Source organism: Streptomyces sp. MAI_2237 (assembly GCF_054189285.1).
The window spans coordinates 1,308,395-1,364,253 of sequence record NZ_JAJPGQ010000009.1; the positions used below are offsets into that span (position 1 = coordinate 1,308,395).

Here is a 55,859-nt window from a genome sequence, read left to right on the forward strand (position 1 = left end):
GGTAGGCGGCGGGGTCGGTGACCAGTTCGCTCAGAGCCGGGAAGCGTCCGGCGCGGGTGTTGCCGATGACGGCCTCGCCCAGCGCCCGCAGCACGCTCGACTCGCGGCGCAGCGAGCGGTGCGGGGTGTCGTGGCCCTCCTCGTAGAGCAGGGGTACGGCGATGCCGACGCCGGGGCCGAGGCTGTCGAGGAGGCGCTTGGCGCAGCCCTGCCGCATGCGGATGTCGGGGTTGCAGATGAGGACGGCGTCGCACTCCCCCGCCGCCGCCAGCGCCGCGTTGATCCCGGCCGCGTACCCAGCGTTGCGGCCGGTCTCGACGACCGTGGCGTCCGGGGCCAGGGTGCGCAGCACCTCCACGGTGTCGTCGGCGGAGTCGTTGTCGGCGACGACCAGCCGGTGGTCGAGGCCGGCCATGCCGTCGGGCAGCGCGGCGAGGAACCCGGGCAGCACGCCGGCGCTGTTCCAGGTGACGACGATGACGGCGACGGTGCTCATCGGGACTCCGCGAGTTGGGGGAGCTTGACTTCGGACGTCGTACGAGGGGCGGGGACGGCGGCAGCGGCGGCCTCGCGGCGGATGAAGCCCAGGTAGCTGCCGCCCGCGCCCAGGGTCAGGAAGAACATCCCGGCGTACATGGGGAAGCTGAGCGCGTCGAAGGTGGCGCTGATGACCAGGGCGACCAGGGCCGAGGCGAGGAAGGCCTGCCCGAGCTCCCGGTCCGTCTCCGTGCGGGCCAGGCGCCGTACGGCACCGCCCTGGTGGATGCCGGTGACGAACAGGGCGAGCAGCGCGACCATCCCCAGGACGCCCGTCTCGGCCAGCGTCAGCATGTACTGGTTGTCGGTGAAGAAGTACAGGTCCGGGGTGAACGTGCCGAACCCCCGCCCGAACCAGGGGTGTTCCTCCAGGTAGGGCACGATCGCGCTGTACTTCACGGTGCGGGCCTGGGTGCTGCTGTCGGAGTTGGACAGGAAGCTGGCGAACAGGTTGGTGATGGTGCCGATCAGGCCCGGGATGATCACCTTGAAGCCGGCCACGGAACCCAGGATCAGCCCGATCGCGGCCCAGCGGCGCTGCGGCTTCCAGCGGGGCACCATCACGAGGATCACGATGAAGGCGCCGATGATGGAGGTCCTGGACACCGTCAGCGGAAGGGCGCCTCCCATGATCGCGACGGGGGCCCAGCGGCGCAGCGCGCCCGCGTGCCGGCGCACCGGGTCGAAGGCCTGGTGGACGGCGAAGGGGAGCAGGATGGCCAGCATCCCGCCGAACTCCAGCGGATGGGCGGTGGTGGAGCGCGGCCGGGTGAACGAGCCGCGGTCCATGGCGCTGATCCCGGCGGTGCTGGAGTGCAGGCCCGGGATGTGGATGGAGTCGGCGATGTTCGTGGCGGCGAAGAAGTCGTAGTAGCCGATCAGGGCGACGACGGTGCCCAGGACGACGAGCCGGCGCATCAGCGTCTCCAGCCGGCTGCGCTCCTGGATGCCGGCCGAGCTGAGCACGACCAGCGCCACCCACACCCCCAGCCCGATGAGCCCGCGGTCGGCGCCGAGGACCTCTTCGTGCGAGCTGTCCCGGGTGGCGTCGGCGAGGTAGGCCAGCAGCACGGCGGCGGCCAGCAGGCACATCACCACGCGCGGAAGTCTGGTGCCCTCGGCCGGCAGGATCCGGCCGCCCAGCCAGGTCGCGAGGTACCAGAGAAGTCCCAGCAGGGCGAAGACGTTGGCGGGTGTGCCGACGCCGCCCAGCGCGGGCAGGGTGAGGTTGGACGGCACGAAGAAGGCCAGCACGAGATAGCCGGTGAGGACCGTGGTGGCGTCCAGCCGGCGCACGAGCAGGCCCTTGGGCCGCTCGGGCGGCTGGGCACGGTGGCGCCGGGGCACGTATCCGGCCAGGGCGCGCCCGCGTCGGCGGACCACCGCGACGCCCTCGGCGAGGATGGACAGCAGGAACGCCGCGACCATGCCGACGATGACGACCGACGCGATGCCCTGGTAGCGGCCCTTGGACTGCGACACCGGGGTCTGCGGCAGGACGACCGGCGCGGACTGCACCGCGTACCCGGCCGGCACCTTGGACGCGGCCTGCAGGGCCTTGAGCTGCTCGCCGGTGAACCGGGTGAGCGTGGTGGTCTCCCGGAGCACCTTCTCCCGGTCGGTGCCGGTGACGCTCAGGGTGAGCAGCGGGCTGTCGGCCTGCGGTGCGAAGCCGACCGTGTACTGGTCGGTGACGCCGCGGGAGCGCAGTTCCTTGGCCGAGTCGCTCGACTGGAGCGTCCTGATCAGCACGTCGGCGGTGACGACCAGTGAACCGCCCGCGTTCGACAGGGGGTTGCCGAACGTCGGCGCGAGATCGGCGATCGCGGTGGAGTCCAGGAGCGTGACGGAGCTCTGCGACTCGTAGGAGACCGGGATGGTCCGGTACAGGTAGCCGCCGGCGAGGACGCTGAGCAGGGTGAGGGGCACCATGAAGTACCAGCGCCTGCGCATGATCGCCAAAAGGTCGGCAAGGCTCATGAGAACTCCCTTTTGGTGGCGAACCGCCCGTGCGCCTGCGAGGATCGGTGCCGACGGAAGGAATCCCCGTGTCGCCTCGTGACGTCGCCGAAGCGCTGCTCCGCCGCTGGTACGTGCTGCTGCTCGCGCTCCTGCTGACGGCCGCCGGAGCCTACAAGGTGCTGCACCCGGCCCCGCGCTGGCTGAGTTCGGCGGTGGTCGTGCTCAAGCCGCCGGTGACCGGGTCCCAGCCGAACCAGCTGACCAACCTCCAGCCGCCGCTCGCCACCCTGTCGTACGGCGTCATCCAGCAGCTGGAGTCGCCCGCCGGGCGCAGGGAGCTTGCGGCCGCCGGCGTGCACGGGACGTACCAGCTGATCCCGCGCAACAGCGGCACCAGCGCGACGCCGCGCTATCTGATCCCCTCGGTGCAGGTGCAGGCGCGCCGCGGTGACGCCGTCGAGGCCGGCACGGCGGTCCAGCGGGTCATCGAGGTGTACTCCCGGCATGTGGCGGCCATGCAGGAGAAGCAGGGCGTGGCCCCTGAAGCGCGGATCACGGCGTCCGTGCTGGTCGCCCCGAGTGCCGCCCCGGTGCAGGGCAACAGGTCCCGCGCCCTGGCGGGTACGGCGCTGCTGGGCGCGACCGCCGGGCTGCTGGGCGCGCTGTGGCTCGACCGGTTCGCGCTGCGCCGCAGGCGGCACGAGGCGGAGGCGGCGGGCACGGTCCGCCGCGCCGACGAGGTCGTGATGGCGGGCTGAGCTGAGCTGATCGCGCATCAGATGCCGCGGCGCTTCCAGGACTCCCACCACAGCCACTCCCGTCCGCGCTCGGCCACGGCCGACCACACCAGCGGCTGCAGGTACGGCATGGCCGTCGGCCCGATCCGTCTGCGCAGCCGCAGCGCGCGGTACTCGGGCAGCTTCCGGTAGCCGGGCAGGCACTGCTCGGCGAACGCGACGCACTCGTCGACCGGTACGACGGCGGTGCGGCCCCGGTCGTAGGCGCGGTAGGCGCGGCGCAGGGCGTAGCGGGCGAGGCGGGTGTGGACCTGGTCGGCGAGGCGGTCGGCGTGCGGCAGCCTGTCGGCGCACTTGATGAGCACCGAGTCGAAGGCCACCAGGCGCTGGCGCAGGTCGTCGAGCTGGCCGCCGAAGTCGACGGTGGACATGTTGTTGCCGTGGACGCGGTAGAAGGCCTGGTCGGCGCCGCGGACGTAGCCGACGTCGGCGTGTGCGGCCAGCCGCATCCACATCTCGATGTCGCCGGCGTGCGGCAGGGCGGGGTCGTAGCCGCCGACCTTCCGCTGGAGCCCGGTGCGCACGACGACCTCCGGCGAGGTGATGCAGCCGGTGCCCTCGCGGAAGCGGCGCTCCAGCCACCACTGGCCGGGGTAGACGACCGAACCGGTGCCGCGCGTGCGGGCCTTGGGCAGCGGGCCGCCGTGCTGGAAGCGCAGGGGCCGGCCGTAGGCGAACCCGGCCTCGGGGTGGGCGTCCAGGAGCCGGGCGGCCCGCACGAGCGCGCCCGGGACCAGCCGGTCGTCGGCGGACAGCAGGGCCACGTAGTCGCCGTCGGCCCACTCCAGGAGGCCCTCGTTGTAGGTGGCGATGTGGCCCTTGTTGGTCTCGTGGACGTGGACCTCGATCCGTGGGTCGGCGGCGGCGAGCTTGTGCGCCACCTCCGCCGAGTCGTCGGGCGAGGCGTCGTCGATGATGAGGACGCGGACGTCAACGCCGTCCTGCTCGTCCAGGACGCTGCTCACGCAGTCGGCGAGGAAGTGCCCGTACTTGTAGCAGGGGATCACAACACTGACGCTGCTCATCGGTGGGGAAGCCAATCCCCGTCGGTGGTCCGCGCCGTGCTGGCGCGGACCACCGACGGTGTGTGGGGACGGGTCGGTGCTGGTTCCGTCAGTTCTTCTTCTTCTTGAACGTGGTCTTGCCGGTCAGCGTCCAGCTGTGGGACTTCACCGTGTGGTGGTGCTTGTCCCGGGCCGTGACGGTGACCTTGAACCGGGTGCCGTCGGGCAGCGGCGAGGACAGGTGCACGGACACCTTGTGCGTCGACCGGTTGTAGGAGACGACGGCCGTGACGTGGAGCTTCCGGGCGGCCTTGGAGCCGCTCAGCACGGTCACGGTCGCGTTCACGGTCGCCACCGGGGCCTTCTTCTGCACGGCCATGACGAGGGCGTGCGCCGCGTCCGCGGTGTGCGCCACCGAGGACGCGGTCACCTCCGAGGCGGCTGTCTCCGACGCCAGGGACGCGGTCGGGTTGTCCGCGGTGAAGACCGGGCCCACCCAGTAGTTCGAGGAGCCGTAGGAACCGTTGGGGAAGGCCGAGGTGCTGCCGTACTTGTAGAGCCCGTTGTGGTGGGTGGTGGTGTCGGCCGTGGCCGTGAGCGGATAGGACTTGTGGGCCGCCGCGAAGTAGCCGCCGTCCACCGCGTAGTTGCCGTTCGGCGCGTGGTAGGAGACGACGTACCCGGTGTCCGCGGTGATGGCCACCGGAGTGGCGAAGGTCAGCGTCTGCCAGCCGGAGGCGGTCTCGTTGGTGAAGGTGCCGCTGGCGAGCAGGGTTCCGTCGTCGGTCCACAGGCTGCCGGTGTGGGTGCCCGTGTTGCCGGTGCCCTTGTAGAAGGTGACCCCGGTGACCCAGCCGGCCGCGGAGGACGTGAACCGGGTGCCCAGCTCGACGGAGTTGGGGTCGACGGTCATGTCGGGGGTGGCCGGGACCGCGGAGGAACTCCACAGCGTGCAGGGGCAGGTGACCGCGGGCGGCGTGGAACTGGTGGTGAACGACCAGGTCACCGGGTCCGCCATGGCGTTGCCCCACACGTCGGAGGCCTGGACGGACGCGGTGTACGCGGTGTGCAGGTCCAGTTCCGTCGACGGGGTGAAGGTCGCCTTGTTGGAGGCGGGGAAGGTGACGGCTCCCGGCACGGCGGTGCCGTTCGGGTCCTTCAGGGTGAACGTCACGCTGTCGGTGTCGACGGCCGAGCTGAAGGTGGCCGACACCGGTGCCGTGATCGAGGCGTCGGTCGCCCCGGAGGTCGGCGAGGTGGAGGTGACGGTCGGCGGCGTGGTGCTGGCCGTCGAGGTGTCCAGGACCACGTCGACCCAGTAGTTGCTGCCGGAGGTCTGCGAGGACGGGAAGGCGCTGCTGGAGCCGTAGTGGTAGACGCCGTTGCCGCCGTCGGTGCCGGACTTCAGGGCCGTCAGCGGGGCCAGTCCGGCGTCGCCGGAGGCGAAGGTGGTGTCGTAGGAGTAGCCGCCGTTGGGTGCGAAGTACGAGGCGACGTACGTGGTGTTGGCCTTGACGGTGACCGGGGTGGAGAAGTTCAGCTGCTGCCAGCCGGAGGCCGTCTCGCCCGTGAAGGTGCCGGTCGCCAGGCGGGTGCCGGACGCCGTCCACAGGTTGCCGATGTGGGTGCCGGTGTTGACCGGCGACTTGTAGAAGCGGACCCCGGTGATGGAACCGGCCACCGTGGTACGGAACTTGACGCCGAGCTCCACCGAGCCGCCGTCGCCGCCGTTGACGGTGCCGGGCACGGCGGAGGCCGGCCAGATGGTGCAGGGGCATGCCTGGGGGCCGACGGTCAGCGGGACGGTGGTGACGGCGCCCATGTTGACGCTGTCGTCGACCGCGCGGACCTTGACGGACGCCGGACCAGGAGTGGTCGGGGTCCAGCTGAAGCTCCAGGACGTCAGGCCGGTCGCGGCCTTCCAGGTGGTGCCGCCGTCCGTGGACACCTCCACGCGGGCCACGACGCCGCCGGAGTCACTGGCGGTGCCCTTGAAGGTCACCGGCTTCAGCGCGGGCACGGTGACCCCGGAGGACGGGCTGGTCACGGTGACGGACGGGCCGGTGGTGTCGGTGGAGGCCGTGCCGGCGACGAGGTTGCTCTGCCGGGTCAGCGGCTGGACGCCCATGTCGGCGAGGATGTTGACCGTCGCCTGCTGCATCCGGGAGTCCTCGGTCACCACGGTGTCGGCGGGGTTGTAGGTGGGGACGTTGGTCAGGCCCCACGACCACTGCACGGTCCCCGCGCCGAACACCAGCGCCCCGGAGTCCTGGTCGCGGAACTCGACGAGGTTGTGCGTCGCGGTGCCGTTGCCGTAGAGGTTGCCCCAGTCCTGGCGGAGCTTGCCGTCGTTGATGTCGACGGTCGTGGACGACACGTCGATCGCGCCGGCGGGCCGGGTGCTGTTGTCGAGGTCGCTGTCCCACTCGTAGCCGAGGGTGCCCGTCGGGAAGGTGGCGGTCTGGCCGGAGGTGAGGTTCGCGACGGAGGTGTTGCGCCAGATGCGGTTCTTGCCGTACGAGCCGGGGACGGTGATGGCGTCCGCGCGGTAGCCGTTCACCGTGAACATGGAGCCGGTGAGGATGTTCGGCGGCTGGTAGGTCTGGCCGTAGTTGGTGCTGGCCGGGTCCATCCAGGTGCCGGTCCAGACGCCGCTGGGATCGGCGATCCCGTTGTTCTGCGCCATCTTGGTCATCTTGTAGCAGACCAGGGTGCGGTCGGCCGTGCTCGTGCCGTCGATGCTCGGCGCGAGCCGCGTCTTCCAGAACACCTCGTTGCCGCTGAAGAAGGCCTCCCGCACACCGGCCTTGCGGGCCGCCAGGACGTTGGAGTACTGGCTCTGCGTCCAGTACTCGTCATGTCCGGACGACAGATACACCTTGTGCTTCTTCAGCAGGGTGGCGCCGCCCGAGGACGACACCTGCACCCCGGAGGTGTAGCTGACGTCGTAGCCGTTGCGCTCCAGCCAGGACAGCATCATGTACTCGGAGCCGTAGATGCCGTTGTCGCCGCCGATGTCCAGCGGACGGTTGTAGCTGACCTCGTAGGCGCGGCCGTCGGGCGCGGGCCCGGTGCCGCCGTACAGGTCCTGGCCGCCGTAGTCGTTGTACGCCTGCCAGGTCTGGTCACTGGTCTGCACGACGATGTCGGAGGTGCTGGCGTCGTTGCGCACCACGAACGGGTACGGCATCAGGCCGTCGCCGTCGGTCTGCGTGATGTTGGCGATGTACAGGCCGGACACGGCGTCGCTGGGCACGGTCCAGGTGGCCGTCACCGGCCAGTTGCCGCAGTCGACCAGGCCGGTGCTGGCCTTGGTGGTGCAACCAGCCGCCTTGGAGGTGTAGTTGGCCGGGTAGGTCTGTGCGGCCTGGGCCGCGGTCGACATCTGGCGGGCGCCGTCGCCGCCGTACCAGCCCAGCCGGTAGATCTGGATGTTGTACGACACCGGCGACTGGACCTTGAACTGGACGGTGTCGCCCGCCTGGACGCTCTCCTTGGTGGTGAAGCCCTTGATGTCACCGTAGGCGTTGGGCGAGAACCAGTCGGTCTTGGGGCTGCCCGGCTTGGAGTTCTCGCAGACGACGGCGTTGGAGCCCGACCCGCACGGGTCGGATGCCGCCTGGGCGGAACCGGCCAGCGGGAGCACCGCCAGTATCAATGCCGCTACGACGGAGAGGCGACCGCCTCTGATCCGTCTGCTCCATCTTTTCATGCGTACCTCTCAGCGGTGCTGTGCAGGACCGACCCGCGGGCCGGCGGTAAGGCGTGGGGGGCGGTCAGATGCCCAGGGCGTCGGCGAGCGCGTCGACGACCCGCTGCTGCTGCTCGGGCGTGATCTGCGGGTAGAGCGGCAGCGAGAGGATGCGGTCCGCTGCCTGCTCCGCGTTCGGGAAGTCGCCCCGGCGGTGGCCGAGATGGCGGTACGCGGGCGTGAGGTGGACCGGGGCGGGGTAGTGCACGCCCGCGCCGATGCCCTCCGCGTTGAGCTTGCCGACGACGTCGTCCCGGTCGGCGCCGACGACCTGGACGACGTACAGGTGCCAGACGTGGACGTTGCCCGGCGCGGTCACCGGCAGGACGACGCGGCCGGCGTCGGCCAGGTGGGCGAGCAGCGCATCGTAGCGGGCGGCGGCCGCCCGGCGGGCCGCGTTGCCGTCGGCCAGCCGGGCCAGCTTGGCGCGCAGGACGACGGCCTGCAGCCCGTCCAGGCGACTGTTGAACCCGGGGACGTCGTGGCGGTACTTGGCGACTCCGCCGTGGTTGGCGATCGCCCGCACCAGGTCGGCGCGTTCCTCGTCGTCGGTGAGCACGGCGCCCGCGTCACCGTAGGCGCCGAGGTTCTTGCCGGGGTAGAAGCTGGTGGCCGCGATGCCGCCGCTGCCCGGCGCACGGCCGTCGCGGGTGGCGCCCTGGCACTGGGCGGCGTCCTCCACCACCCGTACCGAATCCGGCAGTTGGGAGGTCAGGGCCGTCACGTCGGCCATCTGGCCGTACAGGTGCACGGGGACGACCGCGCGAGTGGCAGGCCCGACCGCGTCCAACGCCGCCTGCGGGTCGAGGAGGTGGCTGCCGGGCAGGCAGTCGGCCAGGACCGGGCGGGCGCCGATCCTCGCCACGGCGCCGGCGGTGGCGATGAAGGTGTTGGCGGGCACCACGACCTCGTCGCCGGGGCCGACTCCGCTCGCGCGCAGGGCGAGTTCGACGGCGTCCGTGCCGTTGGCGACGCCCACGCAGTGCGTGACGCCGCCGAACTCGGCGTACTCGCGCTCGAATCGGCGGACCTCCTCGCCGCCGACGAACGCGGTGTTCGCCAGGACCCGGTCGAATCCGGCCCGTACCTCGTCGGCGACCTCCTCATGGGCCGCCTTGAGGTCGACAAGCGGAATCTGGTTCATGTCAGCGGTCCCCCCACTGTCGCTACTGCCAGTTCGTCGAGCGCGGGCGCGTCCGCCGCGCGCAGCCGCCGGGCCGGGCTCCCCACCCAGACCTCGCCCGGCGGAACGTCGCCGAGCACGGCACTGCCCATCCCGATCAGCGACCAGGCGCCGACCGTCGTACCCTCCCTGACCAGCGCGCCGGAGCCCACGTAGGCCCCCCGCTCCAGCCGCGCCCCGCCGCCCAGGCGCACCCCGGAGGCGAGCGTCGCGAAGTCCTCGACCACGTCGTCGTGCGTGAGGACGACCTGCGGCATCACGGCGACGTGCGCGCCCACCCGGACGGCGGCGGTCAGCGCGCAGTGCGCGAGCAGCACCGAGCCGGGGCCGACCCCGGACGAGCGGGCCACCGACGCCGTCGGGTGGATCACGGTGGCGTAGCGGTCCGCGGGCAGGGCGAGCCTGCGGACCAGGCGGGCGCGGGCCGCGTAGTCCCGGGGGTTGCCGACGCAGACCACGGCCCGGGCGGCGGGCAGCCGGTGGATGAGGTCGCAGCCGCCGAGGACGGGGACGCCGTCCACCTCGGTGCCGTGCAGGGCCGCGTTGTCGTCCAGGTGGCCGAGCAGCTCGAAGCCGCCCGCGTCCCGTACGGCCTGTGCGGTCTCCCGGGCGAAGCCGCCCGCGCCGATGATGACAAGTCCGGTCATCTTCGCGCCTGTTCGCGCAGGACGGCCACGACGCGGTCCTGCTGGTCCTCGGTCATGGTGTGGAACAGGGGCAGGATCAGCGAGTCGCCGGTGAGGCGTTCGGTGACCGGCAGCGGTGCGCTCGGGTGGTCCGCGTAGGCGGGTTCGAGGTGTGCTGCCATGATCCCGCGCCGGGCGGAGACGCCGGCGGCGGCGAGCGCGGCGAGCAGGTCGTCCCGACTGACGGGGAAGTCCTCTTCCAGCAGCACCCAGTAGGACTGGAAGTTGCTCTGCCCGTGCTCGGGGTCGCGTACGGGGGTGAGCCCGGGGACGTCGTGCAGCAACGCGTCGTAGCGGGCGGCCAGTTCGCGGCGGCGGGCGATCATCGCGTCGAGCTTGCCGAGCTGGACCAGGCCGACGGCGGCCTGGATGTCGGTCATCCGGTAGTTGAAGCCGACCTCCAGGTAGCTCTCCAGGACCGGCTTGTCGCTCGCGTGGCGCTGGGCCGCCGAGGCGTTCATGCCGTGCTCGCGCAGCCGGCGCAGCCGGGCCGCCCAGTCGGCGTCGTCGGTGGTGATCATGCCGCCCTCGCCGGTGGTGACCACCTTGCGCGGGTGGAAGGACCAGGCGGCGAGCAGCGCGCCGTGCCCGACGGGCTTGCCGCCGACCGTGGAGCCGATGGCGCAGGCCGCGTCCTCGACCAGGGGCAGGTCCCACTCGGCGCAGGCGGCGCGCAGGGCGTGCACGTCGGCCGGCACACCGCCCTGGTGGACGGCGAGGACAGCCCGGGTGCGCGCGGTGCGCACCGCGTCCACGGTGGCCGGGGTCAGGTTGCCGGTGGCGAGGTCGACGTCGGCGAACACCGGCTCGGCGCCGACGTACCGTACGGCGTTCGCGGTGGCGATGAACGACAGCGAGGGGATGACGACCTCGTCGCCGGGGCCGAGGCCGAGCGCGACGAGGCAGAGGTGCAGGGCGGTCGTGCAGGAGCTGACGGCGATGCCGTGCTCGGCGCCCACCCGCTCCGCGAAGGCCCGCTCGAACTCGGCGACGCGGGGGCCTTGTGCGACCCACCCGGACAGCACGGCGTCGGAGGCCGCCTTGGCCTCCTCCTCGCCGAGCCAGGGGATCATCACCGGGATGCGGTCGGTGCTCACTGGGCGGCCTCCCGCTCCGCGCGCCACCACTCGACCAGGTCCCTCAGGCCCGTACGCAGGTCGATCCGCGCGGTGAACCCGAGGCGTTCGGCGGCGTGCGTGGTGTCGGCGAGGCGCCGGACCACGCCGTTGACCGCGCGGGCGGGCCCGTGCTCGGGCTCCAGGCCGTGGGCGCCCATCGCCTCCAGCAGTCCTTCGGCGAGTTCCTTGAGCGAAGTCTCCGTGCCGCTGGCGATGTTGAAGACCTCGTCGGTGAGATCCGACTCCGCCGCGAGGACGTTGGCGCGCGCGATGTCGCGGACGTCGACGAAGTCCATGGTCTGCGTGCCGTCGCCCAGGATCAACGGCGGCTCGCCCGCCTCGATGCGCTCCATCCAGCGGATGAGGACCTCGGTGTACAGGCCGTGGATGTCCATGCGAGGGCCGTAGACGTTGAAGTAGCGCAGGGCCACGTAGTCCAGGCCGTACATGGCGTGGAAGCTGCGCAGCATGCCCTCGTTGAAGGCCTTGGCGGCGCCGTAGAAGGTGTCGTTGTTGTACGGGTGGTGGCGCTCGGTCGTCGGGAACTGCTCGGCCATGCCGTACACCGAGGCCGAGGAGGAGGCGACGACCTTGCCGACGCCGGCCTCGGCCGCCGCCTCCAGGACGTTGAACGTGCCGTCGACGAGTACCTCGTTGGCGAGCCGGGGCTCCTCCGCGCACTGGGTGATGCGGATCGCGGCCAGATGGAAGACCAGGTCGGCGCCCTCGGTGACCTTCCGTACCGTCTCCACGTCGCGGACGTCGCCCTCGACGACCTCCACGACGCCGCTGGGCAGGGCCTTGGCGAGGTTGGCCCGCCGTCCGCGCACGAAGTTGTCGAGTACGACGATCTCGCGGGCGCCGCCCTCGGCCAGGAGGTCGACCAGGTTGGAGCCGATGGTGCCCGCTCCCCCAGTGACCAGGATCTTCTTGCCTCGTACGCTGCTCAAGTGCTGTTACCTCTCAGCGAATTGGGTTCCGTCAACGCCCGGCGCGCAGGCCGACGACCGCGCCCTTGAACTCGAGGCTCCGGGACGCGGCCTCGAGAATGTCCAGGACCCTCAGGCCGGCCCGGCCGTCGGTGAGCGGCGCCCGGCGCGCCCTGATGGCGTCGCCGAACTCGTCGACCATGCTGCGCAGCGCTTCCTTCTCGCCGATCGCGGGCGCGACCATGTCGCCGGAGCGGTACGAGACGAGCATCTCCCGGCGCTCGTCGGCGCCGATCTCCTGCGGTGCGGCCATCTCCACGCCGCGGTCGTAGACGGCCACCCGCTGCAGCGGGTTGAGGTCGTCCCAGAGCAGGGTGCGCTTGGAGCCGCCGACCATGGTGGTGCGCACCTTGGTCGGGGAGAGCCAGTTGACGTGCACGTGGGCGATGGCCCCGGTGCTGAGCGTGAGCGTCAGATAGGCGACGCAGGCCTGTCCGGCGCCGATCGGGTCGGCGCCGTGGGCGGCGACGGCGACCGGCTCGACGCCCGCGGGCAGGATGAAGTCCAGGATGGACAGGTCGTGCGGCGCCAGGTCCCACAGCACGTCGATGTCCTTCTGCACGAGCCCGAGGTTGATGCGGACGGAGTCGACGAAGTGGATCTCGCCGAGGTCGCCGCCGTGGACCATCTCGCGGATACGGCCCACCGCGGGCGTGTAGCAGTAGGTGTGGTCGCACATCAGGGTCAGGCCGCGTTCCTCGGCCTCGGTCACCAGGCGCAACCCGTCGGCGTAGGTGGCCGCGAGCGGCTTCTCCACGAGGACGTGCTTTCCGGCGCGCAGGGCGGCCAGGGCGATGTCGAGATGGGTGCCGGCGGGCGTGGCCACGGCGACGGCGGCCACCTCGGGGTCGGCAAGGACGGCCGCGTAGTCCGCGGTGGCCTCGACCGTCGAGTAACCGCCGAGGACCCGGCGGGCCCGCTCCACGTCGAGGTCGCACAGCCACCGCAGCCGGAACCGCTCGCTGGCCTGGAAGTTGCGTACGAGGTTGGGGCCCCAGTAGCCGGCACCGACGACGGCGACCCCCAACGGCTCCTGCGTCACTGTCTTCCTCTTCCTGTGGTCCTTCAGTGGGCGGTCCATCAGTAGGCCCCCGTTCCCCGCACCACCGCGGACCCGGTGCGCGCCAGGATCGACAGGTCCAGACCCATCGACCAGTTGTCCACGTATCCGAGATCGAGCCGGACGGCCTCGTCCCAGGGCAGGTCGGAACGGCCGCTGACCTGCCACAGACCGGTGAGGCCGGGCTTGACCAGCAGCCGCCGCTTGATGTCCGAGGTGTACTCCTCGACCTCCTCGGGCAGCGGCGGGCGGGGGCCGACGAGCGACATCTGGCCCCGCACGACGTTGATGAGCTGCGGGAGTTCGTCGATCGAGCTGTGCCGCAGGAAGGAGCCGACCCGGGTGATCCGGGGGTCCTTCTTCACCTTGAACAGCAGGCCGTCGCTGTTCTGGTTGAGGTGCTCCAGTTCCGCGCGCAGGGCCTCGGAGTCGGAGCGCATCGTGCGGAACTTGAACATGGTGAACTGATCGCCGTACCGGCCGACCCGCTGCTGCCGGAAGAGCGCGGGGCCGGGGCTGTCCAGCCGGACGACCAGGGCGATCAGCAGCATGGGCAGGGCGAGGAACAGCAGCAGCGTGGCCGCGAGGGAACGATCCAGCAGTTCCTTGGGCAGCCGGGCGACCCGGGAGAGGTTCGGGGGCTTGATCCGCATCAGCGGCACCCCGTTGGTGGGCCGCACGGCCAGGCGGGCGGCGGACACGTCGGTCAGCACCGGGGCGAGGAGGAAGTCGACGCCCTGCACGGCCGCGGTCCAGGAGATCCGGCGCAGGACGGAGGCGTCGAGCTCGGGGGCGGGCAGCACCACCACGGTGCTGATGCCCAGGGCGCGCACGACGTCGTTCATGTCGCCGACCCCGCCGAGCGCGGGGACCCCCAGCCTGCGGACCTGCGAGGCGTTCTCCGGGTCGGTCAGACAGACCCCGGCGGCCTGGAGCCGCGGGGTGCCGCCGCGCCGCAGGACGGCGATCAGCTCGGCGACCGCGTGGGCCGGTCCGACCAGGAGCGTCGCGCTTCCGTCGGGACTGCGCGCCCATCGCCGGTGCAGTCGGCGGCGCAGCCAGTACCGGCCCGCGAGGGCGAACACGGCAGCCGGCGCGGCCGCCATGATCATGTCATGGAGGAGTCCCGCGTCGTGCCGGAACAACCCGTACGCGAGCGCGGCCAGGGCCGGCAGCGCGACGGCCCCGCGGAGCACCCGTCGGTACTCCTCGGCGCCCAGGCCGAGCACCCCGCGGTCGTAGGACCGGTGGGCGAGCATGGCCACGATCCAGGTCGGCGGCAGCACCAGGGCGACCGCCCACCGGCCGTAGGCCGCGTGGACCAGGAAGGCCGCGGCTGCGGCTGCGAAGCCGTCCGCGGCCAGGAGAAGAATCCGGTACTTCTGTTCCCCACGTCTTCGGCGAGCTGGTGGACGTCTGTGATCCACACCAACTTGCTCATGCGTGACCTCAATGGTCATGCGCCCCCCACCACATGCGCGGTACCCCTGACCGAAGCGCCCTCGAAGAGAGGGCGCTGGAAAGCGATGGGAGCTTCGGCGGTTCCCCAACCGCCTCATGCACCCAGCATGCTGGCTACTGTTTGATCAAAATGTGTCACTCAGCCGTACCGTGACATGCAGTCAAGAACAAGTTCCCCACCCAAACCGGTCCGGCGGCCATCAATCTAGACCACGCGGCGCACTGTCGGGAACAGTTGGACGAAACACATGTCGCAATAGTGACACCGGCGGCATACTGCCCGCGTGACGAGCATCGTGATCCCGGCCCACAACGAGGCGCCTGTCATCGGCAGACTCCTCGACGCACTGTTGGCCGGTTCCCTCTCCGACGACGACCCGGACATCGTGGTCGTGTGCAACGGCTGCACGGACGACACCGCGAGCGTCGCGGCCGCCCGGGGCCCCCGGGTGCGGGTGGTGGAGATCCCCGTGCCGTCCAAGCACGCCGCCCTGCGCGCAGGTGACGACCACGCGCGCGGCTTCCCGCGCGTCTACGTGGACGCCGACGTCGTGATCACCGGCGCCGACGTGCGGACACTGACCGAGCCGCTGGAGGACGAGACCTCGGGCATCCTCGCGACCGCTCCAGAACGGCGCATTCCGCTCGCCGGCTGCGCCTGGCGGGTGCGCGCCTACTACCGGGTGTGGCAGCGACTGCCCGCCGTCCGCGAAGGGTTGTTCGGGCGGGGCGTGATCGCCGTCTCCAAGGCCGGGCACGCGCGGATCGCCGCGCTGCCCCCGCTGATGGCGGACGACCTGGCCGCGTCCCTGGCGTTCAGCGCGCCGGAACGGCGGGTGGTCGACGCCGCCGGTGTGGTGATCCGGCCGCCGCGCACCTGGCCGGATCTGATCAGACGGCGGATCCGGGCGGCGGTCTCCACCGCCCAGGTGGAGCAGCATCAGGGACCGCAGGAGGCCTCGGCGCGCACGAGCAAGGCGGACCTGAAGGCCATCGTCCGCGAGAAACCGGGGCTCCTGCCGAGCGTCGTGGTCTTCGTCGCGGCGGCGCTCACCGCCCGGCGGGCGTCCCGAAAGGCCATCCACGCCCAGGACTTCGGCACCTGGCTGCGGGACGAGAGCAGCCGGCAGAACTGATCGCACGACCGTCGTACCAGGAGCCAGCACTTGTACCTCACCGATCGCTCCGCGCCCCCGAAGGCGGGCGCCGCCGACCAGGGCCGAAGACGCGGACCGGTGTCCAAAGTCGCCCCGGTCGTCCTCGTCCTGGGCACGGTCAGCCTGATCACCGACATCTCCTCGGAGATGGTCACCGCCGTCCTGCCGCTGTACCTCGTCACCACGCTCGGCTTCAGCCCGCTCGGCTTCGGCACCCTCGACGGCGTGTACAACGGCGTCAGCGCACTGGTCCAGCTCACCGGCGGGCACCTCGCCGACCGGGTGCGCAACCACAAGCTGATGGCGGGGCTCGGCTACGGCCTGTCCGCACTGTGCAAGCCGCTGCTGCTGCTCGCCGGCAGCGTCGGCGCGCTCGGCACGGTCCTCGCCCTGGACCGGACCGGCAAGGGCCTGCGCACCGCTCCGCGCGACGCGATGATCTCCCTGTCCACGCCCGCCGAAAGACAGGGCCGGGCCTTCGGCGTGCACCGGGCGATGGACACCACCGGCGCGCTGCTCGGCCCGCTGACCGCCTTCCTCATCCTGCGCGCGGCGGCCGACGGTTACGACGCCGTGTTCGGCGTGAGCGCGTGTGTCGCCGTCCTCGGCGTGCTGGTGCTGGTGCTGTTCGTGCCGGGCAGACGGCGCACGCCGGACACCCCGGGGGCATCGGGAGCGACCCTTGACGAGGCGCCCGGCGGCCGACAACCCGTCCGCGTCCGCGAGGCGTTGGCGCTGCTGCGGCTGCCGCGGCTGCGGGCGCTCGCCGGGTGCGCGGCCCTGCTCGGTCTGACCACCGTCAGCGACGCGTTCGTCTATCTGCTGCTGCAACGGCGCGCGGGCATCGCCGAGGAGTGGTTCCCGCTGCTGCCGCTCGGCACCGCCGCCGTCTTCCTGCTGCTGGCCGTGCCCGTCGGCGCGCTGGCCGACCGGATCGGGCGCCGCACCGTGTTCCTCGCCGGGCACGCGGTCCTGCTCACCGGCTACGCCCTGCTGCTCTGGGCGCCGGCCACACCGGCCCTTCCCTTCCTGGTCCTCGCCCTGCACGGCGTGTTCTACGCGGCCACCGACGGCGTGCTCCCGGCCGCGCTGGCCGGTGTCGTGCCGGACCATCTGCGGGCCAGCGGCCTGGCCATCGTCGGCACCAGCCAGGCGCTGGCCAGATTCTGCTGCTCCCTCGCCTTCGGCGCCGCCTGGACGCTGTGGGGACCCGGCCCGGCGCTGGCCGGCTCGGCGGCCGGCCTGCTGTGCTGCGCCACCGTCGCGGGCGTCGTGCTGCGACCGGCCGACGAGGCCCGATGACCACCTCAGCGAACCGAACCACGGGGATCCACATGACATCGACGCGCCGCCGCCTGCTCGTACTCGTCGCGGCGGTCCTGGTGCTCGCGGGCGTGGGCACCGGCGTGGTGCTGCACGCCGCCGCCCGCGCGGACCGCCAGAACCAGCCACAGGCGGGCGGACCCGCGGTGGCCGACGGCACGTTGACGCTCCATCAGAAGAAACGGCTGGTTTTCGTCAACGGCGCCGCCGGCCCGCGTCGCACCGCGGTCGCCTCCGTCGCCTCCGCCGATCCCCGGGGCCGGCGCACCGCCTCGGACCTGAAGTGCGCGCGCTTCTACGCGGCGGCCGGCACCGGCGTCTGCCTCCAGTCCACGACCGGCGTCCTCAAGCAGAGCAACCGGGCCCTGCTGCTCGACGCGAACCTGCACACCCGGCACACCTTCGCGCTCGCGGGCACCCCGAGCCGGGCCCGGGTCTCGCCCAGTGGCCGCTTCGCGGCCTGGACCGTGTTCGTCTCCGGCGAGTCCTATTCCTCGGCGTTCTTCTCCACCCGCACCTCGGTCCTGGACACCCGCACCATGAAGCTGACCCCGAGCCTGGAGACGTTCTCCGTCGTCAAGGACGGCAAGCCCTACCACGCCTCGGACATCAACTTCTGGGGTGTCACCTTCGCCGCCGACGACGACACCTTCTACGCCACCCTCAACACCGGCAACAAGACGTATCTGGTGCGGGGTTCGCTGTCCCGGCGGACGGTGACGACGCTGGTCGAGAACGTGGAGTGCCCTTCGCTCTCCCCCGACGGCACCCGCGTCGCCTTCAAGAAGCGGATCCTGTCGCGGACCGACCTGTGGCACGAGTACGTCCTCGACCTCAGGACGCTCAAGGAGACACCGCTGGCCGAGCGCCACAGCGTCGACGACCAGGCCACCTGGCTCGACGACCGCACCGTCGCCTACGCCCTGCCCACCGACGGCAAGGTCGGCACCAGCGACCTGTGGAGCGTGCCCGCGGACGGCACGGGCACGCCCCGTCTCCTCATCGCGGGGGCCTCCTCCCCCGCACCGCTGTAGCCCCGGGCGCGGTCAGGACAGGCGGAGCTCCAGGACGGTCACCGACAGCGGCGGCACGACACTGGTGAAGGACGCGGCCGCGCCGGAGACGGTGCTCGTCCTCGGGACCAGGGTGTCGGGGGCGGTCAGGGTGTTGGTGGCCGTGCGCGAGGCACCCGTGAGGACCGTCGCGATGGCCCGGCTCCTGACCCCCTTGGCCAGTCCCTTCAGTTCGACCGGCACTTTCAGCTTCTCCGCACCGGAGTTGACGACCGCGAGGTAGACGCGGTCACCGGAGCGGGTGGCCACGGTGGCGAGGCCCGGCAGTGCCCGCGCGGTGGCCGGCAGCACCGACTTCCCGAGCCTGCTCGTCAGCATCTGCTGTGCCCAGTAGCTGGGCGACACATAGCTGTCGAGGTTGTCGTAGGCGATCAGGTTGGTGGCCCACACGTTGTTCTTGACGTGTGAGAAGAGCGGCGCGTAGCACTCCATGAGGACCTGGTCGGAGTTGCGGATCAGTCCGGCCAGCCAGGCGGCGTCGCCGAGCGCCGCGTTGAGGTCGGGAGTGGGGCGGCCCTCCTGCGCGGCCCACTCCCCGACGAACACCTTCGTCGAGCCGCGGTCCCGGTTGTCGTACTTGTGGGTGGAGGCCTGGGCGGCGGACGGGGCGAGGTAGTAGTGCTCGTCGATCAGGTCCGGTGTGCGGCTGTGCACGGTCGTCGTGGCGATCAGCTTCAGGTGCGGGTACTTCGCCTTGATCGCGTCGTGGAAGGCCGCGAAGCGCTCGTCGTACGAACCCGAGGCGTCGAACCAGTCCTCGTTGCCGATCTCCACGAACTCCAGCGGGAACGGTTCCGGATGGCCGTCGGCGGCCCGCCGCGCGCCCCACTTGCTGGTGACCGGGCCGGTGACGTACTCGATCTCGTCGAGCGCGTCCTGGACGAACGGCTTCAGCGCGTCGCCGGTGACGTGCTCGCCCCTGAGCGAGTAGCCGGCGAAGACGGCGAGGACGGGCTGGGCACGCAGGTCCTCGGTCCACTGGAGGTACTCCAGGAGTCCGAGGCCGTCCGTGGACCAGTAGCCCCAGGCGTCGTCCATGTGGCCGGGGCGCTCCCAGACCGGACCGATGGTGGTCTTCCAGTCGAACCGGGTCGCGATGGTGTTGCCCTCGAGGAAGTTCCCGCCGGGGAAGCGGAGGAACTTCGGCTTCAGGGCGGCCAGTTTCTCCATCAGGTCGATGCGCAGGCCGTTGGGCCGGTTGCGGTGGGTGGGCGGGAAGAGGGACACGTGCTGGAGCCACAGCGTCTCGCCCGCGGCCTTGGGGTCGGCCGTGGTGACGGTCAGCCTGGCGTCACCCGTCACGGGTACGCCCGGACCGGTGCGCAGGGTCAGTTCGAGCGGGCGGCCGGTGAAGGCGGTCCCGATGTGCGGCAGTCGGGCGGAGGCGTACACCGTGGCGCCGTCCGCCGACTCGACGGCCACGGTGAGCGGCCCGATGCGCCGCGAGGCCTTGGCGAACAGCCGGGCGGTGTAGGTGGTCCGGGGTCGCACCGGTATGCCCCAGAAGCCGTCGTTGGCGACGCCGGCGCGCTGTCCGGCGCCCGTGCCGCCCGGCAGGACCACCTTCAGGGAGCGGTCGAGGGCGGCGTTGAGCGGGGTGGTGGTGTCCAGCGAGAGGGTGGTTCCGCCGACGGCGGACCAGTGGACGGGTGCGGTGTCGTCGGCCATCATCGAGCGGTTCTGCACGAGTTCGGCGTAGATGCCGCCCTCGCCGGAGTGGTTGATGTCCTCGAACATCAGCCCGGGCAGGATCGGGGACACGGCGTGCGCGGGGTTGCCGACGTCGACGCTGAGCAGCGGCGTCGTGTTCTCCACGGGCACTCCGGCCAGGGCCGCGACCTGCTCGGCGGTCAGGGCGGCCGGGAACAGCTGCACGTCGTCGATCAGGCCGTGCCACTGGTCGACGTGGCCACCGCCGTAGAGGGCCCGGCCGACAGCGGTGTCGCCGCTGCCGGCCCAGCCCGCGGTGTAGGCGGTCTCGCCCTCCAGTACGCCGTCGACGTAGAGGCGGATGACGCCGGCGTCGGGGTCACTGACACCGGTCAGGTGGGTCCAGGTGCCGGTGGTGGGAGCCGAGGCGGCGGCCGCGACCGCGGCGTTCTGGGTGGCGTCGGAGTCGAGCCGGGCGAAGGCGAAGGTGCCGGTGTCGTCCCGCAGCCCCAGGTAGAAGGAGCTGACGACCTTGCCGTCGATGCTCACGGCGGTCTGGTAGCCGCCGAGTTGGGCGAGGTTGACCCAGGCGCCCACCGAGAACGCCCGGGAGGTGTCGAGGGCCGGCCCGGAGGCGGTGGCGTTGCCGCCCGCGGTCAGACTCAGGCTGTGGGGGCCGGTCTTGCCGGTGTCCCAGCCGGCAGCGCCCTGGAGCGTCGCGGTGCGGCCGTTGCCCGACGAGTCGGCGGCGGAGGTGCCGGAACCCTCGTCGAAGGTCCAGTGGGCGGCAGCGGCGGGGAGGCCGGCGGACGCGGCGCTCGCGGTGGTGCCGGTGAGTTCGGCGGCCCCGGCGGGGGTGGCGGCGAAGGTCCCGGCGAGGGAGGCGGCGGACGCGGCCCCCAGGACGGTGAGGACGGTTCTGCGGGGCACTCCGGCTTCTGAAGACATGCGGCTCATTCCTTGGTGACAGACCGTTCGACATTTCGTACAGCGGTCGGTACTTCGAGCAGCAGGGATCTTAGGGTGTTCCCTCGGACCGTCAACACCCCCCGTACGGCAATGCTTTGGGCGGGCTGCGCGCCCCGGGACGAACCCGGCGGCGGGTGCCGTCACCCTCGACGAGGAGCCTCCGTGCCGGCACGCGCGAGGGATTCCACGGCGGCCGCGACCTGGTGCGGGCTGGAGATCATGGTCAGGTGGCGGGCACCGGGGACGAGGGTGGGCGGTGGTGCGCCGATGCGCCGGGCGGTCTCCTGCGGGGTCCCCTTGCTGAAGACGTCGTCGTGCGCACCGAACACCACGGACTTGGGGATGCGGACAGCCGCGAGGCGTGCGACCCGGCTCGCCGGGAGGCCGGGCACGCCCTCGCCGAGCATGTCCCACAGCGCCGTCTCGGCGCCCGGCACCCGCAGCGGCCGCCGCCACTCGTCCACTCCGGCGGCGTCCAGGCGCGGGCAGGCCGGTCCGCACTGGGCGTCGTACACCGCGCGGATCAGCCGGTCGGTGCTCAGGCCCAGGCGCAGCAGGCTGGTGCGGTAGGGGTCGATCAGGAGGTACTTGAGGGCGGCCGGCGGTCCGGCGCCGGTGTCCAGGGCGTCCCCGTCGAGCAGCATCACGCTCCCGATCCGCCCCGGGGCACGCAGCGCCGCCTCCGTGACGACCGCGGCCCCGCTCGAATGGCCCACCAGCAGGGGACGTTCACCCGGTCCGCCGAGGTGCAGAGCGCCGAGGAAACCCAGCAGCTGCCGGGTGAAGTGGTCGACGGTGTACGGGCCGCGGCGCCGGCTGTAGCCGTCCCCGGTCAGATCCAGCGCGTAGACCCGGTGGTCGCGTGCGAGCAGCGGTGCGAGCCGCGACCAGGTGTCGGCCTGCTCGAAGGCGCCGTGGACGAGCACGACGGGCGAGCCGGCCGTCCCCCATTCCCGGTACCGGGTGCGGACGTCGGCCGCCTGGACGTACCGCAGCCCGGCGGGCGGCGCGGCACGGCCCGCGGTGAACGCGTTGTAGGTCAGGGAAGCCGTGGTGACGACCAGCAGCAGCACCGACAGAACGAGCACCGCGCGCCGCGTCCACCGCCCGGCCCGCCGCAGGCGCCGCGGGTCCGCACGGCGTACGTCATGGCCGCCCGCGTCCGTGTCCGGCTGCGGGGGCTCGATCGGCCCGGTCTCGGGGTCGGCGTCCACGTGGTGTTCCATTCTGCCCGGTCTCTCCGGTCACAGGATGGCCCCGCGCGCGGCCGAGATCATCCACCCAGGGGCGTGTGCGCACGTACACCCGCGGAAGTAGGTGCAGGATGCCCCTTGGGGGATGATCCACGATCACCGGCCGAGGGCACGCCCCGGCAGGCCGCCCTCAGGCCCAGGCCGTGGCCGGCACGAACGAGCTGTCCTGCCGGAAGAGGTCCGTGCCGTCGGTGACGTCGAGCCGCAGCTGGTAGTCGTAGTGCCGCAGGTAGTGGCCGGGATAGTTGTACGACTCGAATCTCACCGAGCCGGTCGCCGAGCCCGTCCTGGCGACGAAGGTGGCGTCCTCGGCGAACGTCGAGGTGCCGTCGTCGGCGTCGAACCTGCCCCGGAAGTCGTAGTGGCGCAGGTAGTTGCCGGACGCGTCACGGAAGGAGAAGGCGCCCGAGTCGGCCAGGCCGGGGACGACCGTGAAGGACGACGCCTGCTTCGCCGCGGTCGTGCTGGAGCCGGTCACCACCGGGAGGTTCAGCAGGGACGACTGCTCCTGCCAGTACCGGGTGGTGTAGTTGGCTGACCGGAACGAGCGCGGGACGTTCACCGGGAGGGTCACGCCACCCGGCACGGTCTCCTTGACGACCGTGAAGTGGCGTGCCGTTCCCGAGATGACCGGCAGCGCCTTGGGGGCGGTCCAGGTCGCGAACGTGTCGCGGCTGTCGCTGTAGTAGTAGGTGCCGTCTCCGTAGCCGTCGAAGAAGATCCGCCAGGCGCCGTTGTCGAGCCGGATGACCGACGGGCCCTCGCGGTAGCTGCCCCAGCCGGCCCAGTCGCCGGTCTTCGAGATCGTGTAGGGGCCGGTGAGGCTCGACGCCGTGCCGTACTCGATGTACTTGGCCGTCTCGTTCTTCGTGAACGCGTGGTAGGTGGTGCCGATCCGCACGATGTACGTGTCGATGTGATTGGCGCCGATGCCCGACAGCGCGGTGGGTGAACTCCAGGTGGTGAGAGCGGAGTTGGTCGCCTTCATGACGTACGGCGTGAAGATCCACTCGTTGTCGGCCGTCGAGCAGGACACGATGACGTTCACGCTGCCGTCGCCGTCGACGAACCACTCCGGCGCCCACGCCCGGGACAGGTTGGCGATCGGCACCGTGTAGTCGTACAGGAAGGTCCAAGTGACCCGGTCGGAGCTGCGCGCGAAGCCGATCGTGGTGCTGACGTCCTGCCACGTGTGCGTGGTGTACGTCAGGTAGTAGGAGCCGTCGGTGTGCTTGAAGACGCTCGCGTCACGGATGCGGTTGGCGGGCGGGGTGTAGGCGGAGGACCGCACGAGCCGGAAGTCGGTGGCGTCGTCCGACTCGTAGACGTTCACCGTGCCGTCGTCGCTGTTGAGGAACGGCACGATGGTGTAGCGGGTGGCCGAGCCGCTCGGGGGTGCGGCGGCGGCCGCCGTTCCGAGCAGGCCGGGGAGTTCGCCCAGGACGAGCGCCGAGGCGGGCAGGGCGGCCATCGCGCGCAGCAGGGCGCGGCGGGACGGGGTGGGGGGTCGTGTGCTCACGTGCGGCTCCTTGGTCCAGCCGACACCATGGGATGCGGGATTTCGAACATGGTTCGGCAAGTCGGTCAGAAAGTAAGGGTGAGACGTGAGCACGTCAATGCTTTGCACGGGGCTCGGCGATACCTGTGTGGCGCATGTGCCGCCGCCCGGCGACCGCAGGGCCGGCGCCTCGGCCGGAGATGTTCGACATCCCGTACCGGGGCGGCCCGACAGACGTTACCGTTCAGTAGACAACCCGCTTCCGGAGGTGTCCCGTATGACGCTCGACCGTGCCGAAGGCCTGGCGGAGTCCGCCCGAGCACTGGCCGCGGGGGAGGTGACCTCGCGGGAACTGGTGGAGCGCGCGCTGGCCCGCATCGAGGCCACGCAGGGTTCGCTCAACGCCTTCCGGATCGTCCGGGCGGACGCCGCGCTCGCCGAAGCCGACGCCGCCGACGAGGAGTTGGCGGCCGGAGTGCGGCGGACCCTGCTCGGCGTGCCGGTCGCCGTCAAGGACGACATGGACGTCGCCGGTCTGCCGACCGCGTTCGGCTGCGCCGGGGAGTTCCCGCCCGTCGCCCGGGACGGCGAGGCCGTACGGCGGTTGCGGGCGGCCGGGGCGGTCGTCGTCGGCAAGACCAACACGTGCGAGTTCGGGCAGTGGCCCTTCACCGAGGGGCCGGCGTTCGGCGCCACCCGCAACCCGTGGAACACCGAGCACACGCCGGGCGGTTCCTCCGGCGGGTCGGCCGCCGCGGTCGCCGCCGGACTGGTGCCCGCCGCCCTGGGCTCCGACGGCGCCGGATCCGTGCGCATCCCCGCCGCCTGGACCCACCTCGTCGGCATCAAGCCCCAGCGCGGCCGCATCTCCACCTGGCCCCGCGGCGAGTCCTTCCAGGGCATCACCGTCAACGGCACGCTCGCGCGCACGGTCGCGGACGCGGCGCTCCTCCTCGACGCCGCGAGCGGCAACCACGAGCTCGATCCGCACCGGCCGCCGGCCATCCGGGCGTCCGAGGCCGTCGGCCGCGACCCCGGCCGCCTGCGCGTCGCCCTGTCGCTCAAACCGCCCTTCACCGCGGTGCCCGCGCGCCTGCGACCGGAGGTCCGCGCGAAGGTCGTCGAACTCGCGGAGAAGATGAGCGCGTTGGGGCATTTCGTGGAGGAGGCCGATCCCCCGTACGGGCAGATCGGGCTCACCTTCGTGCCCCGGGCCACCGCCGGTATCGCCGAACGCGCCCTCGAGGCCCCGTTCCCCGCCCTCCTGGACCGGCGCACCCGTGACGCGGCACGGCTGGGCCGCCTGCTCGGCGGGGCACCGTTGCGGGCGGCGCGGCGGGCGGAAGCAGTCCTGCACCGCCGTATCGGCGGATTCTTCCAGTCGTACGACGTCGTCCTCGCGCCCACGACCGCCGCTCCCCCACCACGCGTCGGGGCCATGCTGTCGCTCGGCGGTTTCGCCACCGACCGGGCCATGATCGCCGCCTGCCCGTACGCGTGGCCGTGGAACGTGCTCGGCTGGCCGGGCGTCAACGTGCCCGCCGGGTTCGTCGGCGACGGGCTGCCCGTCGGAGCGCAGCTCCTGGGCCCCGCGGGCAGCGAACCCCTGCTGATCTCGCTGGCCGCGCAGCTGGAGGCGGAGCTGCGCTGGCACGAGGCGTGGCCGCCGCACCGCCTCGCCACGAACTCCCCGGCGGCGTAGGCGGGTTCGGTGCGTACCCTGTGACCATGGACGATGCGTCGATGGTCGGGCTCATGGGGCGGGTCACCGGGACGGTCGGGCCCGGGCTCGTCGGCGAGGTGATCGTCCGGGTGCGCGGCGGCGCCGAGCACTTCCTCGCCTACCCGGCCCAGGGGAGCGCGCGGATCGAGCGGGGCACGGTGGTGATGGTGGTGGAGTACCTGCCGCCGAGGACGGTCTACGTCACCGAGGCGTACGACGGCCCAGCCGTCTGACACATCGACAGGTGAGCTCGCTTCCGCCCAGGTGAGAGGCGTGTCGGGGGCCGCGCGTCAAGATTGCGACAAGGATTCACCGGCGTCTTCACCCCGCGGTCGCGCGGGAGCACACTCCCTTCGTTCGGTGCCGAGAGGGCACCATTCAAAGGGGGCGTATGCCGATGATCGTCGGCGTCGTTGCGGGAGTGGTGGTCGCCGCCGTTCTCGTTCTGATCGGTCTGTTCAAGATGATGTGGCGGGTCGCCGAGCCCAACGAGGCACTCGTCATCTCCGGTTCCAAGCACCGCACCGAGGGCCTCGAGGAGGGCATGGGATTCCGCATCGTCACCGGGCGCGGCACGCTGGTGCTGCCCGGGGTGCAGGCGGTGCGCAAGCTCTCGCTCGATCTCAACGAGACCGAACTGCACGTGGACTGCGTGACGCACCAGGGCATCCCGCTGAAGGTGCGGGGCGTTGTCATCTTCAAGGTGGGCGACGACTTCGTGTCGATCGCGAACGCGTCCCGCCGGTTCCTCGACCAGCAGAAGCTGATGGCGGAGCGCGTCCACAACGTCTTCGCCGGTCATCTGCGGTCCATCGTCGGCGGGTTGACCGTCGAGGACATGATCCGCGACCGGGAGAAGCTGACCGCCCAGACCCGGGCGGCCTGCGGCACGGAGATGGAGAAGCTCGGGCTGATCGTGGACTCGCTGCAGATCCACGAGATCGAGGACCCCACCGGGTACATCCAGAACCTGGCCGCCCCGCACGCGGCGGCCGTCCAGCGGGACGCGCGCATCGCGCAGGCGGAGGCGAACCGGCTGGCCACCGAGGCGGAGCAGCAGTCGTACGCCCGGATGGCCGAGGCCACCCGGGACAGCGAGATCCTGCAGGCCGGCTATCAGGCCGAGCGGGACAAGGCGGCGGCGAAGTCCCGTCAGGCCGGTCCGCTCGCGGACGCCGCGGCGCGGCAGGAGGTCGTCGTCCAGGAGACGCGGGTCGCCGAACTGGAGGCGCACCGGCGCGAGCAGCAGTTGCAGGCGGACGTCCGCAAGCCGGCCGACGCCCAGGCCTACGAGAAGCGGACGCTGGCCGAGGCCGAGCGTGACGCGCGCATCTCCGCGCCGCAGGCCAAGGCCAAGGAGACGGAACTCGCGGCGGCCGCCGAGGCGACCCGGGTCAAGACGGCCGCCGGTGCCGAGGCGGAGGCCACCAAGGCCCGCGGTGGCGCGACGGCCGCCGCCACGCGGGCCACCGGTGAGGCCGAGGCGGCGGCCGCGCAGGCGAGGGGTCTGGCGCAGGCCGCGGCGACCAGGGCCAAGGGACTCGCCGAGGCGGAGGCCATCAAGGCACGGGCGGCCGCGCTCGCCGAGAACCAGGAGGCGGTCGTCGCCCAGCAACTCGCCGAGAACTGGCCGGAGATCGTGCGGGCCGGCGCGTCCGCCTTCGGCAACGTCGACAACATGGTGCTGCTCAACGGCGCCGACGGAATGACGGACATGTTCACCAAGGCGCTCACCATGGGCGGTGCGGGCCTCGGGCTCGCTCGCCAGCTGCTGGCGTCCATGAACCAGAACGGGCAGACGCAGAACGGCACTTCACCGTCCCTGAACGGGGTCACGCCGCCGCCCTCGCAGAAGGTGCCGGTGGACCGGGAAGGGTAGGCGCGAGAACGGACGTCCGTCCGGACGGTACGCCCGGGGGCCTCGGTTCCGAGAGCCCCCGGGCTCGGCCGCGTGCACGCCTGGCGGGCAAGCTCCCGAACGGCCCGGCGGCGGCGACCACTAAGGTGCCTGCGTGACTGCGTTTACCGATGAGAACGTCCCGGGCCGCTTCGGCCCCACCGCCACCACCGAGGCCGACCCCCGCCGGGTCGGCCCGGTGCGCACCGAGTACTCCCCCGCGCACGACGGCGACCCCGACCCGGGCGAGATCGTGTGGACCTGGGTGCCGTTCGAGGAGAACGACGGCCGGGGCAAGGACCGTCCGGTCCTGGTGGTCGCCCGCGAGGCCGCCGGCACCCTGCTCGCCGTACAGCTCTCCAGCAAGCGGCACAACGACGACCGGGAGTGGGTGGCGATCGGCAACGGGCCGTGGGACCGGTCGGGGCGCGACTCGTGGATCTCCGTGGACCGGGTACTCAGGCTGCACGAGGACGGGATGCGCCGGGAGGCGTGCGCGCTGGACCGGGGCCGCTTCAACCTGGTCCGCCACCGCCTGCACGAGCGCTACGGCTGGAGCTGAGCGACTCCCCCGACCGTGCTCGTCAGAAGGTTTCACCCGCCTCGGGTGATTGAGGCTCTCGCCGTCCGGTGGATTCTGCTGTTCGGAAGCTCAGTCCAGCAGCTGTGCCCGGGCACTGGACGCTCAACTGCGCGACGAGAGCCCGGCGTGTCCCCGGGGCGGCGCCTGACGACACAGGAAGGCGGTGCGCGATGACCGCTGCACCCGACACTCCCGTACTCGACACCCTCACGGCCATGACCCTCGACTCCGTCGAGCGCTGCCACATGGAACCACGCTCGCTGATCCTCGCCCGGATCGCGGCACTCGTCGCCATGGACGCACCCGCGATCTCCTACATGGCGCACATCGACCCGGCGATCAAGGCCGACTTCACGGTGGACCAGCTGCAGGACCTGCTCGTCGCCATCGCCCCCGTCGTGGGCACGGCACGCGTCATGTCGGCCGCGGGTCACATCGCCCAGGCCTTCGGCGTCGCGATCGCGCTGGCCGAGACCGAGGCGGAGGCGATGGCCCAGGCCGAGGCAGAGAGCCGTAAGACCTGACGGACGGCTGCCGGCCGTCACCGGGCATCGATCACCCGATTGCCTAGAGCCGTCACCGAGCGCCCTGCGCGCCCACCGTCCGGCGCTCGTGGCATGCGGCTGTCATGAATGGGTGAGCAGCCCGATCCCCAGTGCCACCAGCGCGGCGACCTTCGCCACCTCGAGGCCGACGTAGTAGAGGTGCTCGCGGGAACGCGGTACGTCCTCGCCCGCCAGGACACGGTCGGACCTGCGGTTGAGCCGCGGCCGCACCACGACCAGCTGGGCCAGGAGCAGGACGACGGCCGCGACGACCGGTCCCACGACACCGACGGGCCGGTCCCCCGTGGCGACGGCCACCGCGAGCGCGACGGCGAGGACGGCCTCGACGAGGTTCAGGGCGCGGAAGACCAGCCGCCCGATCCCCAGGCCGATGGGAACGGTCACGCCGGGGGCGCGGAACTTCAGCGGCGCCTCGAGGAAGGAGATCGCCAGCACCATCCCGAGCCAGAGGAAGGTGACCGCGACCGACGTCACGGCCCAAGTGGGGTGCATCAAGGGTGCCTTTCTGCTGTCTGCTGCGGTGCGGGCGCCAAGTGGGCCAGGCACGCGCCGGGTTCGGCGAAGGGTTCGAGGCTGGTCGCGGTCAGCGGCGCCCGCAGCTCGTCCAGGGCTCCCTGCATCAGGGCGAGATGCAGGGGACAGACCAACTGCCCGTGCTCCTCAGCGAGTTCGAGGAAGGGGCAGTGGCGCAGCCGGATCCGGGCGGGCGGTGTGCCGTCCTCGGCGTCCGGGGCGAAACCGAGGTCGTCCAGAAGGCGGACGAGACGGGCGGCCGCGTCCTCGGGGGTGGGCCGCCGGTACGGCTCCGGCTGCTCGACCAGGAAGCGGCCCCAGGCCCGGCCCGTCTCCATGGCGGCGGAGCGCCCTTCGGAGCCGGTGCCCGCGAGCCGGCTCAGCAGCATCCGCGCGAGCAGCTGGTAGCCGCGGGTTCCGCCGCGGTCCATGCCCGGGCGGGGCGTGTAGACGGTGCGCGGGCGCCCGCGGCCGGAGGGCTGCTGCGTCCGCCGCTCGACGGCACCTTCGTCGACGAGGGCGTCCAGGTGGAACCGCACGGTGTTGGGGTGGACGCCGACGCGCTCGGCCGTCTCGGTGACGCCGAGTGGAGCGTCGGCCGCCCGCAGCACGGCGAGGACCTCGCCGCGGCGCGGGCTGGTGGTGCGTGAGCCGGACACGCCTCCTCACCCCTCTTCCGTCTCTGCCGTTCCCCGTCATTTTCTCCAAATGTTACCTGTAATAATTAGGGAAACTGGAGGCGGGTCGGGAAGCCGAGGCCCCGACGGCCGGGAGCGGAGAGAGCGATGGCACGAGTTCCACAGCCGCACGAGGAGGAGCCGATGCCGGCTCCTCTGTGCGACGTCGACGCGTTGGCGACGGCATCCGCGACGGGCGTGCTCTGGAAGCTCACGGAGAGCGGGCGTCAGCTCGACGCCAACCTGGTCCGGCTGGCGCCCGGCCACCACATCGCCCCGCACGCGGAACCGGACCTGGACGTCCTGGTGCTCGTCGTCTCGGGCGCCGGCACGATCGGGGCCGGCGTCGAGGGCGACCCGCTGCCCCTCGCCGCGGGCTCCCTGTTCTGGCTCCCTCACGGCTCCACCCGCAGCATCACCGCGGGCGACGACGGCCTCGCCTACCTCACCGTCCACCGGCGCCGCCCCGGCATGCGGATCGGCCGGGCGCGCTGAAACGAAGGCCCCCGGAACAACTCGGCCGGGCACGCTGAGGCGAAGACCCCCGCGAAACAACCCGGCCGGACGGGAACGCGGACGGCCCCTCGTCCGTCTTTCGGAGTGAGGTCCCCGCGGCATCCCCCGTCCGCGGGGGCCTCACCACCTCCCGGGTCCCGCCCCGCGGGCTACGACGGCTGCAGCCGCCCCGCCGGGAACGCCCGCGCGAACGCCTCCCGTGCCGCGCTGTCCGGTCTGCGGTCCAGCACCCCGAACACCACGTGCTCGAAGTGCGCCGCGAACCGTCCGCCCGGTCCGAGCAGCGCCCGGAAGGCGGCCGCCACCTGCACGGGGTCGTTCTGGAACACGCCGCACCCCCAGGCCCCGAGCACCAGGCGCCGGTAGCCGTGGGCGGCGGCCGTCTCCAGCACCCGCTCGGCGCGCACCGCGAGGGCCCGCGGAAGCTCGGCGGCCCGCTCGGGCGCCGTACGCCTGATGACGCCGGCGTTCGGTGCGGCGGCCGTCAGGAAGCCGGCCGTGTACGGCTCGTCCAGCAGGCGGCCCCGGTCGTCGCGGAAGACGGGGACGGCCGGCGAGTGGATCACGCGGTCCGAGTAGAACGGGTCGCGGTGGGCGCGGTGATGGTCGTAGAACCCGGGGACCTCGAGCAGGCACCGGTACAGCGCGGAGGAGCGGCACAGCGCCTCCTCCTGGGCCTGGGCGCCGTTGAGGAAGCCGCCGCCCGGGTTGCGGGCGGAGGCGAAGTTCAGCACGGCCGGGCCGCCGCCGACGCGGCGCGCCGCCTCGAGGCTGCTCTCGCCGGTGACCTCGAAGAACGTCTCGGCGGGCGCGGTCTGGGGCACGGGGACGGGCTCCGGCCCGTACATGCGCGTGCCGGCCCGGGCCGCGGCCACGGGCTCCGCGATGGACACCTCGCGCCCGCCGGGCGTGCGGTAGACCCCCGCCTCGACGATCTCCTCGGTCTCGCGCGCGATGCCGCGCAGGCGCGCGCTCATGGCGCCACCCCCGTGGACGCCATGCTCGCGTGCCGTGCGCGCTCCCCCGTCGTGCTCATGCACCGATCGTGGGTGATGCTGGAGTGACGGTGCAACAGAGTTTTCGTGTCCGAAAACGCGCAGGAAAGCCCCGGGAAACCGGGGGAAGGAGGAGATTACCGAGCCGGAACGTACCGGTACGCACCCTTGTGCGAATCGGCACGAAGGTCTTGGGTGGGACGAGTGCCGCCGTCCGGGCGCCTGACGGGCCGGGCCGGCGGCACGGTGGAATCTCAGAAAGGGATCCCGGAATGTCCGATTCAGCCACTGACTGCGGCGAGTGTACGGAGCCCCGTACCGCCCTGTCCGAAGCCGAGGTGGAGGCCCTGGTCCGGGGCATCTGCTTCAAGACCGGCCCGCCCCGGGGCATCGGCGTCGAAGTGGAATGGCTCGTCCACGAGCTGCGCCGGCCGCAGCTGCCCGTCACACCCGAACGACTCGACGCGGCGTACGCCGCACTGCGGACCGTGCCCCTGAGGTCGGCGCTCACCACAGAGCCCGGCGGCCAGCTCGAACTGAGCTCACCGCCCGCCACCTCCCTGATGGAGTGCATCGGTACCGTATCCGCCGACCTCGACGCCGTCCGCACGGCGCTCGCCCGGCAGGGCCTCGGCCTCGTCGGCATCGGCCACGACCCCTGGCATCCACCCCGCCGCTTCCTGCGTCAGCCGCGCTACGACGCCATGGAAGTCGCCCTGGACCGCGCCGGCCCGGCCGGCCGGCGCATGATGTGCACCTCGGCCTCCGTCCAGGTGTGCCTGGACGCCGGGTACGAGGAGCCCGGACCGCTCGGCCACGGACGGCGCTGGTGGCTCGCGCACCAGCTGGGCGCGGTGCTGCTGGCCGCCTTCGCCAACTCCCCGCTGGCCTGCGGACGGCCCACGGGCTGGCGTTCCACCCGGCAGCTGACGTGGATGGAGATCGGCGCCGGCCGGGCGGGCGGACCCGCGCTGAACGGCGATCCGCGCACGGCCTGGGCCCGGCACGTGATGGACGCCCCGGTGATGTGCGTCCGGCGCGAGGGCGGCCCCTGGGACGTCCCGGACGGGCTCACGTTTCGCGAGTGGGTCCGCTCGAAGGCGCCCCGGGCGCCGACGCGCGAGGACCTCGACTACCACATCACGACGCTGTTCCCGCCGGTCAGGCCGCGCGGCTTCCTGGAGCTGCGCATGATCGACGCGCAGCCGGGAGACGACGGCTGGATCGTGCCGCTCGCCGTGACCACCGCGCTGTTCGAGGACCCGGAGGCCGCCGAGACCGCCTACCGGCTGGTCAAGCCGCTGGCCGAACGCTCCACGGGCCGTCCGGCGCCGCACAACCCGCTGTGGACCGCCGCCGCCCGCGACGGCCTGGCCGACCCCGAGCTGCACGAGACGGCCGTCGGCTGCTTCACCGCGGCGCTGGAGGCGCTGCCCCGGACGGGAGCCACCGAGCGGGTCACGGACGCCGTGGCCGCGTACCTGGAGCGCTACGTCCGCAGGGGCCGAACCCCTGCCGACGATCTGCTGGACCGCCTGCGCGAGACGAGCCCTCGCGCCCACGGGAAGGACCCGAGCTCATGACCGACCCCGCCATCGACGAACCCACCATCGATGCGGAAGCACTCCGGGAGCGGGCGCTGACCACCCTCACCACCGCCCGTACCCGCACCACGCTGCTGACCAGTTGCGTCGAGGACCCCGACCTGACCGCCCAGCACTCCCCGCTGATGTCGCCGCTGGTCTGGGACCTCGCGCACATCGGCAACCAGGAGGAGCTCTGGCTGCTGCGGGGCGTCGCCGGCCGGGACGCGATGCGCCCCGAGATCGACGGCCTCTACGACGCCTTCGAGCACCCCCGTTCCGAACGCCCCACGCTGCCGCTGCTGCCGCCCGCGGAGGCCCGCGCCTACGCGGCCGAGGTACGCGGCCGGGTGATGGACGTACTGGAGAGCGCCGACTTCCACGGCACCCGGCTGACCCAGGCGGGCTTCGCCTTCGGGATGATCGCCCAGCACGAACAGCAGCACGACGAGACGATGCTGATCACCCATCAGCTGCGCAAGGGGCCGCAGGCGCTGACCGCCCCCGACCCGGAGCCGGTGCCGCTGTTCACGGGCCCGGCCGAAGTCCTCGTGCCCGGCGGACCGTTCACCATGGGCACGTCCACCGAACCGTGGGCACTGGACAACGAACGCCCGGCGCACCGCCGCGAGGTGGCGTCCTTCCACATCGACACCACCCCCGTGACGAACGGCGCCTACCAGGCGTTCATCGAGGACGGCGGCTACGACAACGAGCGCTGGTGGACGCCCGAGGGCTGGGCCCATGTGCGCAAGCACTCCCTGCACGCACCGCTGTTCTGGCACCGCGACGGCAAGCAGTGGCTGCGCCGCCGCTTCGGGGTGACGGAGGTCGTGCCGCTGGACGAGCCGGTCGTCCACGTGTGCTGGTACGAGGCCGACGCCTACGCCCGCTGGGCCGGCCGGCGGCTGCCCACCGAGGCCGAGTGGGAGAAGGCGGCCCGCCACGACCCGGCGACCGGCCGCTCGACGCGCTACCCGTGGGGCGACGCCGACCCGGCGCCCGAGCACGCCAACCTCGGCCAGCGGCACCTGCGCCCCGCCCCCGCCGGCAGCTACCCGGCCGGCGAATCACCGCTCGGCGTACGGCAGTTGATCGGTGACGTGTGGGAGTGGACGGCGAGCGACTTCCTGCCCTACCCGGGCTTCCATGCCTTCCCGTACAAGGAGTACTCGGAGGTGTTCTTCGGGCCGGAGTACAAGGTGCTGCGCGGCGGCTCGTTCGCCGTGGACCAGGTCGCCTGCCGGGGGACGTTCCGCAACTGGGACTACCCGATCCGGCGGCAGATCTTCTCAGGGTTTCGCACCGCGCGTTCCGCGGGGGACGTCTGATGTGCCGTCACCTGGCCTACCTGGGGCCGCCGGAGCCGCTGGGCACCCATCTCGTGGAGCCTGTGCACAGCCTCTACCACCAGTCGTGGGCGCCGCGGCACCAACGCTACGGCACCGTCAACGCCGACGGTTTCGGCGTGGGCTGGTACGCCGAGGGCGACCCGGTGCCGGCCCGCTACCGGCGTGCCGGACCGATCTGGGCGGACCTGTCCTTCGCCGACCTCGCCCGGGTCGTGCGCACCGGCGCCCTCCTGGGTGCCGTACGCGACGCGACCCTGGCGGGCTCCGACGCGGAGGCCGCCGCGGCGCCCTACGCCTCCGGACCCTGGCTGTTCAGCCACAACGGCGCCGTCCGAGGCTGGCCGCAGTCGCTCGCGCCGCTGGTGGAGCGGCTGCCCGCCGTCGATGTGCTGTCCCTGGAGGCCCGCAACGACTCGGCGCTCGTCTGGGCGCTGGTCCTGGCGCGGCTGCGCGACGGCGACGACGAGGCGCAGGCGCTGGCCGACACGGTGCTGGAGGTCGCCGAGGCCGCCCCCGGCTCGCGGCTGAACCTGCTGCTCACCAACGGCGAGACGATCACCGCGACCACCTGGGGCGACACCCTCTGGTACCTGTCCCGGCCCGGCCGCAGCACCGTCGTGGCCTCCGAGCCCTACGACGACGACCCGCACTGGCACGAGGTCCCCGACCGCACCCTTCTCGCGGCGAGCCGCACGGACGTGCTGCTCACCCCGCTCAAGGAGCCGAGCGACACCTCGGCCACCGCACTGCCGAAGGAGCCCCGTACGTGAGTCCGTTCCTTCTCACCCGCACCCTGCCCGAGGACGCCACGGACGCCGCGCTGCGCGCCGACGTCCTGCACGGCCTGACCGGCAACCCCAAGACGCTGCCGCCGAAGTGGTTCTACGACGCCCACGGCAGCGAGCTGTTCGAGCAGATCACCGAACTGCCCGAGTACTACCCCACGCGCGCCGAGCGCGAGATCCTCATCGCCCGCGCCGGCGAGATCGCCGCGGCGACGCGGGCTCGCACCCTGGTCGAACTGGGCTCCGGTTCGTCGGACAAGACGCGACACCTCCTCGACGCGCTCACCGCACTGCACACCTACGTCCCGGTGGACGTCAGCGAGAGCGCGCTCACCCAGGCCGGACAGGCGCTCGTGGCGGAGCGTCCCGGACTGAGCGTGCACGCCCTGATCGCCGACTTCACGGCCTCCCTGGCCCTGCCCGACACCCCCGGGCCGCGCCTCGTGGCGTTCCTGGGCGGCACGATCGGCAATCTGCTGCCCGCCGAACGGACCGTGTTCCTGACCTCGGTCCGCTCCCTGCTGTCCCCCGGCGACGCGCTGCTGCTCGGCACCGACCTGGTCAAGGACGAAAAGGTGCTCGTCGAGGCGTACGACGACGCGGCCGGTGTGACGGCCGCCTTCAACAAGAACGTCCTGACCGTCGTCAACCGCGAGCTCCACGCCGACTTCGACCCCGACGCCTACGACCACGTGGCGCTGTGGGACACGGAGAACGAGTGGATCGAGATGCGGCTGCGCTCGCGCGCGGAACAGACGGTGAAGATCCCGGCGCTGGACCTGGCCGTGGACTTCGCCGAGGGCGAGGAACTGCGCACCGAGGTGTCGGCGAAGTTCCGCAAGGACGGCGTGCGCGCCGAGCTGGACGCCGTGGGCCTGGAACTGGCCCACTGGTGGACGGACGAGGCGGGACGGTTCGCCCTGTCGCTCAGCGTCGCACGCTGACCGACGGCAGGTGAGGGGCGGGTGACGGCGACGTCATCCGCCCCTTGCGCAGGAGGGGCGGAACTCGCCTCACCCCAGGCTGTTCAAAACGGCCGTGATGCGTCGGGAGGCGCGACGGGCCTCGGTCGCCGGGTCGGCTCCGGTGAGCACCCTGGTCATGTACGGCTTGATCGGGTTGTCGGCCTCGACCGCGCCCCACTGAGGCGTGGCCGGTGTCGCCCGTCCCTGCGCGGCCCCGGCCGCCATGGCGGCGACGCCCTCCTCGCCGGCGACGGCCTTGGCGAGGGACTTGCGGTTGGGGACGTAGTTCATGGTCCGCGCCAGGTCGGTGTCCCATCGGACGCCGGTGAGCGCGGCGACGACGGCCACGGCGCCGTCCCGCTCGCGCGTGTTGTTCGGTACGACGAGGTCGGAGCCGCCGGTGAAGACGGCGCCGGGGCGGTGCGGGGTCCTGCCGGGGACGGGGAAGAAGCCGATCTTCTCCCTCAGTTCGGGGTTCTGCTGGACGATCGCCCGGGCCTGTCCCGGCACCGCGACGATCTGTGCGACGCGTCCTTCGGCGAACACGCCCGCCTGCGGCGGGTGTTCCTCGTCGGAGCCGACCGGACCGCGGCCGAGCGACTGCAGGCGCCGGTAGAAGTCCATGCCGCGCAGGGCCGCCGGGGTGTCCAGGGTGCCCCGCCAGCCGCCGCCCTCCCGGTCGTCGGCGAGGTCGCCGCCCTCGTCCCAGATGAAGCCGGCCAGGGTGTACCAGTCCTGTCCGGCGAGGTAGATGCCCTGCACGCCGCCGGAATCGAGGTGCCGTGTCGCGGCGAGCCAGTCCTCGCGGGTGCGCGGCGGAGCCGTGACGCCGGCCCGGGAGAACAGGTCCTTGCGGTGGATGACGACCCGGTTGGCCGCGTACCAGGGGATGCCGTACTGGTGGGAGGCCTGCTGGCCCGGCTCGGCGAGGCCGGGCAGCCAGTCCCGCCTGCCCCAGCGCAGGGACTCCAGCGTCAGATCGAGCAGCCGGTCGCCCTCCACGTACTGCGGGACCTGGGTGTTGCCGACCTCGATGACGTCGGGTCCGTGACCGGAGGCGGAGTCGAGGGCGGCCTGCACCTTCGGGCCGATGCCGGTCCACTGCTGGATGCGGATGTCGAGCCTGAGGTCGGTGTGTTCCTGCTCGAACCGCTCGGTGAAGCGGCGCAGGAAGTCCTGGGAGGCGCTGTCCTTCATCAGCCACACGGTGACCGTGCGCCGGTCGGCCTCGCCCGGGACGAGTCCACAGGCGCCGGCGAGGCCGACCGGGGCCAGGGCGAGCAGGCTGCGACGTCTCACGAGGGGTCCTGTTCTGTCTGCGGACAGGGAAGGGGGCCCGGCGTGGGGGGACGAGCGGGGGGCTCGTTCGGGTGTGCCCGGATTTTGGTATGGACCAATGCGGGGGGTCAAGAGGGGCAAGGGCCCCGAAGCAGACGTCTCGCGCTCCGTCGCAGCTTGGGGCACCGTGGAGTGACGCGTGACACACGTGACACTCCGGTCATCACGGCCGTACGGAGAGGAGCACCCGCATGTCGAATCACACCTATCGGGTCACGGAGATCGTCGGCACCTCCACCGACGGTCTCGACGAGGCGATTCGCAACGGCATCCGCCGTGCCTCGCAGACCCTGCGCAACCTGGACTGGTTCGAGGTCACCCAGGTGCGCGGGCAGATCGAGGAGGGCGAGATCGCGCACTACCAGGTCGGCCTGAAGGTGGGTTTCCGGCTGGAGGAGGAGTCGGACTGACGGCTTCGCGGGCGACACGAAAGGTCACCATCACCGCTTCGGCCCGGCGGGCGGGCGCTCAGGTCCGCCCCTCGCGCTCCTGTGCCACCCTCAGCTCGGTCGACGGGGTCGCCCACCGCGCCCGTACGACCCTGAACCCCGCCCGTTCGGCGTCGTCGCACACCAGCTCGTCGTCGTCGACGAACAGGCGGATCTCACGGGTGCGGGCGAGGCGGCGCAGGATCTCCAGTTTGGTGCGGCGGGCCGGCCTGCGGTCGTCGTTGCGCCGCATGTGGACCCGCCCCTCGGGCAGTGCCTGCGCGGCGAGCCAGTCCAGCGTGTCGCGCCGGCAGCGCTCGGGACGTCCGGTGAGGTAGACGACCTCGCACTCCTTCGCGCTCTCCAGCACCAGCGCGATGCCCTCGGCGATCGGCGGATCGTCGGGGGCGGCCGCGAAGAAGCCCTCCCAGTCGCGCGGTGCGCGCTCCAGGAACCGCTGACGGTGCGCGGTGTCGGCGAGGGTGTTGTCCAGGTCGAACACGGCGAGGGGGCGCGCGCTGCTGTCGGTCACCCCTCCACCCTAGGCAGGCGGTGCGGGCCGCACATGGCGCGGGCCGGCATGAGCCGCCGCCGAACGGCCCCTGTGCGCAGGCCGGTCGGCCCGCGACGCGCCCGACTCGGGCCGGTAGCAAGGAAAGGGGGAGGCGATCCCCCCGTGCTTTCCGCGGGGACAGGGAGGGGAACATCATGACGACCAGCCGTATCGCCTTACGGCGCCTGGCGCTGGGCGGGATGGTTCTGGCGCTGGGGCTGCCGGCCCCGGCGACCGCGGCCGGCAGCCGTGCGGACGCCGCGGCCGAACCGACCGTCGCGAGCGGCGCCCCGGGGCGCGGTGGCAGTCCGCACTCCGCCGTCGACCGCGTAGCCGACTTCTACGGCAGCTACATCGACGTGCTGCACGACTCCGGCCGCGGACGGCTCGCCGACGCCCTGCGCCGCCACTACCTCACCACCGGCCTGCGCGAGAGCCTGGCCCGCTGGGAGGCCCGCCACCACCAGGACGGCATGCTGCGTGCCAAGGGCGTCCCGCTCGAGTGGAGCGTCGTCGTCAACGACAGCGGCATGGGTCACTGCTGGAGCCGGGTCACGCTCACCTGGAAGGCCGCCGGCCACCCGCACACCACCCACCTGATGGTGCAGTCCGACCTGTCGACCCTGCTCATCTCCGGCATCAGGACCGACGAGTAGCCGGGGCCGCGGCACGGGGCCCCGTGCCCGAGGCGTCATGCGGGTGTACGCGGCTCACATGGCCCAGCCGAGGGACCGACGGGGCTCCCGCTCGGCGCCGCCGGACGCCGTGCCCTCGACGTCGTTCTCGGCGAGGGCCACCAGCTGCCGGCCCAGATCGTTCAGGGCCCGGCCCGCGGCCAGCTCGTCGCCGATCTCCGGCACGTCCGTGTCCACGGGGTTGCGGTGCGCGACCCCGTGGCCGGTGAGCGTCGTGGCACCGGTGTCCAGCACGGCATGCGCCTTGGTCGTCCGCTCCTCCTCGAAGAGGTGGAGCCGTATCTTCCACTCGCTCGTGTGCGCCATGGCGTCCCTCCTCGGCCCGGCGGGCTCCGCACGGTGCGCGGGCCGCCCGCCCCGCACCTCCATGGTCGGACGCCCGCGGGAGCCTGTCACGCCGATGCCTCTCGCGGGCGGCGCCACCGCCTACATGTGTCCGGGCGAGACACCGGCCGGCAACGGCCGGGAGTCGTCCAGGCGGTAGCCGAGAGCCTCGGTGACAGCCACGACCCCGTCGACACGGCGGGCGACGAGCACCGCGAGCCCGGTGTCGCTGCGCCGCTCCACGTGCCCGCGCAGCCTCACCACGCCGCCGGTGACACCGACGTCCACCAGGTAGCGAGGCTGGCAGAGCGCCGCGGCCACCTGGTCGCCGACGTCACGGCGGATGTCCTCGTCCGGGCGGAGGAAGACCCGCAGCAGGTCGCCGCGGGTGACGATGCCCGCGAGCCGGCCCCGCCGGTCCACCACGGGCAGACGTTCCACGGCGTGCCGCCGCATCGTGCGCGCGGCCTCCGTCACCGACGCGTCGGGCGTCGTGGTGACGGCGGGCCCGGTCATGAGGTCGTCCGCGGTCGTGGCCCGGGCCTTGGCCGCCGCCGCCCGTGCCGAGCGGGTCAGCCGGGGCAGCCTCGGGCGCCTGCCCCGCCGCACATCGTCCTGGGCGGCCTGTCGATGGAGCAGGTCGGTCTCGGAGATCACCCCGAGGACCCGCCCCCCGTCGTCCACCACGGGCAGCCCGCTGATGCGATGCTCCGCCAGCAGCGCGGCCACCGTCTTGAACGACGCGTCACGTGGTGCGCGCACCACCTCCCTGGTCATCACGTCCTCGACCGTGCGGTGCCTCATCGTCTTTCCTCCTGCTCCTTCCGGATTTCGGTTCGGGACCTCCGCCGTCCTCGCTCAGCCGGCGGGGACGAGGTAGACCGGGCAGTGCGCGCGGTGCAGCAGCGCGTGGGTGACCGGGCCGAGGCGCGGCGCGGGCCGCCGGGCGTGCGGACGGTGCGCCGTGATCACGACGGCGTCGGCCGCGCGTGTGGCCTCCACCAGGGACTCGGCGGCGCCGCCCCACACGGTGTCGGTCTCGACCACGACCGCCGGGAACTTCTCCCGGAGCGTGGCCACGGCACTCAGGGGCACCGCCGACTGCTTGCGGCCCTTGGCCTCCAGCTCCTCCTGCAACCGCTCGGCGGAGACCACGGGACCGGCGCCCGACGTCGCCGGCAGGACACAGGTGTGCAGGACCCGCACCCGGGCACCGCGCTGCTGCGCCTGTTCGAAGCCGAACCGGGCCGCCTCGGTCTCGGTGTCGGTGCCCACGCCCACCAGGACCACGCCGTGCTCCAGCCCGCCGTACGCCGCCTCGCCCCGTACCACCAGCAGCGGGCTCGAACAGCTGCCCGCGAGCCGACGGCTCACCGAGCCGGACACCAGTGCGGTGATCTCGCTCAGGCCGCGGCTGCCGATGACGGTCAGCGCGGCGTGCTCACCCCGGCGCAAAAGCTCCGCCACAGCCGGGTGCGGGCTCAAAGTCGCCGTCACCTCCAGTTCCGGAACCTGCTCGTGCACGCGCGCGACGGCGGTCTCCAGCACGGCGTGCGCCCGCTCGAGGAGCGAGGACGTCTCCGGCTCCGGCCCGCCCGGGCGCACCTCGTGCGCGCCGTGCTTGGCCCACGGCCAGCCGTGCAGGATCTCCAGCGCGGCCCGCCGCGCCCCCGCCTCCGCGACCGCCTGGTCCAGAGCCCGCAGCGCCTCGTCGGACCCGTCCACGCCCACCAGCACATGCCCGTGCAGGGCGGGACGGGGCGCGTACCTGCCGTAGTCCCACAGACTCTCGCGCTCATGCGTCATGACCACTCCTCTCCCGGCCCCTCGGGCCCTCGAGCGCGTCCGGCACGCACCTGCCCACGCGTTGGTCCCTCTCGTCACTTCCAGCCTTGTGAGGAGGCGGCACGCCGTGCTTGGGCCCAACGGGCACGAGCCGAGCCACTCGGCCCAGGCCCGTGCGCGGACCGGCCGGGCGGCGGGCCGAGGGGCTCTGTCGACGTCGGCGGGCCGCGCGGCGGACGCCGATGAGGGCCGAACGGCCCTCGGGGACGGCCCCCTTCGGCCCTGGTACAGCCTGCGGGCAGCCGTACGCTGGAATCAGCCTGCGGGGCGAGCGAGGGAGCGCATCCGGGACGCCACCTTCGACAAGGGACACGAGCCCTTGTCAACGGAAGGGGTGACGGATGGGCTGAGAGGCCGGAAGGTCCGGGGACCGGACGGCGACCTCCACCACCTGATCCGGACCATACCGGCGAAGGGAGCCCACCTCGCAGGTTCTGTCGTGCCCAGGGGGCACCCTTTCCTCCCCCGGCGGCCACTGCCGAGCGCACAGCCACATGGCGAGCACGCGGAGGCGGGAGGGCCCATGCGCGTCGGCCGACCCGGTGGGGCGGGGCCCCGGGCCGATGGATCATGCTTCTCCCATGGCATCCCGGTTCTCCGCCCCCCGCACCACGCTGATCGGCGCGGCCCAGCAGCGCCCCTGCACGCTCGTCGTCTGCCGGGGCTGCTGCTGCGGCGACCCGCGCAAACACCCGGGCAGCGACCACGCCTGGCAGCTGGAGCGGCTGCGCGCCGCGGCGGCCGAGTCCGGCTTCCAGGTCCGTACGACCGACTGCCTCGGCCCCTGCGACCAGGCCAACGTCATCGTCGTCCAGCCGTCGGCGGCCGGGCGGCGGGCCGGCGGCCGGGCCACGTGGGTCGGCTTCGCGATGGACGACGACTGCACGCAGGAGGTCATCGACTGGGCGGCGGCGGGCGGACCGGGCCTCGCCGTACCGCCGGTGACCCTGGAGCTGCAGTTCATCCGGCCGCCCCGCGACGCCCGGACGCGCGGCCGCCGCTGACGGCCGGGCCCTAGCTAGGCGAATCCGCCGTTGCTCATCAGCAGCTGACCGTTGATCCAGCCGCCCTCCGCGGAGCACAGGAAGTCCACCAGGTGCGCGGTGTCCCGTGGGGTGCCCAGCCGGCCGAGCGGGGTGGCGCGCACGCAGTGCTCCCGGACCTCCTTCGTCATCCAACCGGTGTCGACGGGGCCGGGATTGATGACGTTGGCGGTCACACCGAGGCCGGCGAGCTCGTGGGCGGCGGCCAGGGTGATGCGGTCGAGGGCACCCTTGCTCGCCCCGTAGGGCAGGTTGCCGACGGTGTGGTCACTGGTGAGGGCGATGATCCGGCCGGTTCCCGCACTGCCGGCGAAGCGGCGCCCGAACTCGCGGATCAGCAGCCAGGTGGCGCGGGCGTTGACCGCGAAGTGCCGGTCGAAGCTCTCGACGGTCGTGTCGAGCAGTCCGGAGTCGACCGACTCGCAGTGGCACATCACCAGCGCGGTGACCCCGCCCAGCCGCCGCTCGGCCTCCTCGAAGACACGGGCCGGGGTCTGCGGATCGGCGAGGTCCGCCTCGATCGCCGCCGTGGACACGCCGCATCCGCTCAGTTCCGCGCCGATCGCCGCGGACGCGCCGGATTCCCTCCCCCAGGTCATGCGGTCGTCGTAGGGGCTCCAGAAGGTGAAGGCGACGTCCCAGCCGGAGGCGGCCAGGCGGCGGGCGACACCCGCGCCGATGCCGGCCGTGCGCCCCACGCCGGTGATCAGGGCGACGGGACGGACGGCGGCCCCGCCGGGCGCGGTGTGCTCCTGATCGCTGCGCGTCGTCACGGTGGGAGATCGTCCTGGGGCGGACCGGGGGCGTCAACCGCTTTTCCCGCGCAAGGAATCTCGGGGGCCACCCGGTGTTGAACCCTGTATGAGTTCCCTGATCGCCCGGACCCCCTTCTCCGTGCTCGACCGCTCCCGCACCCGCGAGGGCCACACGCATGCCGAGGCGCTGCGGGACACCGTGCGGCTGGCGCAGGAGCTGGAGGCGCTCGGCTACCGGCGGCTGTGGGTGTCGGAGCACCACGGTGTGCCCGGGGTCGCCGGGTCCGCGCCGACCGTGCTGGCCGCCGCCGTCGCGGCCGCGACGCGCACCATCCGGGTCGGCACCGGGGGCGTGATGCTGCCCAACCACCGGCCCCTGGTCGTGGCCGAGCAGTTCGGGGTGCTGGAGTCCCTCTTCCCCGGACGCGTCGACATGGGGCTGGGGCGGTCGGTGGGCTTCACCGACGGTGTGCGCAGGGCGCTGGGCCGGGACAAGGAGGCGGCCGAGGACTTCGCGGGGCAGCTGGACGAACTGCTCGGCTGGTTCCGCGGCACCTCCCCCACCGGCGTCCATGCCCGCCCCGCCGAGGGCCTGACCGTGCCGCCGTTCGTGCTCGCGATGGGCGAGGGCGCCGACCTCGCCGCCCGGGCGGGCCTGCCGATGGTGATCGGCGACCTGCGCAACCGGGAGAAGATGCTGCGCGGCATCGAACGCTACCGCGCCGGTTTCCGCCCCTCCCCCTGGGCGGCGGAGCCGTACGTCGTCGTCTCCGGCACGGTCGCCGTGGCCGCCACGCCCGAGGAGGCCCGCCGCCTGCTGATCCCGGAGGCCTGGTCGATGGCGTACTCCCGCACCCACGGCACCTTCCCGCCCCTGCCGCCCGCCGAGCGCGTCGAGACGCTGACGATGACCGCGAAGGAGCGCGGCTTCTACGAGGCCGGGCTCGCCGGACACGTCGCGGGCACCGAGGAGCAGGTCGCGCACGAGCTGGAGACGGTGCTGAAGGAGACGGGCGCGCAGGAAGTGCTGGTCACCACCAGCACGTACGACCGAACGGCGCTGGCGGACTCCTACCGCAGGCTGGCGGGGATCTTCGGCGCACCGGCGGCAGGGCGTCACGCGGCGCCGCCCGGCCCGGCCGCGTAGGATCGCGGGGTTTGTCCTCGAAAGTGACGGAGTAACGGAGTTCCCGCTGATGCCCACCCCCCACGACCCGTACGTCCGTGTCCGCGGCGCCCGCGAGCACAACCTCAAGGGCGTGGACGTCGACATCCCGCGGGACGTGGTGGCCGTGTTCACCGGCGTCTCCGGGTCCGGGAAGTCGTCGCTGGCGTTCGGCACGATCTACGCGGAGGCGCAGCGGCGCTACTTCGAGTCCGTCGCCCCGTACGCGCGCCGTCTGATCCACCAGGTGGGCGCGCCGAAGGTCGGCGAGATCACCGGGCTGCCGCCCGCGGTCTCGCTCCAGCAGCGCCGCTCCGCCCCGACGTCCCGCAGCTCGGTCGGCACGGTCACCAACCTCTCGAACTCCCTGCGCATGCTCTTCTCCCGCGCCGGCACCTACCCGCCGGGCGCCGAACGCCTGGACTCGGACTCCTTCTCCCCCAACACCGCCGCCGGCGCCTGCCCCGAGTGTCACGGCCTGGGCCAAGTGCACCGGACCAGTGAGGAGTTGCTGGTCCACGACCCGTCGCTGTCGATCCAGGAGGGCGCGATCGCCGCGTGGCCCGGTGCCTGGCAGGGCAAGAACCTGCGCGACATCCTCGACGCCCTCGGGTACGACGTGGACCGGCCCTGGCGCGAGCTGCCCGCCGAGCAGCGCCGGTGGATCCTGTTCACGGACGAGCAGCCGGTCGTCACCGTGCACCCGGTCCGCGACGCGGACCGCATCCAACGCCCCTACCAGGGCACGTACATGAGCGCCCGCCGCTACGTCATGAAGACGTTCTCCGACTCCAAGAGCCCCGCCCTGCGCGCCAAGGCCGAACGCTTCCTGACCGCCGCCCCCTGCCCGGCCTGCGGCGGCGCGAGGCTGCGTCCGGAGGCGCTCGCGGTGACCTTCGCGGGCCGCACCATCGCGGACCTGGCGGCCCTGCCCCTGGTCGACCTCGCGGGCCTCCTGGTCGGCGAGGACGAGCCCGCCCGCGCGCTCACCGACGACCTGCGCTCGCGCATCGCACCGGTCCTCGAACTCGGCCTCGGCTACCTCAGCCTGGACCGCGCCACCCCCACCCTCTCCGCGGGCGAGCTGCAACGGCTGCGCCTGGCCACGCAGTTGCGCTCCGGGCTGTTCGGTGTGGTGTACGTCCTCGACGAGCCGTCCGCCGGCCTGCACCCGGCGGACACCGAGGCCCTGCTGACCGTGCTGGAGCGGCTGAAGGCGGCCGGGAACACGGTGTTCGTGGTCGAGCACCACCTCGACGTGGTCCGCGGCGCCGACTGGCTGGTGGACGTGGGCCCGCGGGCCGGGGAGCACGGCGGGCAGATCCTGCACAGCGGCCCCGTCGCGGAGCTCGCCGACGTCGCGGAGTCGGCCACGGCCGACCACCTCTTCCACCGCCCGCCCACCCCGGAACGCCCACCGCGCGCCGCTCAGGGGCAGTTGACCGTGGGCCCTGTCACCCGGCACAACCTGCGGGCGGTCACGGCCGACTTCCCGCTCGGGGTGTTCACCGCGGTCACCGGCGTCTCCGGGTCCGGGAAGTCGACGCTGATCGGCGAGATCACCGAGGACCTGCCGGGCGTGCGACGGCTGGTCTCGGTCGACCAGAGGCCCATCGGCCGCACCCCGCGCTCCAACCTGGCCACCTACACGGGCCTGTTCGACGTCGTCCGCAAGGAGTTCGCGGCCACCGAGGAGGCCCGGAAACGCGGGTACGGTGTCGGGCGCTTCTCCTTCAACGTGGCGGGCGGGCGCTGCGAGACCTGCCAGGGCGAGGGGTTCGTCAGCGTGGAACTGCTGTTCCTGCCGAGCACCTACGCCCCGTGCCCGGACTGCGGCGGGGCCCGCTACAACCCCGAGACGCTCGAAGTGGCGTACCGGGGACGGAACATCGCGCAGGTGCTGGACCTCACGGTGGAGAAGGCCGCGGACTTCTTCGCCGGAACCCCGGCCGTGGCGCGCAGCCTCAGCACGCTCCTCGACGTCGGCCTCGGCTACCTCCGTCTCGGCCAGCCCGCGACGGAGCTGTCCGGTGGTGAGGCACAGCGCATCAAGCTCGCGGCCGAACTGCAGCGCGGGCGCCGCGGCCACACCCTCTACCTCCTCGACGAACCCACCACCGGCCTCCACCCCGTCGACGTGGAGGTCCTCATGCGCCAGCTGCACGGCCTGGTGGACGCGGGCCACACGGTGATCGTCGTCGAGCACGACATGGCGGTCGTGGCGGGCGCGGACTGGGTCATCGACCTGGGGCCGGGCGGCGGCGACGCGGGCGGACGGATCGTTGCGGCCGGACGGCCGGCACAGGTGGCGGCGGTGGCGGCCAGCGCCACCGCGCCCTACCTGGCGCGGGCGCTCGTCCCCCACACCCGCTGAATCAGGGTGGCCAGGATCGCGGTCGCGGCCAGACTGCCCACCATGACCATGATCACCCCGACCATGAACAGACCGCTGGAGTCGTCCGACCAGTCGAGGTAGGCGGCGAGCGTCACTCCGGCCGTGGTGCCGGCGACGGCTCCCGCGATGTGGCCCCGGGAGGCCGCCCAGAACAGCGGCACGAGCAGGGTCAGCACCAGCCCGATCACCTGCCACGGCTGGTAGGGGCCGGTCGTCGTGCCGTCCGGCTGGACGTCGTAGTGCTGGTCCCAGCCCAGCCAGGCGGCCCAGAGCGCGAGTGCTGCGCCGGCCGGCACGAGCACCGGCAGAAGTCGGGACAGGGGGTTCGGGAGTCCTTGGCTCATGGCCCTAGCGTTCCGCCGCGGCCCCGTCCCGGCACAGAGCGCACGTACTCAGATCCGTCCGAGTACGTGCGCCCGCCCGGGGAGTACGGCTACGGCGTCACCCGGACGCCGCCGAACGTCACCGCCAGGCTGCCGTCCGACGCGAACGACCAGCCGAGAGCCCCCGAGTAGGAGGAGCAGCGGGAGCCGTTGGAGCCGGTCCAGAACTGGTCGGAGCTGTCGGTGTTGCCGACGGTCTTGTCGTTGGAGCCGCTCACCGCGAAGCGGCACGAGGTGTCGTTGCGGAAGACCGAAGTGCCCGCGTCGAAGGAGAAGTTGCGCTGCGCGTTGTCGACGCTCGCGTTGTTCGAGATGGTCATCGTGCCGGGGTTGCTGTTGTACGTGAACCCGTGGTGGCCGTTGCGGTAGGCGATGCTGTGCTGGACGACGTGGTTGACCGCGATGTCGTCGCCGCCCAGCTTGTAGCCGTTGCGGTCGCCGTTGGAGTTCACGGTGCCGTTGCTGAGCGTGCCGTTGGTGTAGGACAGGGAGTACTCGATCGTCACCGGCCCGATGGCACCGGTGTCGGTCTTGGTGTACAGGTCCCAGCCGTCGTCGATGTTGTTATGCGAGACGTCGTAGCGGAACACGTTCCCCGTGCCGGTGGTCAGCTTGGCGGCGAAGCCGTCCGCGTCCTCGCCGTCGGAGTCGGCGTTGTCGTGCGACTCCGAGCTGACGATCAGGTTGTTCGACGGCCACTGGCCGCTAGGCGTGCTGGAGGAGATCCGGCCCAGCTGCAGACCCGTGTCGCGGTTGTACGCCGTCACCACGCGCTCGACGACGTTGTTGCTGCCGCCGACGAAGATGCCGTTGTCCCCGGCGTGCTGGACGGTGATGCCGTACACCCGCCAGTAGTTCGCGTTGAGTTGCAGGCCGCGGTTCGACGAACTCTCGCTCTGCGCCGCGAAGTCCAGTACCGGCTTCTCGCCCGGGTAGGCGGTCAGCGTGGTCCGGGCACCGGAGGTGCCGTTGCTGCCCGCGGGGACCGTGACCGTCGAGGAGTAGTTGTAGGTCCCGCCGCGCAGGTAGATGGTGCCGCCCGAGGCGATGCGGCTGATCGCCGTGGCCAGCGTCGTGGGGGCGGACTGGGTGCCGGCCGCGCTGTCGGTGCCACTCGGCGACACGTACTGCGTGGTGCTCGCGGCCTGGGCCGGCGTGCCCGACAGAGCGACGAGCGCGCCGGCCAGCAGGCTGACTGACGCGAGGACGGATCTCACGTGCATGGTGGTTCCTCCGGTTCGTCCGTGACCAGGGGTGCCGTGCATGAGAAAGCGCTTTCTCCTGTTTCCAGACGGGAACGTAAGCGCTTGCCGTGATCGCGTCAATAGCTGCGTACTTGATTCTTATTCACGCACGTGAACCGATGTGGGTTCGAGCAGACCCATGACGAGGTCGCGGGGCAGGCCGTGGGTGTCGTGCAGATAGCCGAAGTCCTTCTCGCCCAGCGGGCGCCGGAACTCCGGGCGGGACAGCAGGCGGCGCCCGCGTTCGAGAAGCCTGGTGAACTTCCGCTCCTCCTCCAGGAGTTCACTGCGGACCAGGTCGGGGTCGCAGGTCAGGCGGAAGTGGTCGAGGGTGTGCAGAAGGGGGTGCGAGGGCAGGTCGGACAGGCTGCGGGAGGGGTCCTCGCGCCGCAGGGTGGTCAGCAGGCGGCGGACCAGACGGCGCAGGACGTATCCGCGGCCGGTGTTGGACGGTCGTACGCCGTCGCCCAGCATGACGACACAGGCGCGCAGATGGTCGCAGACCAGCCGTGTCGACGGCTCGTCGCGCAGGTCCCACAGGCCGGGCACCGTGGACGTCCACGGCTCGAACAGGTCCGTGTCGTAGACCGACCGGCGGCCCTGCAGGACCGTCACGAGCCGTTCCAGGCCCATGCCGGTGTCGACGGCGGACCGGCCGAGGGGTTCGAGGCTGCCGTCCTCGTGCCGGTGGTAGCGCATGTGAACGTGGTTCCAGATCTCCACCCAGCGGGGGTCGGTGGTGGGTGTGCCCTGGGGCGGGGTGCCCTCGTCGCCGGTCCACACGAAGATCTCCGAGTCGGGGCCGCACGGGCCGACCGGACCGTTGGACCACCAGTTGTCCTCGGTGGTCGACTCCACCGGCAGCCCCAACTCCTCCCAGATGCGCAGGGATTCGACGTCCGGGCCGACCTGCCCGTCGCCGCCGAAGACCGTGACGTGCAGCCGCTCGCGCGGGATGCCGAAACCGTCGCGCAGCAGCTCGTACCCCCAACGCAGGCTCTGCGGATGGCCGTAGTCGCCGAGCGACCAGGAGCCGAGCATCTCGAAGACGGTCAGATGGGTCGGATCGCCCACCTCGTCCAGGTCCGTGGTGCGCAGGCAGCGCTGGACGTTGACCAGGCGCCGGCCCTGGGGATGGGGGCGGCCCAGCAGGTACGGGGTGAGCGGGTGCATGCCGGAGGTGGTGAACAGCACCGGGTCGCCGGGCGGCGGCAGCAGCGTGCCGCCGGTGACGGGACGGTGGCCGCGTTCGCGGTAGAAGTCCAGGAAGGTGCGGACGGTCTGCTCGGTGTTCATCGCGGTGGTCCTTCGGTCGGGGGACCGGAAAGGAACGCGGGGCAGACGGGCGATGACGCGAGTGAGTCCCGGCGGTCCGTTTCCGGCCGCCGGGGAGAGAGGGGGAGGTCAGGCGTCGGCAGCCGGGGAGCTGGTCGCTCGCGCGGCTGCGGTACGGGTTCGCCTGATGACCTTCATGAACCCGACGCTAACAGCGCCGGGGCCGACCGTCGCGCGAATTTCCCTCGGCGTCCGTCGCGTCCGCGGGCTGCGGGTGCGCCACCGCCGGCCCGCGGGATGTGGCGCCATCACCTCCGCGGACCGCGGCCGGTGCTTCGCCGTCACCTCGGCGGACCGCGGCCTGCACCTCGCCAACCAGTCCGTCGACTGCGGGTAAGGCACCCTCCGACCCGCTTACGGATGCTTCGCCGGCCCATCCACCGACTGCGGCCGCTGCTTGGCCGTCACGTCCGCGGGCTGCGGGTGCGCCCGACCCGCGGCTTACGGATGCGGCGCCGTCACCTCCGCGACCGCGGCCGGTACTTCGGCTCCGCGCCCGTGGAAGGCGGGCGCCACCCGCCGATCCGCAGCTCACGGATGCTTCGCCGTCGCCTCGGCGGGCGGCGGGTGCCTCGCCATCGCGTCCGCGGCCTGCGGACACTCCACCCTCCACCCGCGGCTTACGGATGCCGGCGCCCTCACCCCCGCGGACCGCGGCCGGTACTTCGCCATCTCGTCCGCAGACTGCGGACACGTCTCCCCCAGCCCGCGGCGCACGGATGCGGCGCCGTCACCTCCGCGACCGCGGCGGGTGCCTCGGCATCGAATCCCCGGACTGCGGGCACGCCACCCCCGACCCGCGGCTTAAGGATGCGGCGCCGCCGCCTCCGCGGACTGCGGGGGGTGCTTCGGTGACCGACTCGCGGGCTGCGGGCGGAGGTCCATCCTTCGAGCGGCCGGGGTCGGCAGGGGATGGGTCGGGTGGGTCAGTAACACCGTGTGGGGCCAGGCGGGTTGGGTGGCCGTGGCCGGTTGGGCCGCCTGGGCCAGCGTGCGGCGGTCGGGGTGGGTGTCCGCCGGGATGGCCTCGCGCACCTCGACCTCGGCCACCAGGCCGCGTGTCATCACGACCCGCCACACCGACGCCAGCAGCGAGTCCTCTCCGATGAAGGCCGGGGCCGTGCTGGGGGCGCCGGCGATCCGGTAGCGCAGGCGCACGGGCTGGACGGGGACCTGCGCGTCGAGGGCGGCCTGGAAGACGGCCCGGCGGAAGCTGCCCTGGGCGCGGCCGCACCAGGTGCTGCCCTCGGGGAAGACGCCGACGGCCTGCCCGGCGCGCAGGGCGTCCGCGACGCGGGCGACGGTGCCGGGCAGGGCGCGCAGCCGGTCGCGGTCGATGAACAGCGCGCCCCGGGCCGCGAGGGGGCCTGCCACGGGCCAGTCGCGGATGTCGGACTTGGCGAGCATCCGGGCGGGGCGGACGGCGGCGAGCAGCGGGATGTCGAGCCAGGAGATGTGGTTGGCGACGAGGAGCAGCCCGCCGGCGGGCACGTCGGCGCCGGTGATCCGCACCCGTACCCCGGCGGCCCGGACGATCCACCGGCACCAGCGCTGCACCCACGTGGCGGGTATCCGTCCGCCGAACGGCGACAGCGCGATCCCCGCAAGCATCAGGGCCACGACCGCGCTGATCCGGGCGAGGGCACGCGGCGGTGCCGCAGCGCCTCCCGGCTGCTCGATGCACGCCCGCGGGGTGCAGGGCGCGCTGGGCGTCCAGACGCTCATGAGGCCGGGGCCAGGGAGAGGAAGTGCCGCAGATAGCGCGGGTTGACCCGGCGCATCGACAGCAGCACGTACAGGTCGGCGACGCCGAAGTCCGGGTCGTGGGCGGGCTCGGCACACACCCAGGCACCGAGGCGGAGGTAGCCGCGCAGCAGGGCGGGCAGCTCGGCTGCGGCGGCCGGCGCGGCGGCGGCCGGGACCCAGGGCAGCAGCGGCCGTACGCGGTACTCCTGCGGAGCCAGGTGCTTGGCCCGCACCCGGTCCCAGGTGGCCGAGGCGAGCGCGCCGCCGTCGGCGAGCGGGACGGAGCAGCAGCCGGCCAGCCACTCGTGGCCGCGGTCGACCATGTAGCGGGCGATGCCGGCCCAGATGAGGCCGATGACGGCGCCGTCGCGGTGGGCGGGGTGGACGCAGGAGCGGCCGACCTCGACCAGGCCGGATCGGATCGGGTCGAGCGCCGTGAGGTCGAACTCGCCCTCCGAGTACAGCCGTCCGGCGACCGCGGCACGTTCGGGCGGCAGCAGCCGGTAGGTGCCGACGACCTGCCCGCCGGTCTCCTCGCGGACCAGCAGGTGGTCGCAGTAGGCGTCGAAGGCGTCGATGTCGTACCCGGGCTGCGCGGTGGTCAGCAGGGCGCCCATCTCCCCGGCGAACACCTCGTGGCGCAGCCGCTGGGCGGCACGCACGTCGGCCTCGTCGCGGGCGAGGGAGACGGAGTAGCGGATGGGGGCGGCGGGCTGGGCGGGGCGGTCCAGGGTGGTGACGCCGGTCATGTGCTCTCTCCAGGTCGACGGCCGGGGACGGCGGAGCGGGAGCAGACCGCTGGCGTGTGATCTGCCGCCCCTGTTCTTCCGACGCGCGCTGTCCTTCGCGTGACCGGAGCGGAGAGAACGCGTGTGAGGTTGCTGAACGGCTCGGGCGACACCCGGCATTTCGCCGGCGCGCGGTCCCGCGTCCATCCGCGGGGCCCCGGCGGACCACCGGCGCGCGCGGCGTCATGCGGTCGGCCCGCTCTTCACCGGCCCGGGTCCCGTCCTGCAAGAGACCCGGCTCGGATGGCCTAGCTGCGCACGCGCCCACCGGCTCCCGCGGTCAGAGTGGGCTGCATGACAGAACCCGGAACCGCTGAGCGACGGCGCGGTCCGGCCCCATCCGCCGGGCGCCGACGGACCTTGCACGGTGCCGGGGAGGCCGCCCGGTGCGCCGCCGAGGCGCTGACGGAGCTGATCCGCCACCGCCTTGAAGGGGTTTCCGCGGTGTGCCGGGGCGAGGACGGCGGCTGGATCGTCGACGTGGACGTACTCGAAGTGGCACGCATCCCCGACACCACCAGTCTGCTCGCGACGTACCAGGTGGAACTGGATTCGGCGGGCGAGCTGGTGCAGTACCGGCGGACCGCCCGCTACCGGCGCGGTGCCCAGGACCAGTGACCGCGCCGTCGCCAAAGCCTCCCCCGGAAGGACCGCCGCATGACCGTCTACAACGACGAGGTCGTCTGTGCGCCCCGCGCCGGAACCCTCTACGACGTGCTGGAGCTGATTCTCGACCGCGGCATGGTGATCGACGTCTTCGTGCGCGTCTCGCTGGTCGGGATCGAGATCCTCAAGGTCGACGCGCGGATCGTGGTCGCCAGCGTCGACACCTATCTGCGCTTCGCGGAGGCGTGCAACCGCCTTGATCTGGAACACGACTCGCGCTCCAAGACCGTGCCCGAACTGTTCGGCGGGCCGGTCTCCAGGACCATGGCCAAGGCGGGCGCCAAGCGAACCGCCCGCTCCCTGACCGACAAGGTCAAGGACATCCTCACCCCGGACGACGACACGGACGACGTCGAGGCCGACGAGCGCTCCGCCGAGCCGGAACGCAGGCGGCGCGGCCCCGCGAAGAAGACCGCCGGCTCCGCGAGCCGCCGTGCCGGTGACGACGACCGCCCACGGACCCGGCGCCGCAAGGTCGAGGAGGACGCATGACCGTGACAGCCACCGCCGCCCCCGCCACCGCCGGCACGCTCTACGTCTACGGCATCGCCCCCGCGGGCATCGAGCCTCCGCGCACCCCCGGGGTGAGCGGTGCGGTGGTGCGGCTGCTGACCGAGGCCGGGCTGTGTGCCGCGGTCTCGGACGCCCCGGCGCACGTCCGGGCGCGCCGACGGGACCTGATGGCCCATCAGTCGGTGCTCGGCGAACTCGGCGCGCAAGGCCCCGTCCTGCCCATGCGGTTCGCCGTCCTCACTCCCGACGCGGTGACGTTGCGCGCCCAACTGCGCTCTGACCGGGCTCACTTGACGGCGCAGCTGGACGGGGTGCGGGGCTGCGTCGAGATGAACGTGAAGGGAGCCGTCGTACCGGGTTACTTCGCCGACCTCGTGCGCCGGGACGAGACCCTGCGCGCGCTCGCCCGCCGGACCCGGAACCGCCCCGGGTACGAGGCGAACGTGCGGCTCGGCGAGGCGCTCGCCAAAGGCGTCGCGCGCGAGGCGCGGCGCACGGCACGGGACGTGCTGGCCTGCCTGACTCCGCTCGCCGTGCGTACGGCGCAGGGAGCGGTCGACGACGAGCAGGTGCTGAGCACGTCGTTCCTGGTGCGCTCGGCCGACGAGCAGCGCTTCCGCCAGGCCGTGGACGAGCAGGCACGCGGCGTCGGGGACCGGCTGGCACTCAGCGTGACGGGTCCGCTGCCGTGCTACAGCTTCGTTGACGCGCCGTCGACCCCGGACGGCCGGTGACGCGGTGGGACTCGTGAGCGGGCTGCTGCTCCTGCCGATGGCCCCGTTGCGCGGCACGCTCTGGGTCGCCGACCACCTGCTGCAGGAGGCCGAGCGCCAGGCCTGCGGCCCGCGTGCGGTCCACGCACGCCTGGCGGCCCTCAACCGGGCCCTGGAGGAGGGTGCGATCAGCGAGGCGGCCTTCGAGAAGGAGGAGGATCGGTTGCTCGAACGCCTCGAAAGTCCCGTCCGGTACGCCGGCCGGCCCCCGGCGGCCCCTGTCCCACCCGCCGGGGACGACGGCGGGCGCGTCCCGGCACGTCACCGACACCGCGGAGGCGCCTCGTGACCGACCTCGGCACCTGGCCGGCGGGCTCCGGTCCGCAGCCGGTCGGGCCGCCCACCGGAAACCTCGCCGACCTGCTCGAGCGCGTCCTGGACAAGGGCATCGTCATCGCGGGCGACATCAAGATCGACCTGCTCGACATCGAGCTGCTCACCATCCGTCTGCGCCTGTTCATCGCCTCGGTCGAGACCGCGAAGAAGGCGGGCATCGACTGGTGGGAGACGGACCCGGCGCTGTCCTCGCGCGCCGCGCGGGACGCGCTCGCCGAGGAGAACGCGCGTCTGCGCGCGCGGCTCGAGGCGCTGGAGGAAGCCGACCCCGACACCGCGGAGGTGATCCGATGACCACGGTCCCCGCCGATCCGGCGACCACGGTGCGGCAGGACGGGCCGCGTTCCACGGTCACCTGCGTGTTCGCCGTGACGGACGCCCCTGTGCCGGATCACGTGCTCGCGCGGACCCCGGGCCATGACGGCGGCGGTCCGCTGCGGGTGCTGGCCGCGGGCTCGCTGCACCTGGTCGTGCAGGACGCCCCCGCGGCGGCGTTCAGCGAGGAGGCGCTCGCGGAGCGGCTCAACCGGCCCGACGAACTGGAGCGCTGCGCCCTCGCCCACCATCGCGGCGTGGAGACGGCCGCGGGCGCGGGTCCCGTCGTGCCGCTGCCGATGGCGACGCTGTATCTCGACGACCGCAACGCCGTACAGGCGGTGACGGCCCGGGAGGCGTCCCTGCGCGCCCTGCTGGACCGGTTGCGCGACCGTACCGAGTGGGCGGTGAAGGTGCACGGTCCGGCGACCGCGCACGCGTCCGGTGCCGGTTCCGGTGCCGCCGGGGACGTACCCGCCGACGGCCGCTCGTATCTGCGCCGGGCGAGCGCGAGGCGCGGCGCCGAGCGCGAGATCCGCGAGCGCGCCCTGGCGCAGGCCCACGCCGTCGACCGGGAGTTGCGGCGGTACGCCGTCGCCGCGACACGGCACCGGCCGCAGAGCGAGCAGCTGACCGGCAGCAACGTCCCGCAGCTGCTCAACGCGGCCTATCTGGTGGACGACGGACGGCGGGCCGAGTTCGTCCGCGCCGTCGGCCGGCTGGCCCGCGAGGCCCTCGGCAGCGCCGTGCAGGTCACCATGTCCGGGCCCTGGGTCCCGTACTCCTTCGCCCGGTCGGACGAGGTGGAGTGCGGCGCGTACGAGGAGATCCGCGCATGAGCGGGCCGGCCGCGGACGGTGCGAACCGCGCGCCGGTGCCGTGGGAGGACCCGGAATCGTACGCGCCCGTCGGGGTGCCGCTCGTCGACCTGCTCGACCGGGTGCTGGCGACGGGTGTCGTCGTCAGCGGCGACCTGGTGCTGGCCATCGCCGACGTGCCGCTGGTGCGGATCTCCCTGCACGCGCTCCTGGCGTCGGTCAGCGACCGGGTTCCCGCGCCCTGGCCGGACAGCGGGCCGCTGTGACCGCGCCGCGCGCCCACGCGGTGGACCTCGATCCCGAGCGGGTGACCGACGACCTGGCGGCCCTGGTCCTGACCGTGGTGGAACTCCTGCGGCAGCTCATGGAACGCCAGGCGGTACGCCGTTTCGACGAGGGGACGCTCAGCGACGAGCAGGAGGACCGGCTCGGCACCGCGCTGATGCTGCTGGACCGGCGCATGGACGAACTGTGCGCGCAGCACGGTCTGCGGCGCACCGATCTCAACCTGGACCTGGGACCCCTGGGCCCCCTCCTCGCCGATCCCGGGCCGTGACCCCGTGGCGAGGCGGGCAGTTCGCAGGACGTGGTCTGACGGTCATGCCCCGCACATGGGGCGGGGCCGGAGAGCACCACTCCCGGCCCCGCCCGTCCGCCCCTTGTCGGCGGACGTCTCTGTGCACCGCGCTAGCGCTTGGCCGCCTTGCGCGTCGCCCGCAGCCACTCCTTGTTCATGCTCGTGATGGACACCAGCGGGATGCCCTTAGGGCAGGCG

At 72.6% G+C, this 55,859-nt stretch carries 55 protein-coding genes (2 of these 55 running past the window's edge); 27 read left to right on the forward strand and 28 right to left on the reverse strand.

The window, feature by feature from the left end; genetic code table 11:
- Positions 1-496 carry the 5' portion of a glycosyltransferase family 2 protein gene (locus tag LN251_RS41395; protein WP_458249279.1) on the reverse strand. It extends 404 nt beyond the left edge of the window, so the window shows 496 of its 900 coding nt (coding positions 1-496); its start codon is at positions 494-496; the stop codon falls past the left edge of the window.
- On the reverse strand, positions 493-2,517 hold the full coding sequence (locus LN251_RS41400) for an O-antigen ligase family protein (RefSeq protein ID WP_458249280.1): 2,025 nt from the start codon (positions 2,515-2,517) through the stop codon (positions 493-495). The genes LN251_RS41395 and LN251_RS41400 overlap by 4 nt, the downstream gene beginning before the upstream one ends.
- Positions 2,518-2,585: 68 nt before the next feature.
- On the opposite strand from LN251_RS41400, the gene LN251_RS41405 reads away from it, so the two are divergent.
- Entirely contained in the window at positions 2,586-3,257 is a 672-nt protein-coding gene (locus tag LN251_RS41405) for a hypothetical protein (RefSeq protein WP_458249281.1), read from the forward strand.
- A 17-nt stretch (positions 3,258-3,274) separates the two neighbouring features.
- Here the strand turns inward: LN251_RS41405 and LN251_RS41410 are convergent, their stop codons facing one another.
- From LN251_RS41410 to LN251_RS41445, 8 genes are all read right to left on the reverse strand, one after another.
- Entirely contained in the window at positions 3,275-4,321 is a 1,047-nt protein-coding gene (locus LN251_RS41410; protein WP_458249282.1) for a glycosyltransferase family 2 protein, read from the reverse strand.
- An 88-nt stretch (positions 4,322-4,409) separates the two neighbouring features.
- Positions 4,410-7,946: a DUF4082 domain-containing protein gene (locus tag LN251_RS41415; protein ID WP_458249283.1), complete on the reverse strand. Its 3,537-nt coding sequence runs from the start codon at positions 7,944-7,946 to the stop codon at positions 4,410-4,412.
- 130 nt (positions 7,947-8,076) lie between these two features.
- The gene (locus tag LN251_RS41420) at positions 8,077-9,195 is read right to left on the reverse strand and encodes a DegT/DnrJ/EryC1/StrS family aminotransferase (protein WP_458249284.1); all 1,119 of its coding nucleotides are present in this window, start codon (positions 9,193-9,195) and stop codon (positions 8,077-8,079) included.
- Complete coding sequence (locus tag LN251_RS41425; RefSeq protein WP_458249285.1) at positions 9,192-9,881, reverse strand: acetyltransferase; 690 nt, start codon at positions 9,879-9,881, stop codon at positions 9,192-9,194. Before LN251_RS41425 ends, LN251_RS41420 begins: the two co-directional genes overlap by 4 nt.
- Entirely contained in the window at positions 9,878-11,017 is a 1,140-nt protein-coding gene (locus tag LN251_RS41430; protein WP_458249286.1) for a DegT/DnrJ/EryC1/StrS family aminotransferase, read from the reverse strand. The genes LN251_RS41425 and LN251_RS41430 overlap by 4 nt, the downstream gene beginning before the upstream one ends.
- Positions 11,014-11,988, reverse strand: coding sequence for an NAD-dependent epimerase/dehydratase family protein (locus tag LN251_RS41435; protein WP_458249287.1), 975 nt, complete (start codon positions 11,986-11,988; stop codon positions 11,014-11,016). The genes LN251_RS41430 and LN251_RS41435 overlap by 4 nt, the downstream gene beginning before the upstream one ends.
- A 31-nt stretch (positions 11,989-12,019) precedes the next feature.
- Positions 12,020-13,069, reverse strand: coding sequence for a Gfo/Idh/MocA family protein (locus LN251_RS41440; RefSeq protein ID WP_458249288.1), 1,050 nt, complete (start codon positions 13,067-13,069; stop codon positions 12,020-12,022).
- Positions 13,070-13,107: 38 nt separating this feature from the next.
- Positions 13,108-14,514: a sugar transferase gene (locus LN251_RS41445; RefSeq protein WP_458249289.1), complete on the reverse strand. Its 1,407-nt coding sequence runs from the start codon at positions 14,512-14,514 to the stop codon at positions 13,108-13,110.
- A gap of 318 nt (positions 14,515-14,832) precedes the next feature.
- Between LN251_RS41445 and LN251_RS41450 the strand changes: the two genes are divergently transcribed.
- From LN251_RS41450 to LN251_RS41460, 3 genes are read left to right on the forward strand one after another with little or no spacing between them, the layout of a single operon-like run.
- Positions 14,833-15,684: a glycosyltransferase gene (locus LN251_RS41450; RefSeq protein ID WP_458249290.1), complete on the forward strand. Its 852-nt coding sequence runs from the start codon at positions 14,833-14,835 to the stop codon at positions 15,682-15,684.
- Between the two features lie 30 nt (positions 15,685-15,714).
- Positions 15,715-17,007, forward strand: a complete 1,293-nt coding sequence (locus LN251_RS41455) for an MFS transporter (protein ID WP_458249291.1) — start codon at positions 15,715-15,717, stop codon at positions 17,005-17,007.
- Between the two features lie 32 nt (positions 17,008-17,039).
- A complete protein-coding gene (locus LN251_RS41460; protein ID WP_458249292.1) occupies positions 17,040-18,062 on the forward strand; it encodes a TolB family protein in 1,023 nt (340 codons plus the stop codon).
- A 12-nt stretch (positions 18,063-18,074) separates the two neighbouring features.
- Here LN251_RS41460 and LN251_RS41465 read toward each other — a convergent pair whose 3' ends face one another.
- The 3 genes from LN251_RS41465 to LN251_RS41475 all read right to left on the reverse strand — a co-directional run bounded on the left by LN251_RS41465 (position 18,075) and on the right by LN251_RS41475 (position 23,492).
- Positions 18,075-20,699, reverse strand: coding sequence for a LamG-like jellyroll fold domain-containing protein (locus LN251_RS41465; RefSeq protein ID WP_458249293.1), 2,625 nt, complete (start codon positions 20,697-20,699; stop codon positions 18,075-18,077).
- 161 nt (positions 20,700-20,860) lie between these two features.
- The gene (locus LN251_RS41470) at positions 20,861-21,946 is read right to left on the reverse strand and encodes an alpha/beta fold hydrolase (protein ID WP_458249294.1); all 1,086 of its coding nucleotides are present in this window, start codon (positions 21,944-21,946) and stop codon (positions 20,861-20,863) included.
- Between the two features lie 157 nt (positions 21,947-22,103).
- Complete coding sequence (locus LN251_RS41475; RefSeq protein ID WP_458249295.1) at positions 22,104-23,492, reverse strand: glycoside hydrolase family 43 protein; 1,389 nt, start codon at positions 23,490-23,492, stop codon at positions 22,104-22,106.
- 256 nt (positions 23,493-23,748) lie between these two features.
- On the opposite strand from LN251_RS41475, the gene LN251_RS41480 reads away from it, so the two are divergent.
- From LN251_RS41480 to LN251_RS41500, 5 genes are all read left to right on the forward strand, one after another.
- Positions 23,749-25,173, forward strand: coding sequence for an amidase (locus tag LN251_RS41480; protein ID WP_458249296.1), 1,425 nt, complete (start codon positions 23,749-23,751; stop codon positions 25,171-25,173).
- Between the two features lie 26 nt (positions 25,174-25,199).
- Positions 25,200-25,427: a hypothetical protein gene (locus LN251_RS41485; RefSeq protein ID WP_458249297.1), complete on the forward strand. Its 228-nt coding sequence runs from the start codon at positions 25,200-25,202 to the stop codon at positions 25,425-25,427.
- 158 nt (positions 25,428-25,585) lie between these two features.
- A complete protein-coding gene (locus LN251_RS41490) occupies positions 25,586-27,073 on the forward strand; it encodes an SPFH domain-containing protein (protein WP_458249298.1) in 1,488 nt (495 codons plus the stop codon).
- Between the two features lie 133 nt (positions 27,074-27,206).
- Positions 27,207-27,653: a type II toxin-antitoxin system PemK/MazF family toxin gene (locus LN251_RS41495; protein WP_458249299.1), complete on the forward strand. Its 447-nt coding sequence runs from the start codon at positions 27,207-27,209 to the stop codon at positions 27,651-27,653.
- 191 nt (positions 27,654-27,844) lie between these two features.
- Positions 27,845-28,198 carry a carboxymuconolactone decarboxylase gene (locus LN251_RS41500; protein WP_458249300.1) on the forward strand — a complete coding sequence of 118 codons (354 nt, stop codon included), beginning with the start codon at positions 27,845-27,847 and terminating at the stop codon, positions 28,196-28,198.
- 102 nt (positions 28,199-28,300) lie between these two features.
- Here LN251_RS41500 and LN251_RS41505 read toward each other — a convergent pair whose 3' ends face one another.
- Entirely contained in the window at positions 28,301-28,732 is a 432-nt protein-coding gene (locus tag LN251_RS41505) for a hypothetical protein (RefSeq protein ID WP_458249301.1), read from the reverse strand.
- Positions 28,732-29,412, reverse strand: a complete 681-nt coding sequence (locus tag LN251_RS41510; protein ID WP_458249302.1) for a helix-turn-helix transcriptional regulator — start codon at positions 29,410-29,412, stop codon at positions 28,732-28,734. The genes LN251_RS41505 and LN251_RS41510 overlap by 1 nt, the downstream gene beginning before the upstream one ends.
- Before the next feature lie 162 nt (positions 29,413-29,574).
- Between LN251_RS41510 and LN251_RS41515 the strand changes: the two genes are divergently transcribed.
- Positions 29,575-29,925: a cupin domain-containing protein gene (locus LN251_RS41515; RefSeq protein ID WP_458249303.1), complete on the forward strand. Its 351-nt coding sequence runs from the start codon at positions 29,575-29,577 to the stop codon at positions 29,923-29,925.
- 170 nt (positions 29,926-30,095) lie between these two features.
- Here LN251_RS41515 and LN251_RS41520 read toward each other — a convergent pair whose 3' ends face one another.
- A complete protein-coding gene (locus tag LN251_RS41520) occupies positions 30,096-30,923 on the reverse strand; it encodes a TIGR02452 family protein (protein ID WP_458249304.1) in 828 nt (275 codons plus the stop codon).
- 290 nt (positions 30,924-31,213) lie between these two features.
- On the opposite strand from LN251_RS41520, the gene egtA reads away from it, so the two are divergent.
- From egtA to egtD, 4 genes are read left to right on the forward strand one after another with little or no spacing between them, the layout of a single operon-like run.
- The gene (gene egtA / locus LN251_RS41525; protein WP_458249305.1) at positions 31,214-32,524 is read left to right on the forward strand and encodes an ergothioneine biosynthesis glutamate--cysteine ligase EgtA; all 1,311 of its coding nucleotides are present in this window, start codon (positions 31,214-31,216) and stop codon (positions 32,522-32,524) included.
- Positions 32,521-33,855 (forward strand): ergothioneine biosynthesis protein EgtB, encoded by a 1,335-nt coding sequence (egtB, locus tag LN251_RS41530; RefSeq protein ID WP_458249306.1) that lies wholly within the window; start codon positions 32,521-32,523, stop codon positions 33,853-33,855. Before egtA ends, egtB begins: the two co-directional genes overlap by 4 nt.
- Positions 33,855-34,646 carry an ergothioneine biosynthesis protein EgtC gene (gene egtC, locus LN251_RS41535; RefSeq protein WP_458249307.1) on the forward strand — a complete coding sequence of 264 codons (792 nt, stop codon included), beginning with the start codon at positions 33,855-33,857 and terminating at the stop codon, positions 34,644-34,646. Before egtB ends, egtC begins: the two co-directional genes overlap by 1 nt.
- Positions 34,643-35,605, forward strand: a complete 963-nt coding sequence (gene egtD, locus LN251_RS41540) for an L-histidine N(alpha)-methyltransferase (RefSeq protein ID WP_458249308.1) — start codon at positions 34,643-34,645, stop codon at positions 35,603-35,605. The genes egtC and egtD overlap by 4 nt, the downstream gene beginning before the upstream one ends.
- Before the next feature lie 69 nt (positions 35,606-35,674).
- Here egtD and LN251_RS41545 read toward each other — a convergent pair whose 3' ends face one another.
- Positions 35,675-36,925: an extracellular solute-binding protein gene (locus LN251_RS41545; RefSeq protein WP_458249309.1), complete on the reverse strand. Its 1,251-nt coding sequence runs from the start codon at positions 36,923-36,925 to the stop codon at positions 35,675-35,677.
- Positions 36,926-37,155: 230 nt separating this feature from the next.
- Here LN251_RS41545 and LN251_RS41550 point away from each other — a divergent pair, with 230 nt between their 5' ends.
- Positions 37,156-37,374: a dodecin gene (locus LN251_RS41550; RefSeq protein ID WP_249835067.1), complete on the forward strand. Its 219-nt coding sequence runs from the start codon at positions 37,156-37,158 to the stop codon at positions 37,372-37,374.
- A gap of 58 nt (positions 37,375-37,432) precedes the next feature.
- On the opposite strand, the gene LN251_RS41555 is transcribed toward LN251_RS41550, so the two are convergent.
- Positions 37,433-37,924 carry a phosphatase domain-containing protein gene (locus LN251_RS41555; RefSeq protein WP_458249310.1) on the reverse strand — a complete coding sequence of 164 codons (492 nt, stop codon included), beginning with the start codon at positions 37,922-37,924 and terminating at the stop codon, positions 37,433-37,435.
- A 176-nt stretch (positions 37,925-38,100) separates the two neighbouring features.
- On the opposite strand from LN251_RS41555, the gene LN251_RS41560 reads away from it, so the two are divergent.
- Entirely contained in the window at positions 38,101-38,601 is a 501-nt protein-coding gene (locus tag LN251_RS41560; protein ID WP_458249311.1) for a hypothetical protein, read from the forward strand.
- 54 nt (positions 38,602-38,655) lie between these two features.
- On the opposite strand, the gene LN251_RS41565 is transcribed toward LN251_RS41560, so the two are convergent.
- From LN251_RS41565 to LN251_RS41575, 3 genes are all read right to left on the reverse strand, one after another.
- Positions 38,656-38,946: a DUF1876 domain-containing protein gene (locus tag LN251_RS41565; protein ID WP_458249312.1), complete on the reverse strand. Its 291-nt coding sequence runs from the start codon at positions 38,944-38,946 to the stop codon at positions 38,656-38,658.
- Between the two features lie 120 nt (positions 38,947-39,066).
- On the reverse strand, positions 39,067-39,768 hold the full coding sequence (locus LN251_RS41570; RefSeq protein WP_458249313.1) for a CBS domain-containing protein: 702 nt from the start codon (positions 39,766-39,768) through the stop codon (positions 39,067-39,069).
- A 54-nt stretch (positions 39,769-39,822) separates the two neighbouring features.
- Positions 39,823-40,770, reverse strand: coding sequence for a universal stress protein (locus LN251_RS41575; RefSeq protein ID WP_458249314.1), 948 nt, complete (start codon positions 40,768-40,770; stop codon positions 39,823-39,825).
- Between the two features lie 620 nt (positions 40,771-41,390).
- Here LN251_RS41575 and LN251_RS41580 point away from each other — a divergent pair.
- Complete coding sequence (locus LN251_RS41580) at positions 41,391-41,813, forward strand: (2Fe-2S) ferredoxin domain-containing protein (protein ID WP_458249315.1); 423 nt, start codon at positions 41,391-41,393, stop codon at positions 41,811-41,813.
- A gap of 14 nt (positions 41,814-41,827) precedes the next feature.
- Here the strand turns inward: LN251_RS41580 and LN251_RS41585 are convergent, their stop codons facing one another.
- Positions 41,828-42,625 (reverse strand): SDR family oxidoreductase, encoded by a 798-nt coding sequence (locus LN251_RS41585; RefSeq protein ID WP_458249316.1) that lies wholly within the window; start codon positions 42,623-42,625, stop codon positions 41,828-41,830.
- 88 nt (positions 42,626-42,713) lie between these two features.
- Between LN251_RS41585 and LN251_RS41590 the strand changes: the two genes are divergently transcribed.
- Both LN251_RS41590 and LN251_RS41595 read left to right on the forward strand, forming a co-directional pair.
- Entirely contained in the window at positions 42,714-43,754 is a 1,041-nt protein-coding gene (locus tag LN251_RS41590) for an LLM class flavin-dependent oxidoreductase (RefSeq protein ID WP_458249317.1), read from the forward strand.
- Positions 43,755-43,803: 49 nt separating this feature from the next.
- On the forward strand, positions 43,804-46,146 hold the full coding sequence (locus LN251_RS41595) for an ATP-binding cassette domain-containing protein (protein ID WP_458249318.1): 2,343 nt from the start codon (positions 43,804-43,806) through the stop codon (positions 46,144-46,146).
- Here LN251_RS41595 and LN251_RS41600 read toward each other — a convergent pair.
- The 5 genes from LN251_RS41600 to LN251_RS41620 form a co-directional block, all read right to left on the reverse strand.
- The gene (locus tag LN251_RS41600; RefSeq protein ID WP_458249319.1) at positions 46,110-46,511 is read right to left on the reverse strand and encodes a hypothetical protein; all 402 of its coding nucleotides are present in this window, start codon (positions 46,509-46,511) and stop codon (positions 46,110-46,112) included. The genes LN251_RS41595 and LN251_RS41600 overlap by 37 nt on opposite strands.
- 89 nt (positions 46,512-46,600) lie before the next feature.
- Positions 46,601-47,773 (reverse strand): right-handed parallel beta-helix repeat-containing protein, encoded by a 1,173-nt coding sequence (locus LN251_RS41605; RefSeq protein ID WP_458249320.1) that lies wholly within the window; start codon positions 47,771-47,773, stop codon positions 46,601-46,603.
- A 120-nt stretch (positions 47,774-47,893) separates the two neighbouring features.
- Positions 47,894-49,090: an alanine--tRNA ligase-related protein gene (locus LN251_RS41610; RefSeq protein WP_458249321.1), complete on the reverse strand. Its 1,197-nt coding sequence runs from the start codon at positions 49,088-49,090 to the stop codon at positions 47,894-47,896.
- Positions 49,091-49,933: 843 nt separating this feature from the next.
- Positions 49,934-50,854 carry a lysophospholipid acyltransferase family protein gene (locus LN251_RS41615; protein ID WP_458249322.1) on the reverse strand — a complete coding sequence of 307 codons (921 nt, stop codon included), beginning with the start codon at positions 50,852-50,854 and terminating at the stop codon, positions 49,934-49,936.
- A complete protein-coding gene (locus LN251_RS41620) occupies positions 50,851-51,624 on the reverse strand; it encodes a GNAT family N-acetyltransferase (RefSeq protein ID WP_458249323.1) in 774 nt (257 codons plus the stop codon). Before LN251_RS41620 ends, LN251_RS41615 begins: the two co-directional genes overlap by 4 nt.
- 333 nt (positions 51,625-51,957) lie before the next feature.
- On the opposite strand from LN251_RS41620, the gene LN251_RS41625 reads away from it, so the two are divergent.
- The 8 genes from LN251_RS41625 to LN251_RS41660 are packed head-to-tail and all read left to right on the forward strand — an operon-like array spanning position 51,958 to position 55,640.
- Positions 51,958-52,281: a gas vesicle protein GvpO gene (locus LN251_RS41625; protein ID WP_362987019.1), complete on the forward strand. Its 324-nt coding sequence runs from the start codon at positions 51,958-51,960 to the stop codon at positions 52,279-52,281.
- Between the two features lie 39 nt (positions 52,282-52,320).
- Complete coding sequence (locus LN251_RS41630) at positions 52,321-52,821, forward strand: gas vesicle structural protein GvpA (RefSeq protein WP_458249324.1); 501 nt, start codon at positions 52,321-52,323, stop codon at positions 52,819-52,821.
- Complete coding sequence (locus LN251_RS41635; protein ID WP_458249325.1) at positions 52,818-53,576, forward strand: GvpL/GvpF family gas vesicle protein; 759 nt, start codon at positions 52,818-52,820, stop codon at positions 53,574-53,576. The genes LN251_RS41630 and LN251_RS41635 overlap by 4 nt, the downstream gene beginning before the upstream one ends.
- 4 nt (positions 53,577-53,580) lie before the next feature.
- Positions 53,581-53,904 carry a gas vesicle protein GvpG gene (locus LN251_RS41640; protein ID WP_458249326.1) on the forward strand — a complete coding sequence of 108 codons (324 nt, stop codon included), beginning with the start codon at positions 53,581-53,583 and terminating at the stop codon, positions 53,902-53,904.
- Entirely contained in the window at positions 53,901-54,245 is a 345-nt protein-coding gene (locus tag LN251_RS41645) for a gas vesicle protein (protein WP_458249327.1), read from the forward strand. The genes LN251_RS41640 and LN251_RS41645 overlap by 4 nt, the downstream gene beginning before the upstream one ends.
- Positions 54,242-55,105, forward strand: coding sequence for a GvpL/GvpF family gas vesicle protein (locus LN251_RS41650; RefSeq protein WP_458249328.1), 864 nt, complete (start codon positions 54,242-54,244; stop codon positions 55,103-55,105). Before LN251_RS41645 ends, LN251_RS41650 begins: the two co-directional genes overlap by 4 nt.
- Positions 55,102-55,350, forward strand: coding sequence for a gas vesicle protein (locus tag LN251_RS41655; protein ID WP_458249329.1), 249 nt, complete (start codon positions 55,102-55,104; stop codon positions 55,348-55,350). Before LN251_RS41650 ends, LN251_RS41655 begins: the two co-directional genes overlap by 4 nt.
- Positions 55,347-55,640 (forward strand): gas vesicle protein K, encoded by a 294-nt coding sequence (locus LN251_RS41660; RefSeq protein ID WP_458249330.1) that lies wholly within the window; start codon positions 55,347-55,349, stop codon positions 55,638-55,640. Before LN251_RS41655 ends, LN251_RS41660 begins: the two co-directional genes overlap by 4 nt.
- A gap of 131 nt (positions 55,641-55,771) precedes the next feature.
- Here the strand turns inward: LN251_RS41660 and LN251_RS41665 are convergent, their stop codons facing one another.
- On the reverse strand, positions 55,772-55,859 hold the 3' end of the coding sequence (locus LN251_RS41665) for a succinate dehydrogenase/fumarate reductase iron-sulfur subunit (protein WP_058921614.1). The gene runs 662 nt beyond the window's last position; 88 of the gene's 750 nt are visible here — the last part of the coding sequence; the start codon falls outside the window, past its right edge — the gene reads right to left on this strand; its stop codon occupies positions 55,772-55,774.

Excerpts from the sequence above, each read along its gene's own strand:
- LN251_RS41550 (WP_249835067.1), top strand. The coding sequence starts at position 37,156 with ATGTCGAATCACACCTATCGGGTCACGGAGATCGTCGGCACCTCCACC.
- LN251_RS41635 (WP_458249325.1), top strand. The coding sequence starts at position 52,818 with ATGACCGTGACAGCCACCGCCGCCCCCGCCACCGCCGGCACGCTCTAC.
- LN251_RS41400 (WP_458249280.1), bottom strand. The coding sequence starts at position 2,517 with ATGAGCCTTGCCGACCTTTTGGCGATCATGCGCAGGCGCTGGTACTTC.
- LN251_RS41560 (WP_458249311.1), top strand. The coding sequence starts at position 38,101 with ATGACGACCAGCCGTATCGCCTTACGGCGCCTGGCGCTGGGCGGGATG.
- LN251_RS41490 (WP_458249298.1), top strand. The coding sequence starts at position 25,586 with ATGCCGATGATCGTCGGCGTCGTTGCGGGAGTGGTGGTCGCCGCCGTT.
- egtA (WP_458249305.1), top strand. The coding sequence starts at position 31,214 with ATGTCCGATTCAGCCACTGACTGCGGCGAGTGTACGGAGCCCCGTACC.
- LN251_RS41465 (WP_458249293.1), bottom strand. The coding sequence starts at position 20,699 with ATGTCTTCAGAAGCCGGAGTGCCCCGCAGAACCGTCCTCACCGTCCTG.
- LN251_RS41485 (WP_458249297.1), top strand. The coding sequence starts at position 25,200 with ATGGACGATGCGTCGATGGTCGGGCTCATGGGGCGGGTCACCGGGACG.
- LN251_RS41460 (WP_458249292.1), top strand. The coding sequence starts at position 17,040 with ATGACATCGACGCGCCGCCGCCTGCTCGTACTCGTCGCGGCGGTCCTG.
- LN251_RS41565 (WP_458249312.1), bottom strand. The coding sequence starts at position 38,946 with ATGGCGCACACGAGCGAGTGGAAGATACGGCTCCACCTCTTCGAGGAG.
- LN251_RS41470 (WP_458249294.1), bottom strand. The coding sequence starts at position 21,946 with ATGGAACACCACGTGGACGCCGACCCCGAGACCGGGCCGATCGAGCCC.
- LN251_RS41505 (WP_458249301.1), bottom strand. The coding sequence starts at position 28,732 with ATGCACCCCACTTGGGCCGTGACGTCGGTCGCGGTCACCTTCCTCTGG.
- LN251_RS41655 (WP_458249329.1), top strand. The coding sequence starts at position 55,102 with ATGAGCGGGCCGGCCGCGGACGGTGCGAACCGCGCGCCGGTGCCGTGG.
- LN251_RS41570 (WP_458249313.1), bottom strand. The coding sequence starts at position 39,768 with ATGAGGCACCGCACGGTCGAGGACGTGATGACCAGGGAGGTGGTGCGC.
- LN251_RS41520 (WP_458249304.1), bottom strand. The coding sequence starts at position 30,923 with ATGAGCGCGCGCCTGCGCGGCATCGCGCGCGAGACCGAGGAGATCGTC.
- LN251_RS41620 (WP_458249323.1), bottom strand. The coding sequence starts at position 51,624 with ATGACCGGCGTCACCACCCTGGACCGCCCCGCCCAGCCCGCCGCCCCC.
- egtB (WP_458249306.1), top strand. The coding sequence starts at position 32,521 with ATGACCGACCCCGCCATCGACGAACCCACCATCGATGCGGAAGCACTC.
- LN251_RS41580 (WP_458249315.1), top strand. The coding sequence starts at position 41,391 with ATGGCATCCCGGTTCTCCGCCCCCCGCACCACGCTGATCGGCGCGGCC.
- LN251_RS41595 (WP_458249318.1), top strand. The coding sequence starts at position 43,804 with ATGCCCACCCCCCACGACCCGTACGTCCGTGTCCGCGGCGCCCGCGAG.
- LN251_RS41615 (WP_458249322.1), bottom strand. The coding sequence starts at position 50,854 with ATGAGCGTCTGGACGCCCAGCGCGCCCTGCACCCCGCGGGCGTGCATC.
- LN251_RS41420 (WP_458249284.1), bottom strand. The coding sequence starts at position 9,195 with ATGAACCAGATTCCGCTTGTCGACCTCAAGGCGGCCCATGAGGAGGTC.
- LN251_RS41605 (WP_458249320.1), bottom strand. The coding sequence starts at position 47,773 with ATGCACGTGAGATCCGTCCTCGCGTCAGTCAGCCTGCTGGCCGGCGCG.
- LN251_RS41515 (WP_458249303.1), top strand. The coding sequence starts at position 29,575 with ATGCCGGCTCCTCTGTGCGACGTCGACGCGTTGGCGACGGCATCCGCG.
- LN251_RS41410 (WP_458249282.1), bottom strand. The coding sequence starts at position 4,321 with ATGAGCAGCGTCAGTGTTGTGATCCCCTGCTACAAGTACGGGCACTTC.
- LN251_RS41650 (WP_458249328.1), top strand. The coding sequence starts at position 54,242 with ATGACCACGGTCCCCGCCGATCCGGCGACCACGGTGCGGCAGGACGGG.
- LN251_RS41425 (WP_458249285.1), bottom strand. The coding sequence starts at position 9,881 with ATGACCGGACTTGTCATCATCGGCGCGGGCGGCTTCGCCCGGGAGACC.
- LN251_RS41575 (WP_458249314.1), bottom strand. The coding sequence starts at position 40,770 with ATGACGCATGAGCGCGAGAGTCTGTGGGACTACGGCAGGTACGCGCCC.
- egtC (WP_458249307.1), top strand. The coding sequence starts at position 33,855 with ATGTGCCGTCACCTGGCCTACCTGGGGCCGCCGGAGCCGCTGGGCACC.
- LN251_RS41480 (WP_458249296.1), top strand. The coding sequence starts at position 23,749 with ATGACGCTCGACCGTGCCGAAGGCCTGGCGGAGTCCGCCCGAGCACTG.
- LN251_RS41500 (WP_458249300.1), top strand. The coding sequence starts at position 27,845 with ATGACCGCTGCACCCGACACTCCCGTACTCGACACCCTCACGGCCATG.
- LN251_RS41590 (WP_458249317.1), top strand. The coding sequence starts at position 42,714 with ATGAGTTCCCTGATCGCCCGGACCCCCTTCTCCGTGCTCGACCGCTCC.
- LN251_RS41630 (WP_458249324.1), top strand. The coding sequence starts at position 52,321 with ATGACCGTCTACAACGACGAGGTCGTCTGTGCGCCCCGCGCCGGAACC.
- LN251_RS41600 (WP_458249319.1), bottom strand. The coding sequence starts at position 46,511 with ATGAGCCAAGGACTCCCGAACCCCCTGTCCCGACTTCTGCCGGTGCTC.
- LN251_RS41625 (WP_362987019.1), top strand. The coding sequence starts at position 51,958 with ATGACAGAACCCGGAACCGCTGAGCGACGGCGCGGTCCGGCCCCATCC.
- LN251_RS41610 (WP_458249321.1), bottom strand. The coding sequence starts at position 49,090 with ATGAACACCGAGCAGACCGTCCGCACCTTCCTGGACTTCTACCGCGAA.